General features: G+C 61.1%; 38 protein-coding genes. 15 read left to right on the top strand and 23 right to left on the bottom strand.

Annotated elements, in window-relative coordinates; translation table 11 throughout:
* Positions 1–94: 94 nt before the first annotated feature.
* Positions 95–949, bottom strand: coding sequence for a sulfurtransferase (locus tag ACTD9P_RS17430; RefSeq protein ID WP_438868668.1), 855 nt, complete (start codon positions 947–949; stop codon positions 95–97).
* Positions 950–982: 33 nt separating this feature from the next.
* Positions 983–1,654 (bottom strand): TetR/AcrR family transcriptional regulator, encoded by a 672-nt coding sequence (locus tag ACTD9P_RS17435; RefSeq protein WP_025859550.1) that lies wholly within the window; start codon positions 1,652–1,654, stop codon positions 983–985.
* A 146-nt stretch (positions 1,655–1,800) separates the two neighbouring features.
* Between ACTD9P_RS17435 and ACTD9P_RS17440 the strand changes: the two genes are divergently transcribed.
* The 5 genes from ACTD9P_RS17440 (at position 1,801) to ACTD9P_RS17460 (ending at position 6,619) form a co-directional block, all read left to right on the top strand.
* Positions 1,801–3,228: a coniferyl aldehyde dehydrogenase gene (locus tag ACTD9P_RS17440; protein WP_438868669.1), complete on the top strand. Its 1,428-nt coding sequence runs from the start codon at positions 1,801–1,803 to the stop codon at positions 3,226–3,228.
* A gap of 28 nt (positions 3,229–3,256) precedes the next feature.
* On the top strand, positions 3,257–3,802 hold the full coding sequence (locus tag ACTD9P_RS17445) for a twin-arginine translocation pathway signal protein (RefSeq protein ID WP_438868671.1): 546 nt from the start codon (positions 3,257–3,259) through the stop codon (positions 3,800–3,802).
* 160 nt (positions 3,803–3,962) lie between these two features.
* Positions 3,963–5,558, top strand: coding sequence for a GMC family oxidoreductase (locus ACTD9P_RS17450; protein WP_285684218.1), 1,596 nt, complete (start codon positions 3,963–3,965; stop codon positions 5,556–5,558).
* 103 nt (positions 5,559–5,661) lie between these two features.
* Positions 5,662–6,141, top strand: coding sequence for a pantetheine-phosphate adenylyltransferase (coaD, locus tag ACTD9P_RS17455; protein ID WP_438868672.1), 480 nt, complete (start codon positions 5,662–5,664; stop codon positions 6,139–6,141).
* 226 nt (positions 6,142–6,367) lie between these two features.
* On the top strand, positions 6,368–6,619 hold the full coding sequence (locus ACTD9P_RS17460) for a YfhL family 4Fe-4S dicluster ferredoxin (protein WP_029300613.1): 252 nt from the start codon (positions 6,368–6,370) through the stop codon (positions 6,617–6,619).
* Positions 6,620–6,664: 45 nt separating this feature from the next.
* Here ACTD9P_RS17460 and mutM read toward each other — a convergent pair whose 3' ends face one another.
* Both mutM and ACTD9P_RS17470 read right to left on the bottom strand, forming a co-directional pair.
* The gene (gene mutM, locus ACTD9P_RS17465; protein ID WP_438868673.1) at positions 6,665–7,477 is read right to left on the bottom strand and encodes a bifunctional DNA-formamidopyrimidine glycosylase/DNA-(apurinic or apyrimidinic site) lyase; all 813 of its coding nucleotides are present in this window, start codon (positions 7,475–7,477) and stop codon (positions 6,665–6,667) included.
* Between the two features lie 21 nt (positions 7,478–7,498).
* Entirely contained in the window at positions 7,499–8,311 is an 813-nt protein-coding gene (locus tag ACTD9P_RS17470) for an HDOD domain-containing protein (RefSeq protein WP_438868695.1), read from the bottom strand.
* 277 nt (positions 8,312–8,588) lie between these two features.
* Here ACTD9P_RS17470 and ACTD9P_RS17475 point away from each other — a divergent pair, with 277 nt between their 5' ends.
* From ACTD9P_RS17475 to ilvD, 3 genes are all read left to right on the top strand, one after another.
* Positions 8,589–9,785: a class I SAM-dependent rRNA methyltransferase gene (locus ACTD9P_RS17475; RefSeq protein ID WP_003213799.1), complete on the top strand. Its 1,197-nt coding sequence runs from the start codon at positions 8,589–8,591 to the stop codon at positions 9,783–9,785.
* Between the two features lie 248 nt (positions 9,786–10,033).
* The gene (locus ACTD9P_RS17480) at positions 10,034–11,194 is read left to right on the top strand and encodes an MFS transporter (protein ID WP_438868674.1); all 1,161 of its coding nucleotides are present in this window, start codon (positions 10,034–10,036) and stop codon (positions 11,192–11,194) included.
* 228 nt (positions 11,195–11,422) lie between these two features.
* A complete protein-coding gene (gene ilvD, locus ACTD9P_RS17485; protein ID WP_438868675.1) occupies positions 11,423–13,264 on the top strand; it encodes a dihydroxy-acid dehydratase in 1,842 nt (613 codons plus the stop codon).
* Between the two features lie 363 nt (positions 13,265–13,627).
* Here ilvD and ACTD9P_RS17490 read toward each other — a convergent pair whose 3' ends face one another.
* Positions 13,628–14,686, bottom strand: a complete 1,059-nt coding sequence (locus ACTD9P_RS17490) for an HAD family hydrolase (protein ID WP_438868676.1) — start codon at positions 14,684–14,686, stop codon at positions 13,628–13,630.
* Between the two features lie 241 nt (positions 14,687–14,927).
* Between ACTD9P_RS17490 and ACTD9P_RS17495 the strand changes: the two genes are divergently transcribed.
* Entirely contained in the window at positions 14,928–16,319 is a 1,392-nt protein-coding gene (locus ACTD9P_RS17495) for an L-cystine transporter (protein WP_219269877.1), read from the top strand.
* Positions 16,320–16,436: 117 nt separating this feature from the next.
* Here the strand turns inward: ACTD9P_RS17495 and ACTD9P_RS17500 are convergent, their stop codons facing one another.
* On the bottom strand, positions 16,437–16,949 hold the full coding sequence (locus ACTD9P_RS17500; protein ID WP_438868677.1) for a dihydrofolate reductase: 513 nt from the start codon (positions 16,947–16,949) through the stop codon (positions 16,437–16,439).
* A gap of 69 nt (positions 16,950–17,018) precedes the next feature.
* Between ACTD9P_RS17500 and ACTD9P_RS17505 the strand changes: the two genes are divergently transcribed.
* Together ACTD9P_RS17505 and ACTD9P_RS17510 are read left to right on the top strand one after the other, a co-directional pair.
* On the top strand, positions 17,019–18,398 hold the full coding sequence (locus ACTD9P_RS17505; protein WP_438868678.1) for a DUF2868 domain-containing protein: 1,380 nt from the start codon (positions 17,019–17,021) through the stop codon (positions 18,396–18,398).
* Positions 18,391–19,758: a DUF3482 domain-containing protein gene (locus tag ACTD9P_RS17510; RefSeq protein WP_438868679.1), complete on the top strand. Its 1,368-nt coding sequence runs from the start codon at positions 18,391–18,393 to the stop codon at positions 19,756–19,758. The genes ACTD9P_RS17505 and ACTD9P_RS17510 overlap by 8 nt, the downstream gene beginning before the upstream one ends.
* 39 nt (positions 19,759–19,797) lie before the next feature.
* On the opposite strand, the gene ACTD9P_RS17515 is transcribed toward ACTD9P_RS17510, so the two are convergent.
* The 9 genes from ACTD9P_RS17515 to ACTD9P_RS17555 form a co-directional block, all read right to left on the bottom strand.
* The gene (locus ACTD9P_RS17515) at positions 19,798–20,373 is read right to left on the bottom strand and encodes a hypothetical protein (protein ID WP_438868680.1); all 576 of its coding nucleotides are present in this window, start codon (positions 20,371–20,373) and stop codon (positions 19,798–19,800) included.
* Positions 20,361–20,951 carry a hypothetical protein gene (locus ACTD9P_RS17520; RefSeq protein ID WP_438868681.1) on the bottom strand — a complete coding sequence of 197 codons (591 nt, stop codon included), beginning with the start codon at positions 20,949–20,951 and terminating at the stop codon, positions 20,361–20,363. Before ACTD9P_RS17520 ends, ACTD9P_RS17515 begins: the two co-directional genes overlap by 13 nt.
* 105 nt (positions 20,952–21,056) lie before the next feature.
* Positions 21,057–21,623, bottom strand: a complete 567-nt coding sequence (locus ACTD9P_RS17525) for a phosphonate degradation HD-domain oxygenase (protein ID WP_438868682.1) — start codon at positions 21,621–21,623, stop codon at positions 21,057–21,059.
* Entirely contained in the window at positions 21,623–22,750 is a 1,128-nt protein-coding gene (locus ACTD9P_RS17530) for a TIGR03364 family FAD-dependent oxidoreductase (protein WP_438868683.1), read from the bottom strand. Before ACTD9P_RS17530 ends, ACTD9P_RS17525 begins: the two co-directional genes overlap by 1 nt.
* Before the next feature lie 129 nt (positions 22,751–22,879).
* Positions 22,880–23,896 (bottom strand): putative 2-aminoethylphosphonate ABC transporter substrate-binding protein, encoded by a 1,017-nt coding sequence (locus ACTD9P_RS17535; protein WP_056857668.1) that lies wholly within the window; start codon positions 23,894–23,896, stop codon positions 22,880–22,882.
* 21 nt (positions 23,897–23,917) lie between these two features.
* Positions 23,918–25,642 carry a putative 2-aminoethylphosphonate ABC transporter permease subunit gene (locus ACTD9P_RS17540; protein ID WP_438868684.1) on the bottom strand — a complete coding sequence of 575 codons (1,725 nt, stop codon included), beginning with the start codon at positions 25,640–25,642 and terminating at the stop codon, positions 23,918–23,920.
* A 1-nt stretch (position 25,643) separates the two neighbouring features.
* Positions 25,644–26,708: a putative 2-aminoethylphosphonate ABC transporter ATP-binding protein gene (locus tag ACTD9P_RS17545; RefSeq protein WP_438868685.1), complete on the bottom strand. Its 1,065-nt coding sequence runs from the start codon at positions 26,706–26,708 to the stop codon at positions 25,644–25,646.
* 246 nt (positions 26,709–26,954) lie between these two features.
* Complete coding sequence (locus ACTD9P_RS17550) at positions 26,955–27,818, bottom strand: LysR family transcriptional regulator (RefSeq protein WP_438868686.1); 864 nt, start codon at positions 27,816–27,818, stop codon at positions 26,955–26,957.
* Positions 27,819–27,834: 16 nt separating this feature from the next.
* Positions 27,835–30,105: a heavy metal translocating P-type ATPase gene (locus ACTD9P_RS17555; protein WP_438868687.1), complete on the bottom strand. Its 2,271-nt coding sequence runs from the start codon at positions 30,103–30,105 to the stop codon at positions 27,835–27,837.
* Between the two features lie 85 nt (positions 30,106–30,190).
* On the opposite strand from ACTD9P_RS17555, the gene cadR reads away from it, so the two are divergent.
* Entirely contained in the window at positions 30,191–30,640 is a 450-nt protein-coding gene (gene cadR / locus ACTD9P_RS17560) for a Cd(II)/Pb(II)-responsive transcriptional regulator (RefSeq protein WP_438868688.1), read from the top strand.
* Between the two features lie 70 nt (positions 30,641–30,710).
* On the opposite strand, the gene ACTD9P_RS17565 is transcribed toward cadR, so the two are convergent.
* Both ACTD9P_RS17565 and lgt read right to left on the bottom strand, forming a co-directional pair.
* Entirely contained in the window at positions 30,711–31,544 is an 834-nt protein-coding gene (locus ACTD9P_RS17565) for a thymidylate synthase (RefSeq protein WP_017139496.1), read from the bottom strand.
* 53 nt (positions 31,545–31,597) lie between these two features.
* On the bottom strand, positions 31,598–32,410 hold the full coding sequence (lgt, locus tag ACTD9P_RS17570) for a prolipoprotein diacylglyceryl transferase (protein ID WP_017139497.1): 813 nt from the start codon (positions 32,408–32,410) through the stop codon (positions 31,598–31,600).
* Positions 32,411–32,621: 211 nt separating this feature from the next.
* Here lgt and ACTD9P_RS17575 point away from each other — a divergent pair, with 211 nt between their 5' ends.
* The gene (locus ACTD9P_RS17575; RefSeq protein WP_438868689.1) at positions 32,622–33,368 is read left to right on the top strand and encodes an NRDE family protein; all 747 of its coding nucleotides are present in this window, start codon (positions 32,622–32,624) and stop codon (positions 33,366–33,368) included.
* A 125-nt stretch (positions 33,369–33,493) separates the two neighbouring features.
* Here ACTD9P_RS17575 and ptsP read toward each other — a convergent pair whose 3' ends face one another.
* Positions 33,494–35,773 (bottom strand): phosphoenolpyruvate--protein phosphotransferase, encoded by a 2,280-nt coding sequence (gene ptsP / locus ACTD9P_RS17580; RefSeq protein WP_438868690.1) that lies wholly within the window; start codon positions 35,771–35,773, stop codon positions 33,494–33,496.
* 22 nt (positions 35,774–35,795) lie between these two features.
* Positions 35,796–36,275, bottom strand: a complete 480-nt coding sequence (locus tag ACTD9P_RS17585) for an RNA pyrophosphohydrolase (RefSeq protein WP_003176750.1) — start codon at positions 36,273–36,275, stop codon at positions 35,796–35,798.
* 143 nt (positions 36,276–36,418) lie between these two features.
* Between ACTD9P_RS17585 and ACTD9P_RS17590 the strand changes: the two genes are divergently transcribed.
* Positions 36,419–37,075 carry a histidinol-phosphatase gene (locus ACTD9P_RS17590; protein ID WP_438868691.1) on the top strand — a complete coding sequence of 219 codons (657 nt, stop codon included), beginning with the start codon at positions 36,419–36,421 and terminating at the stop codon, positions 37,073–37,075.
* A gap of 102 nt (positions 37,076–37,177) precedes the next feature.
* On the opposite strand, the gene ACTD9P_RS17595 is transcribed toward ACTD9P_RS17590, so the two are convergent.
* From ACTD9P_RS17595 to ilvA, 4 genes are read right to left on the bottom strand one after another with little or no spacing between them, the layout of a single operon-like run.
* Positions 37,178–37,645: a DUF2269 family protein gene (locus ACTD9P_RS17595; protein ID WP_438868692.1), complete on the bottom strand. Its 468-nt coding sequence runs from the start codon at positions 37,643–37,645 to the stop codon at positions 37,178–37,180.
* Positions 37,642–38,907 carry an SDR family oxidoreductase gene (locus ACTD9P_RS17600; protein WP_438868694.1) on the bottom strand — a complete coding sequence of 422 codons (1,266 nt, stop codon included), beginning with the start codon at positions 38,905–38,907 and terminating at the stop codon, positions 37,642–37,644. Before ACTD9P_RS17600 ends, ACTD9P_RS17595 begins: the two co-directional genes overlap by 4 nt.
* Positions 38,908–38,911: 4 nt before the next feature.
* Positions 38,912–39,325 carry a DUF2269 family protein gene (locus ACTD9P_RS17605; protein WP_056857658.1) on the bottom strand — a complete coding sequence of 138 codons (414 nt, stop codon included), beginning with the start codon at positions 39,323–39,325 and terminating at the stop codon, positions 38,912–38,914.
* A 40-nt stretch (positions 39,326–39,365) separates the two neighbouring features.
* A complete protein-coding gene (gene ilvA, locus ACTD9P_RS17610) occupies positions 39,366–40,880 on the bottom strand; it encodes a threonine ammonia-lyase, biosynthetic (protein ID WP_056857657.1) in 1,515 nt (504 codons plus the stop codon).
* Between the two features lie 137 nt (positions 40,881–41,017).
* On the opposite strand from ilvA, the gene rpiA reads away from it, so the two are divergent.
* Positions 41,018–41,689 (top strand): ribose-5-phosphate isomerase RpiA, encoded by a 672-nt coding sequence (rpiA, locus tag ACTD9P_RS17615; protein WP_005792336.1) that lies wholly within the window; start codon positions 41,018–41,020, stop codon positions 41,687–41,689.
* The last annotated feature ends 107 nt before the right edge of the window (positions 41,690–41,796 follow it).

Here is a 41,796-nt window from a genome sequence, read left to right on the forward strand (position 1 = left end):
ATGCGGTGTATCAGTCACAAATCTATCGACTGACACTCCGCATTCGCGAGCAAGCCCGCTCCCACATTTTGATTGGGTTTGCAGGCCTGGCGGCTCAGTCGCCGGTTGCTATTTCCCGAGTGGGATCAGTAATCCACTCACTCCACGACCCCGCATACAACTTGCCCAACGGGTAACCCGCCAGACTCAAGGCAAACAGGTTGTGGCACGCCGTCACGCCCGAACCGCAATACGCCACCAGTTCATCCGGTGAGCGGCCCTGCAACTGCGCGGCGAAGCGCTGTTTAAGCTGATCGGCCGGCAGGAAGCGCCCGTCACTGCCCAGGTTTTCGTTGAACGCTGCACATTGCGCACCGGGAATGTGTCCGGCAATCGGGTCAATCGGCTCTACCTCGCCGCGAAAACGCGCCGCTGCGCGGGCGTCGATCAAGGTCAGGCCCGGCTCACCCAAGCGTTTTTGCAAATGCTCGGCGTCCAGCAGCAGACGGTTGTCCGGCGTACCGGCGAACGCTCCCGGTTCAACCACCGGCGCATCGAGGCTCAACGGGAAGCCGGCGGCGTGCCAGGCCTTGAGGCCACCGTCCAGGATAAACACAGCGTCACGCTTACCCAGCCAGGCCAGCAGCCACCACGCGCGGGCGGCATAGGCGCCGGGGCCGTCGTCGTACAGCACGATGTCGGTGTTGGCGTTGATGCCCCAGGCCCGCAGTTGCGCAACCAACGTATCCGCCGCCGGCAACGGGTGGCGACCCGTCACGCCTTTGGTCACCGGCCCACTGAGATGGCGCTCGAGGTCGGCATATTGCGCGCCTTCGATATGCCCTTCGGCATAGCTGCACAGCCCGTAGTCCGGGTCTTCGAGGGCAAAACGACAATCGAGGATCACCAGCCCTGCGGCCTTCTGGCGTTCGGCCAATTGCTGGGGGCTGATCAGTTGGGCAAGCGGCATGACGGGCTCCTGTGAACAGATTCGGGAAAGGTCCTACTTCACTTCTTCCAGTGCCTGGTTCAACGGCACGTAAAACTCTTTGAACAGCGCATCCACCGCCTCTTTCGCCTGGGGCGTGACAAACCCCGCCTCCAGCACCAGCACCTGATACACGCCGCGCTTGATCGCTTCGGCGCTCAAGTGCGCGGAGTTTTCATTGGTGGTGCACAAAAAACGCACCCAAGAGGTCAGGATGATCCAGGCATTAAGGGTCAGGGCCTCGGTTTGCACCGGGTCCATGTTGAGGATGCCGGCGTCGACAAACCCTTGGTAAATGGCGCCGCCCTGGATCAGACAGCGTTGGGAGAACCGCCGGTAGCCAGTGGCCAGTTCCGGGTCGCTTTCCAGCAGGTGTTCAAGGTCCCGATGCAGGAAGCGATAACGCCACATGCCGGCCAGCACGGCCTGCAGGTAAAAGCGCTTGTCTTCGACGGTAACGGCGCGGCCCTGGGGCGGGCGCAGAAAACTGTCCACCAACGCTTCGTACTCACGAAACAGCACGGCGATGATCGCCTGCTTGTTGGGGAAGTGGTAGTACAGGTTGCCCGGGGAAATTTCCATATGGGCGGCGATATGGTTGGTACTGACGCTGCGCTCGCCCTGCTGGTTAAAAAGCTCCAGGCTGGTTTGCACAATGCGCTCGCTGGTCTTTACTCGTGGTGCCATAGGGGATCAGCTTCTGAACACGTGATGGGGCATCTTACGGCCTATCCTTGTCAGGATAAATCCGCATGTTGCTGCAATGACATTTGACAATTTAGAGCAATGACTCTAAAAATCCAGGCAGACCTATAACAATCGGGAACTGCGCCATGTCTGCCAACGTTGCCTACCTGCAAGATTCCCAGGCGCTGGATCAGCTCCAGGACCTGTTCGACGCCCAACGTCGCGCCTACGCGGCCAACCCGATGCCGCCAGCCGCGCAGCGCCAGCAATGGCTGAAGGCTTTGCGCGACGTGCTCAGCGACGAACGCCAGGCGCTGATCAGCGCGATCAGCCAGGACTTCAGCCACCGCAGCGCAGACGAAACCCTGTTCGCCGAGTTGATGCCCAGCCTGCATGGCATTCACTACGCCAGCAAACACCTCAAAGGCTGGATGAAACCTTCCCGGCGTGCGGTAGGCATCGCCTTCCAACCGGCGTCAGCCAAAGTCATCTACCAGCCGTTGGGTGTGGTCGGGGTGATTGTCCCGTGGAACTACCCGCTGTACCTGGCCATTGGCCCATTGGTCGGCGCTTTGGCGGCGGGAAACCGGGTAATGCTCAAACTCAGCGAATCCACGCCGGCCACGGGTGAACTGCTTAAGGCGCTGCTGGCGAAAATTTTCCCTGAGGACCTGGTGTGCGTGGTGCTGGGTGAAGCCGAAGTGGGCATGGCATTTTCCAAATTACGCTTCGATCATCTGCTATTCACCGGTGCCACCAGCATCGGCAAGCACGTGATGCGCGCGGCCGCCGAGCACCTCACACCGGTCACCCTGGAACTGGGTGGCAAGTCGCCAGCCATTGTTTCCGCCGATGTGCCACTCAAGGACGCCGCCGAGCGCATTGCCTTCGGTAAATGCCTGAATGCCGGGCAAACCTGTGTGGCGCCGGATTACGTGCTGGTGCCGGAAGACCGTGTTGAAGGTTTCGTCGAGGCCTACAGCAGCGCCGTTCGTGGGTTTTATCCGACCCTGGCCGACAACCCGGACTACACCGCCATCATCAATGAGCGGCAACAGGCCCGGCTGAATGCCTACGTCAAAGACGCCACCGACAAGGGCGCCACCCTGATTGCGCTATATGACCAAGGCCAGGCACGGCGTATGGCCCACAGCCTGTTGCTGGATGTCAGCGACGAGATGACGGTGATGCAGGACGAAATCTTTGGCCCGCTGCTACCTATCGTGCCTTATCGCGGCCTCGACCAGGCGTTTGCCTACATCAACCAGCGCCCTCGCCCACTGGCCCTGTACTACTTCGGCTACAACAAGGGCGAACAGAACCGCGTGCTCCACGAAACCCATTCCGGCGGTGTTTGCCTCAACGACACGCTGCTGCATGTGGCCCAGGACGACATGCCCTTTGGCGGCATCGGCCCGTCGGGCATGGGCCATTACCACGGCCATGAAGGCTTCCTCACGTTCAGCAAGGCCAAGGGCGTGCTGGTTAAACAGCGCCTGAACGCGGCGAAGCTGATCTATCCGCCTTACGGCAAAGCCATCCAGAAGTTGATCCAGAAGCTGTTTATCCGCTGATTCCGCCACCCTCGGGATAACAATAAGAATGAACCCTAGCCTGACTGAAACACCTGCGCTGTCACGGCGCGGCGTCCTGAAAATCGGCCTGTGCGCCAGCGCGTTCCTGGCCACCGCCGGCTTGGGGGCTAGCCTCAGCGGCTGCTCCAGCAGCGCCCCGGCCAGTGGCTTTGCCATGCTGCGCAGCAGTGACTTGCCGTTCTTGCGCACAATAATCCCGGTGTTGCTTGAAGGCGCGGCCAGCGCTCAAGAGGTGGTCGCCGGCATCGAAGACACCCTGAAAAAACTCGACTACAGCCTGCAAAACCTGTCGCCGGAGATGTTCAAGCTCACCCAGCAGCTGTTCGACGTGCTGAGCATGGGCATCACTCGTGGCCCATTGACCGGCATCTGGGGCAGTTGGGAAAACGCCAGCGCGGAGCAGATCCGCAACTTCCTGCACCGCTGGGAAAACAGCTACCTCAACCTGCTGCGCATGGGCCAGGGTTCGCTGCTCAAGCTGGTGATCATGGCCTGGTACTTCCGGCCGGCGTCATGGGCGCATTGCGGCTACCCCGGCCCACCCAAGCTCTAAGCCTGACAACCCGATCAAAAATGTGGGAGCGGGCTTGCTCGCGAAAGCGGTGGGTCAGTCAATGATTTCTTAACTGATAGACCGTATTCGCGAGCAAGCCCGCTCCCACATTGACCGCAACTTCGTAGCGTTTAACGCATAAAAATAAGAGTGCACTTCTATGCCCGTACCCGATCTGTTCCGTGATGGCTTGGCCCGTGGCTGGAAAACCCACAATGGCGCAGCCCTCAGCAATGACCTGACCCTGGAAGCCGACGTGGCCATTATCGGCAGCGGCGCCGGTGGCGGCACCACCGCCGAGATCCTCAGTGCTGCGGGCTACAAAGTGCTGCTGATCGAAGAAGGCCCGCTCAAGACCAGCAGCGACTTCAAGCTGCTTGAAGACGAGGCCTACGCCAGCCTGTACCAGGAAGGCATTGGCCGCATGAGCAAGGACGGCGCGATTACTATCCTGCAGGGCCGTGCCGTCGGCGGCACCACGCTGATCAACTGGACCTCGAGCTTTCGCACACCCGATGCCACCCTCGCCCACTGGGCCAGTGAATACGCAGTCAAAGGCCACAGCAGCGCCGAAATGGCGCCATGGTTCGAAAAGATGGAACAACGCCTGGGCATCGCGCCCTGGGCCATTCCACCGAATGCCAACAATGATGTAATCCGCAAGGGCTGCGAAAAGCTCGGCTACAGCTGGCACGTGATCCCGCGCAACGTGCGCGGCTGCTTCAACCTGGGTTATTGCGGCATGGGTTGCCCGGTAAACGCCAAGCAGTCGATGCTGGTGACCACCATTCCCTCCACCCTGGAAAAGGGTGGCGAACTGCTTTACCTGGCCCGCGCCGAGCACCTGAAATACAGCGGCGACAGCATCAGCAGCCTTGAATGCGTGGCCATGGATGAACGTTGTGTGGCGCCTACCGGGCGCAAAATCACGGTCAAGGCCAAGCATTACGTGCTGGCGGGTGGCGGCATCAACAGCCCGGCGCTGCTGATGCGCTCGGACGCGCCCGACCCGCATTCGCGGCTGGGCAAGCGTACCTTCCTGCACCTGGTGAATTTCTCCGCCGGGCAGTTCGACGAGGTGATCAACCCGTTCTATGGTGCGCCGCAGTCGATCTATTCCGACCACTTCCAGTGGCAGGACGGCACCACCGGCAAAATGTCCTACAAACTGGAGGCGCCGCCGCTGCATCCAGGCCTGGCCAGCACGCTGTTCGGAGGCTATGGCACCGGGAACGCGCTGGACATGAGCCAGTTGCCCCACACCCACGCCATGCTCGCCCTGCTGCGCGACGGTTTTCACCCCGACAGCCCCGGCGGCGCGGTGGAGTTGCGTGGCGACGGCACACCGGTGCTCGACTATCAGGTCTCGGACTACGCCTGGGACGGTCTGCGCCGTGCGTTTCATACCATGGCCGAGATTCAGTTCGCGGCAGGCGCCAAGTCGGTCAAGCCGTTGCATCACGATGCACGCTACGTAAATACCCTGGCCGAAGCGCGCAGCCTGATCGACGGTTTGAGCCTGGAACTGCACCGCACCACGCTGGGCAGCGCCCATGTGATGGGCGGTTGCGCCATGGGCGAAGACCCGAAAAACGCGGTGGCCGACAGCCTCGGTCGTCATCACCAGCTGCGCAACTTGTCGATCCATGACGGCTCGCTGTTCCCCACCAGCATTGGCGCCAACCCACAATTATCGGTGTACGGGTTGACCGCGCAATTGGCGACAGCATTGGCCGAACGTCTGAAAACAGCATGAAAAAACCCGGTATTCGCGGTATCTATCTACATAAGTCGACTTGGAACACCGGGAATGCTGCGATACCATCCGGTTCCCCAACGGACTCCGCCAGGACGACGCGATGAACCGAGTGTTGTACCCAGGTACCTTCGACCCGATTACCAAAGGCCATGGCGATCTGGTCGAACGTGCGTCTCGCTTGTTCGACCATGTAATCATCGCGGTCGCGGCCAGCCCCAAGAAAAACCCGCTGTTTCCCCTGGAACAGCGCGTGGAGCTGGCGCAAGAGGTCACCAAGCACCTGCCCAACGTGGAAGTGGTGGGCTTTTCCACATTGCTCGCGCACTTCGCCAAAGAGCAGAACGCCAATGTGTTCCTGCGTGGCCTGCGCGCGGTGTCGGACTTCGAATACGAATTCCAACTGGCCAATATGAACCGCCAACTGGCGCCAGACGTGGAAAGCCTGTTCCTGACGCCATCTGAGCGTTATTCGTTCATTTCCTCGACATTGGTGCGTGAAATCGCCACTTTGGGCGGAGATATCACCAAGTTCGTGCACCCGGCCGTGGCCGATGCGCTGACCCTGCGCTTCAAGAAGTAAGGCTCTTTGTGGCGAGGGAGCTTGCTCCCGCTGGACTGCGCAGCAGTCCTAATCGCTTAAAGTACAGCGGGGTCGCTTCGCGGCCAAACGGGAGCAAGCTCCCTCGCCACAGAGGCAACGACCGACATTCGGGCTTGCCTCACGCTCGCACTGCGGGCGCCAATGCGGCACAATTGTGCGCATTAGTTTTCAGATGCCCTGGCTGACAGCCCTGGCAGGAGTTTCCATGTCCCTGATCATCACCGACGATTGCATCAACTGCGACGTCTGCGAACCCGAGTGCCCGAACGCTGCGATTTCCCAGGGCGAAGAGATCTACGTGATCGACCCCAACCTGTGCACCCAGTGCGTCGGCCACTACGACGAGCCTCAGTGCCAGCAAGTGTGCCCGGTGGATTGCATTCCGCTGGATGAGGCACGGCCGGAGACTGAAGAGCAGTTGATGGAGAAGTACCGGCTGATTACCGGTAAGGCCTGAAGCTATTTATTGCCTGCGATGGCGATATCAGCCATCACCCGGCACTCAGCTCTGGCACTTAGGGCAAAACACACTCGCCCGCTGCCCCAGCACCACATTGCGCAACTCGCTCCCGCAGACCTTGCACGCTTCGCCACCGCGGCCGTAGACGTACAGCTCCTGCTGGAAATACCCCGGTTGCCCGTCGCCGCCGATAAAGTCCCGCAACGTGGTGCCGCCGCGCTCGATGGCCGCTGCCAGGATGCGCTTGATCTCGATCGCCAGCTTCAAATAACGCCCGCGTGAGATACCGCCCGCAGCCCGGCGCGGATCTATCCCCGCCGCAAACAACGCTTCCGTCGCGTAGATATTGCCCACGCCCACCACCACCGCGTTGTCCATGATGAACGGCTTCACCGCCATCGACTTGCCACGCGACAGCTGGAACAGACGCTCGCCATCAAACAGGTCGGTCAGCGGCTCCGGCCCCAGACGCAGCAGCAGTTCGTGGTTGTGCGGGTCCTGGCTCCAGAGCATCGCGCCGAAACGCCGAGGGTCGGTATAACGCAGCGCCAGGCCAGATTCGAGTTCGATGTCCACATGCTCGTGCTTGAGTGCAGGCAAGCCGACTTCCACCAGACGCAAATTGCCCGACATACCCAAATGGCTGATCAAGGTGCCCACTTCGGCGTTGATCAACAGGTACTTGGCCCGCCGCTCCACCAACACGATGCGCTGCCCGGACAGGCGCACATCCAGGTCTTCCGGGATCGGCCAGCGCAGGCGCCGTTCACGCACCACCACACGGCTGACGCGTTGGCCTTCCAAATGCGGCGCAATCCCGCGACGGGTAGTTTCGACTTCGGGTAACTCGGGCATGCGTACCTCTTGTTTAAAGGGTCAGTGGGCGCCCAGTTCGCGAATGGACAGCTTCAGGCTTTCAAAGTCGTAGTCCGACAGGCCCACGTAATCCAGCACCAGATGGCCGATGGCATCCCACTCATGGTCCGCCGACTGGTTGCCCAACACGCGGTAGGACGAGCAGATGTGCTCGGCCATCTTGAGAATCGCCAGCAGGTTTTTAAGTTGCGGGTTGCGCGACGACTCATCGCTGAAAATCGCCAGGGCGTTGTGGTGGTTGGCGATGGCGTCGGTGACATGCTCCGGCAGGCGCCAGGATTTGGCGGTGTAATAGCCGACCACGGCATGGTTGGTGTTGAACGCGTTGTTCTCGGTGTCGACCACGCGGCAATCCGGGCCGGCATTGGCGTAAGCCTGCTCCAGCACCCCCATGTAGTTGGGAAAGCGCTTGAGCATCAGCGGCACGCCGCAGTCGTGGAACAGGCCCAAGGCATAGGCTTCGTCGACTGTTTGCGAGCCGGTGCGCTTGGCCAGGGTCAGGCAGGTCATGGCCACGTCCTGGGCGGTGTCCCAGAAGCGGTTGAGGGTGACGATGGTGTCGTCGCTCATCTCGCCCTTGATCGACTGCGCGTTGATCAGGTTGATGATCGAGCGGCTACCCAACAGGTTCACCGCGCGCTGGATCGAGGCAATCTTGTTGCTCAGGCCGTAATACGGCGAGTTGACGATCTTCAGCAGCGCGCCGGACAAGCCTGGGTCCTGGGAGATCAGCCTCGCGATCACTTCCAGGTCCGGGTCGGGCATGTACTGCTCCATCTGCAAATCCACCATGATTTGCGGTTGAGGCGGCACACTGATGCCTTGCAGGGCCTGTTGGATCTGCTCGGCGGAAAGCTCTGGGGACATAAATACACACTCTGGACTAGGCGCGAATTCTAACCTTTATGAAGACCCGGCCGACACCCAAAAACCGAACTGGAACGGGGTCAAATGTGGGAGCTGGCTTGCCTGCGATAGCATCACCGCCGTACGTCAGATACACCGCGCCGTCCGCATCGCAGGCAAGCCAGCTCCCACAGAACAGCCGCACAACAGGGTATACTCCCGCTCTTTTTTCCGGAGCGACGTCATGTCCCTGCCAAGCCTGCGTCTCAAAGCCAACGCCGATCGTCGTTTGCGCAACGGCCACCTGTGGGTCTACAGCAACGAAATCGACGTGGCCGCCACCCCACTTCACGGCTTCCAGGCAGGCGACCAGGCTATCCTGGAAGCGGCCGGCGGCAAGACCCTGGGCATCGTGGCCATGAGCCCGAACAACCTGATCTGCGCCCGTCTGCTGTCGCGCGACATCAAGTTGCCATTGGATAAATCGCTGCTGGTGCACCGCATCAACGTCGCCCTGTCCCTGCGTGACCGCCTGTTCGACAAGCCGTTCTACCGCCTGGTCTACGGTGATTCGGACCTGTTGCCGGGCCTGGTGGTCGACCGTTTCGGCGACATCCTGGTGGTGCAGATCGCCTCGGCAACCATGGAAGCCCATAAAGAAGACGTGATCGCCGCCCTGACCCAAGTGCTCAAGCCGAGCGGCATCCTGTTCAAGAATGACTCCGCCGCGCGCGACGCCGAAGGCCTCAACCGCTACGTCGAAACCGTGTTCGGCCTGGTGCCGGAGTGGGTTGCGCTGGAAGAAAACGGCGTGAAGTTCGAAGCCCCGGTGATCCAGGGCCAGAAGACCGGCTGGTTCTACGACCACCGCATGAACCGCGCCCGCCTGGCCCCGTACGCCAAAGGCAAACGTGTACTCGACCTGTACAGCTACATCGGCGGCTGGGGCGTGCAAGCTGCAGCGTTCGGCGCCAGTGAAGTGTTCTGCGTCGACGCCTCGGCCTTCGCCCTCGACGGCGTAGAGCGCAACGCCGCGCTGAACGGTGTCGCCGAGAAGATGACCTGCATCGAAGGCGACGTGTTCGAAGCCCTCAAAGAGCTGAAAGCCAGCGAAGAACGCTTCGACGTGATCGTCGCCGACCCTCCGGCCTTCATCAAACGCAAAAAAGACATGAAAAACGGCGAAGGCGCCTACCGCCGCCTCAACGAGCAAGCCATGCGCCTGCTCAGCAAGGACGGCATCCTGGTCAGCGCTTCGTGCTCCATGCACCTGCCGGAAGACGACCTGCAAAACATCCTGCTGACCAGCGCCCGTCACCTGGACCGCAATATCCAGATGCTCGAACGCGGCGGCCAGGGCCCGGATCACCCGGTGCACCCGGCGATTGCCGAGACGCGTTATATCAAGAGCATTACGTGCCGGTTGTTGCCCAATAGCTGATTGAACGCGGGCTAAATGTGGGAGCGGGCTTGCTCGCGAAAGCGGCATGTCAGTCGATGAATGAGTTGACTGACACTACGTATTCGCGAGCAAGCCCGCTCCCACATTTTGGTTTGTAGTGTGTCAGGTAAACTTTCCTATCGCCGCAAACCACAACAATTCGGGAACCGTCCTTCAACGGTTTTGATTGAATTCCACATTTCGCAGACTAGTATCGGTTTCTGGAATTACTCCGGAAAACAAAAACAATGTCTGGGCTCTACCTCTCCCGCTTCATTCTCATCACCTGCATTTCCCTGATCAGCTTTTTCCCGATCAATATCCTGCTTCCTTCGTTCCCCGCCCTGTCTGTGCAATTCGACACGCCTAGCGCCGAAATCGCCCTGTCCATCAGCCTGTTCACGCTGGTGTTCTCGATCTCGCAGTTGGTCGCCGGCCCGCTGTCGGATAAATACGGACGCAAGGAAGTCCTGCTCGGTTGCATCACGCTGTCGATCCTCGGCGCGATCGGTTGCGCTTTCGCATCGGACTACCTGACCTTCCTGCTGTTTCGCTGCGTACAGGCCATGGGCTGCGGCTTTTTCGTGTTGGGCCATGCACTGGTCGAAGACCTGTTCGAAGAGCAGGACCGCGCCCACGTACGCCTGTATTACATGACCCTCAGTGGTTCGTTTGTGGCGCTCTCGCCACTGATCGGCTCCTGGCTGCAAACCACCTTCGACTGGCAAGGCAGCTTCTACGGCTTTGCGCTGATGGCAACGGGCATGTTGATCCATGCGCTCTGCATCCTGCCGTCCAAGGCCGCCAGCCCGCACCGCGCGCCGGTATCAATCATCGGTACGCTCAAAGCCGTCGCCGGCAACCGCGACTTCCTGCGCTACTGGTGGATTGCCGCGCTGGTGTTCGCCTGCTATTTCGCCTTGATCAGCGTGACGCCGCTGATTTTCATGGATGCGTTGAAACTGTCCGAATACCAATACGCACTGGTGTTGATGGTGTACGGCGTGGCCTACCTGCTCGGTGGCGTCGCGGCATCGTACTTGCAGAAGCGCATCTCGCTGTCCCGGCAAATCAATATCGGGCTGGGATTGCTGCTGGTGGCCGGCATTTTGTTAACGCTGATTATCAGCGTTGAGGCCATCACCCCCCTGACTCTGCTGATCCCGATGCTGATCAGCGCCCTGGCCGTCACTCTTGTGCGGCCTGCCGCGATTTCGGCGGCGATGCTGCTGTTTTCCAGCAGCGCGGGCACGGCAGCGTCGGCGGGCAACAGCATCATGTTCCTGACCGCGGCCATCAGCAGCGCCGCCCTCGCGCAGACCGGCAACCATTTGCTGATGACCATCGCCGTAAGCTTCATCGTTTTCAGCCTGTGGGGCTGGGTGGCGAATGCACGTGTGGGTCGCTAGCAAGCGCCCTCGCCACAGACGGGCATTCCCTCCCGCCACCAGCGGTGTAGAATCGACGCTATTCATCGCCAGTCATCCCCCGGCGGGTTTATGAGCTCGAGGCCCAGGCACGCGGCGATCCCGCGACGCGAGTGGCAACGTTTGGACACACGGCCATTTTCTGAGTGCTCCATACGTCAATAGAAGCTCACTTCCCTTTAGTACTTGATTAGCCGCCCGGAGTGCTCCATGCCAGATTACCGCTCGAAAACATCCACCCACGGCCGCAACATGGCCGGCGCGCGCGCACTGTGGCGTGCCACGGGGATGAAAGATGACGACTTCAAGAAGCCGATCATCGCGATTGCCAACTCGTTTACCCAGTTCGTACCGGGCCACGTCCACCTCAAGGACCTGGGCCAACTGGTCGCCCGCGAGATCGAACGCGCCGGTGGCGTAGCCAAGGAATTCAACACCATCGCCGTGGATGACGGCATCGCCATGGGCCATGACGGCATGCTGTATTCGCTGCCGAGCCGCGAGATCATCGCCGACTCCGTGGAATACATGGTCAACGCCCATTGCGCCGACGCCATCGTCTGCATCTCCAATTGCGACAAGATCACCCCTGGCATGTTGATGGCAGCCCTGCGCCTGAACATCCCGGTGATCTTCGTGTCCGGCGGCCCGATGGAAGCCGGCAAGACCAAGCTCGCCTCCCACGGCCTCGACCTGGTCGACGCCATGGTCATCGCCGCCGATTCCAGCGCTTCTGACGAGAAGGTCGCGGAATACGAGCGCAGCGCCTGCCCTACCTGCGGTTCGTGCTCCGGCATGTTCACCGCCAACTCGATGAACTGCCTGGTGGAAGCCCTGGGCCTGGCCTTGCCGGGCAACGGTTCCACCCTGGCCACCCACAGCGACCGCGAACAGCTGTTCCTGCAGGCCGGCCGCACCATCGTCGAGCTGTGCAAGCGTTACTACACCGAGAACGACGAATCGGTATTGCCGCGCAATATCGCCAACTTCAAGGCGTTCGAAAACGCCATGACCCTGGACATCGCCATGGGCGGTTCCACCAACACCATCCTGCACTTGCTGGCCGCCGCCCAAGAAGCCGAGATCGACTTCGACCTGCGCGACATCGACCGTCTGTCGCGCCACGTGCCGCAACTGTGCAAAGTCGCGCCGAACATCCAGAAGTACCACATGGAAGACGTGCACCGCGCCGGCGGGATCTTCTCGATCCTCGGCTCGCTCGCCCGTGGTGGCCTGTTGCACACCGACCTGCCGACCGTGCACAGCAAATCCCTGGCCGAAGGCATCGCCAAGTGGGACATCACTCAGACTGACGACGAAGCGGTGCATCACTTCTTCAAGGCAGGCCCGGCGGGCATTCCGACGCAAACCGCGTTCAGCCAGTCGACCCGCTATGAAACCCTGGATGACGACCGTGAAAACGGCTGCATCCGCAGTGTCGAGCACGCCTACTCGCAAGAAGGCGGCCTGGCCGTGCTGTACGGCAACATTGCGCTGGATGGCTGCGTGGTGAAAACCGCCGGTGTGGATGAATCCATCCACGTCTTTGAAGGCCGCGCCAAGATCTACGAAAGCCAGGACAGCTCGGTACGCGGCATCCTCGCCGACGAAGTGAAAGAAGGCGACATCGTGATCATCCGCTACGAAGGCCCGAAAGGCGGCCCGGGTATGCAGGAGATGCTCTACCCGACGTCCTACCTGAAATCCAAAGGCCTGGGCAAAGCCTGCGCCTTGCTGACCGATGGCCGTTTCTCCGGGGGTACTTCGGGCCTGTCCATCGGCCACGCCTCGCCGGAAGCTGCTGCCGGTGGCGCGATTGGTTTGGTACAGGACGGCGACAAGGTGCTGATCGACATTCCGAACCGCTCGATCAACCTGTTGATCAGCGACGAAGAACTGGCTGCACGCCGGGTCGAGCAGGACAAGAAAGGCTGGAAGCCGGTGGAGAAGCGTCCGCGCAAAGTCACCACCGCGTTGAAAGCCTATGCCCTGCTGGCCACCAGTGCCGACAAGGGTGCTGTACGTAACAAGGCGATGCTCGACGGCCTGTAAGCCCCGCCCATAAAAATGCCCCGCCATGTGCGGGGCATTTTTTTGTCTGTCGTCGATCGTTCCCACGCTCCGCGTGGGAATGCATCTGGTGACGCTCCGCGTCACAACTTCAAGAGCGGACGCAGAGCGTCCAAGGCTGCATTCCCACGCAGAGCGTGGGAACGATCGGCAAGAAAATCCCCCAGACAGCAGAGATCTACTGTGGGAGCTGGCTTGCCTGCGATGGCGGTGGGTCAGCCGACTCATGTACGGCCTGGCACACTGCTTTCGCGAGCAAGCCCGCTCCCACACTTGACCGAGTTCCAACTTGAGCATGCGGTCGAATGTGGGAGCGGGCTTGCTCGCGAAGCAGGCGCCTCGGTATTACTGAATCTCGTCAGGTTTCACGATCACCCAGTTCTTGTTCGCCGTTACCGGCAGGCCTTCCTTGGCCTGAGCGGCCGCGTGCTTGGCCATCATGCCGTTGAGCTGGGTCATGTATTTGTCTTTGCGGTTGATCCACAGGTGAATGCCGCCCTTGGCCACGTCCACATCATGGAACAGCATGTAGCCATCGCTGGTCGGTGTGTCACCGCCGACGATCACCGGTTTTTTCCATTCGTCGATGTAGGTCAGGATTGCCGCGTGCTTGCCGGCCATCCAGGTTGCCGGGGTCCACAGGTACGGGGTGAGTTCCAGGCCGAGGTTGGCCTTCTCGTCATATTTGCCCGCAGTGATCTGCTTGCGCGCCGTGGTCAGCTCGCCGGTCTTGCGGTCCTTGAGCAAGGTGCTCACGCCAATGACATTTTCAGGTTTGACGTTGTAGCCGTACTTCGGGTCGGCGGCGACCATGCGTACCAGCTCCTCGGAGGCGGCGGTCATCACATACACTTCGATGCCGTTTTCCATCAGCTTGTTGTACAGCTCGGCCTGGCCGGTGAAGACTTTCGGCGGTTGCACCTCAGACTTTTTCATCACATCGCCTTCAAAGTAGGTGACCGGCACCGGCTTGCCGGAAGCCATCAGCTCATCTACCTGGACCTTGAGTTCCTTGAGGGTGAAGCCTGAGAAAATCTGCGCCACCCACGGATAGCAGACCATGTCGTCGACTTCGCAGAGGCGGTAGTAGTAGCTGAACAGGCTTTCCTTGTGGTCGGCGGTGTCCTTGAATGGCATCAGCTTCAGCGATGGGTCCATGCTCTCGCGGGTGATCAGGCCCTTGTTTTCCATGTAGGGCAACAAGGACTCTTCGAGGTCGTAGCGGTAACTGGTGTTGTCCATGTCGAACACCGCGAAGTTACCCTTGTTGGCATTCGCGGCAATCATCTTGTTCAGTTGCTCGGCGGCAGGCGCCGGCCAGTGTTTCAACTCGGTGGCGGCAAATGCCTGGCTGACGAGGCCGAGGCAGAAGGCGGCGGCAAGTAGTTTTGGCGCGAGCTTCATAAGCGTTTTCTCCCTGAGTGAAAGACATCGACGCTAACAAATCTGTATGACAGTTATCGCCCGAGCACGACCGCTTGCGTCGTGATAACGCCAAGGGCATGCGCCTGAGCGTCAAATGCTTATTCCAAAAACGACAGTCGCCATTCCATATTGGTATTAAATCAATATATTTCAAACTGTTAGGCTTCCCGGTTCGCAATCGCAGGCTCACGCGATTGGCTGCCTTCTCAACGGAGCTTCAATGAATCTGCCCCTGATTCTCAATTTACTGGTGTTCGTGGCCCTGTTGCTGGGCCTGGCACAAACCCGTCGCACCAACTGGAGCCTCGCCAAGAAGGTGCTGTTTGCCCTCGTACTGGGCGTGGTGTTCGGCACGGTGCTGCACACCATTTATGGCGACGGCAACCCGGTGCTAAAGGCCTCGATCAGTTGGTTTGATCTGGTCGGCAATGGCTACGTGCAACTGCTGCAAATGATCGTGATCCCGCTGGTGTTCGCCTCGATCCTCAGTGCTGTGGCGCGCCTGCACAACGCCTCGTCCCTGGGCAAGATCAGCTTCCTGACCATCGGCACGCTGCTGTTCACCACCGCGATTGCGGCGCTGATCGGTATCGGCCTGACCAACCTGTTCGGCCTCACCGCCGAAGGCCTGGTGGCGGGCACCCAGGAGATGGCACGCCTGCAAGTGATCCAGAGCGATTACGCCGGCAAGGTGGCCGACCTGAATATCCCGCAGTTGCTGCTGTCGTTCGTGCCGGCCAACCCGTTTGCAGATCTTGCCCGCGCCAAGCCTACGTCGATCATCAGCGTGGTGATTTTCGCCGCATTCCTGGGGGTTGCCGCACTGCAACTGCTCAAGGATGACGTGGAAAAAGGCCAGAAAGTGCTCAACGCCATCGACACCCTGCAAGCCTGGGTGATGCGTCTGGTGCGCCTGGTGATGAAGCTGACGCCGTACGGCGTGCTGGCCCTGATGACCAAAGTGGTCGCCGGCTCCAACCTGCAAGACATCATCAAGCTCGGCAGCTTTGTGGTGGTTTCGTACCTGGCGCTGGGCCTGATGTTTGTGGTGCATGGCCTGTTGCTGTCGCTGGCCGGGATCAATCCGCTGCGGTTTTTCCGCAAGGTGTGGCCGGTGCTGACGTTTGCCTTCACCAGCCGCTCCAGCGCAGCCGCCATTCCACTGAGCATTGAAGCGCAGACCCGTCGCCTGGGCATTCCGCAATCCATCGCCGGGTTTGCCGCCTCGTTTGGCGCCACCATCGGCCAGAACGGTTGCGCCGGTCTCTACCCGGCCATGCTGGCGGTAATGGTTGCACCGACCGTGGGCATCAACCCGCTGGACCCGCTGTGGATCGCGACGTTGGTGGCGATTGTGACGTTGAGTTCGGCCGGTGTGGCAGGCGTGGGCGGCGGGGCGACCTTTGCCGCGCTGATCGTGCTGCCGGCGATGGGCTTGCCGGTGTCACTGGTGGCGCTGCTGATTTCCGTGGAGCCGTTGATCGACATGGGCCGTACGGCGTTGAACGTGAATGGTTCGATGACGGCGGGGGCGATTACCAGCCAGGTCATGGGGCAGACGGATAAAGCGCTGCTGGATGCTGATGAGCATGCTGAATTAGCGCAGGTTTAACACTTCTGTGGCGAGGGAGCTTGCTCCCGCTGGGCTGCGTAGCGGCCCTGGAATCTTGGGAGCGCTTCGCTCTCCAGCGGGAGCAAGCTCCCTCGCCACATTAAGCGCGCCAGATCTTTAGGCTTTTTCCCAGACTTCGAAGTTGTAGGCAGGCTTATCGCCTTCAGCCAGGTTCTCGACATTCGACACCAGCTTCCACTGGTTCAAATCAAACTTCGGAAACCACGCATCGCCTTCCGGGCTCAACGCCACCCGCGTCAAATACAGGCGTTCCGCCTGCTCCAGCCCCTGCGCATACAGCTGCGCACCGCCGATCAGCATCAGCTCATCCACGCCCTGTTCCAGCGCCCAGGCTTCAGCCCGCTCAACCGCCGCGTCCAGTGACGGAAAAACTTCCGCACCTTCGAGCGCCAAGCCGGTCTGACGGCTGACCACAATGTTCAAGCGCCCCGGCAACGGTCGGCCCAGGGAATCCCAGGTCTTGCGCCCCATGATGATCGGCTTGCCGAGCGTGGTGGCCTTGAAATATTTGAAATCCCCCGGCAAATGCCAGGGCATGCTGTTGTCGACGCCGATCACGCGGTTTTCACCGAGGGCTGCGATCAGGCTTAAAGGGAGAGTTTTTTTCATGCCGACGAGAATACCAGAGCCACGAGTCTGCGGTTATGCTCCAGGCTCACTTGCTCAACAGGACGGCGCGTGACTGCACTGAACCCGCTGCACACACTTTGGCTGACCGAAACCGTGCGCCTGCGCGAAGAGCACGCAGGCCCTTTGGAAGACCTGGAAGCCAACCGCCTGGCCCGCACGGCCGGTGGCGATTTGCCCACGCGCATCCAGCAGCGTGCCCTGCACCTGGCCGAGCGCGATGGCCTGACGGCCGCCCTCACCCGCTGGCTGCAAGGCGCGCGTTTGGCATTGGTGCTGCTGGCGATAGTCGCCGTGATCAGCGGCGCAGGCCTGGCCTTTGCCGCCTTGGGTAATGGCCTGACGCCGGTAAACGTGTTCTGGGCCTTGGGCAGCCTGCTCGGCTTGAACCTGATCCTGTTAATCAGCTGGGCCTTGGGCTTGCTGTTTGCCGGCGAACACAGCGCCAGCCTCGGGCGGCTGTGGTTGTGGCTCAGCGAAAAACTTGCCCGGGATGCCAAAGCCGCGCAATTGGCGCCAGCCTTGCTGCTGTTGTTGCAGCGCCAGAAACTCAATCGTTGGGCCGTGGGTGTGCTGGTCAACAGCCTGTGGTTGCTGGCATTGCTCAGCGCCCTGGTGATTCTGCTGACACTGCTGGCCACGCGGCGCTACGGTTTTGTATGGGAAACCACCATTCTCGGCGCCGATACTTTTGTCGCCGTGACTCAAGCCCTCGGCAGCTTGCCCGCCTTGCTCGGTTTTAATGTGCCGACGGTGGAGATGATCCGCGCCAGCGGTGACTCGGCCCTGAATATCGAAAGCGCTCGCCAGGCCTGGGCCGCGTGGCTGGTAGGCGTGCTGCTGGTGTACGGCCTGCTGCCCCGATTGCTCCTCGCGCTGCTGTGCCTGTGGCGCTGGAAACGCGGGCGCGCTGCGTTGCGCCTGGACCTCAACCTGCCCGGCTACAGCCAACTGCGCGAACGTCTGATGCCGAGCAGTGAACGGCTGGGTGTCAACGACGCCGCGCCCGAACAACTGCACCACATCACCGGCGGCATCAGCGAGCTGGAAAGCAACGGCGCCCTGCTGGTGGCCATCGAACTCGACGATCAGCGCCCGTGGCCGCCCAAGCTGCCGAGCAGCGTCAAGAACGCCGGCATCCTCGACAGCCGTGAGTCGCGCAACAAACTGCTGGAACAACTCACGCGCTTCCCGCCCGCACGCCTGGCCATCGCCTGTGACCCGCGCCGCTCGCCGGATCGCGGCAGCCTGGCGTTGATCGCCGAGCTGGCCCGCAGCGCCACCGCCACCCGCGTATGGCTGTTGCAGGCGCCACCCGGCCAGGCGCTGGACGCCGAGCGCCTGGGCGACTGGCACGCCGCGCTGCAACAGCTGGAGCTGCCTTTCGCCGACTGTGCGCCGCTGAACTGGCTGGAGACCGGTCATGACTAAACCGCTCAAGCTCGCCGTGGTCGGCCACACCAATGTCGGCAAGACCTCGCTGCTGCGCACGTTGACCCGTGATGTGGGCTTTGGCGAAGTCTCCCATCGCCCCAGCACCACCCGCCATGTGGAAGGCGCGCGCCTGTCGGTCGATGGCGAAGCCTTACTGGAGCTGTACGACACGCCCGGCCTGGAGGATGCCATCGCGTTGCTTGATTACCTGGAACGTCTGGACCGACCCGGCGAACGCCTCGATGGCCCGGCTCGCCTGGCGCGGTTTCTGGAAGGCAGCGAAGCCCGCCAGCGTTTTGAACAGGAAGCCAAAGTGCTGCGGCAACTGCTGGCCTCGGACGCCGGTTTGTACGTGATCGACGCCCGCGAACCGGTGCTGGCCAAGTACCGCGACGAGCTGCAAGTGCTGGCCAGTTGCGGCAAACCATTGCTGCCGGTGCTCAACTTCGTCAGCAGCAGCGACCACCGCGAGCCGGACTGGCGCGAAGCCCTGGCCCGCCTCGGCCTGCATGCACTGGTGCGCTTCGACAGCGTGGCGCCGCCGGAAGACGGCGAACGCCGTTTGTATGAAAGCCTGGCGCTGCTGCTGGAAAACGCACGGCCGCAATTGGAACGCCTGATCCTCGATCAGCAAGCCCAACGCCAGGCCCGCCAGCAAAGCGCCGCACGCTTGATCGCCGAATTGTTGATCGACTGCGCCGCATGCCGGCGCAGCGTGGTCACCGAGGATGAACAGCAAGCCATCAGCGACTTGCGCAAGGCTGTGCGCCAGCGCGAGCAAAAGTGTGTAGAGGCGCTGCTCAAACTGTTCGGCTTCCGCCCGCAGGACGCCGCCGCCAGCGACTTGCCGCTGTTGGACGGCCGCTGGGGCGATGACCTGTTCAACCCCGAAACCCTTAAACAACTCGGCGTTCGGGTCGGCGGCGGGATCGCCGCAGGCGCGGCAGCCGGTGCGGGTGTGGACCTGCTGGTCGGCGGTCTCACCCTCGGCGCCGCCGCCATTGCCGGTGCCATCGCCGGTGGCGCGCTGCAAACCGCACGCAGCTACGGCAGCCGCCTGTTGGGCAAGATCAAGGGCCAGCGCGAGCTGACCGTCGACGACAGCGTTTTACGCCTGCTCGCCCTGCGCCAACGTCAATTGCTCAAGGCCCTGAACCTGCGCGGCCATGCGGCGATGCACAGCATCAAGGTCGACACGCCTCAAGACCAAACCTGGCGGGCAGGCAAATTACCGGACGCTTTGCACAAGGCCCGTGCCTACCCGCAATGGTCGTGCCTTAACGCTCAGCCAAAGCTTAGCCAGGCTGAACGTCAGGAGCAGATTCATGTATTGGCGCAGTCACTCAAGGATGAGTAACTGCGAGCACCCATTGATCTGCCATACACCTGGCAAGGCTCATGAGGCCGGGATATCCAAGACCTTGACCTCAAAGGTTTCCGGTTCGTGCCAGCTGAACAGCAGGTACAGCTCAGCCAACCGGTGGACCAAACGCCGATCAATGTCGTCGATTACACCGTCATGGTTGATATCGAAATGAATGTTCCATTCGAGCACTTGGTCGTTATCAAAGTCATAAGCGGCATTCCAGGCGACCAGCGTGTGAGAATCAATGTCCCCCGTACCCTCCTGAACGTGCAGACGCACAGTGTCGGGCGTGCCGTCTTTATAGAAGTCTTCGGAGAAAATTTTCATGTAGCGCGTTGAAGCCTTCCCAGGATTAAACCAGTTGAGCTTCAAATAGGTAGAGGCAAATTTGTCCAACAGCAGTTTATCGAGCCGACTCTCTCGCCCATCATTCGTCACATCCCCTCTGCTGTAGTCGATTTTCCCGTCAGTTGGAAAGTCATAGGCCACGGCCTGGTTGACCAAACTGTCCTGAATACCTTGTGCACTCTGGTAGAACTCAAGCACTACAGTATCCGCCCGGCCAACCCCTGTAGTGTCCTGTGCGAAAACTTTTAAATAGCGCATTGTCCGACTCCTTGTTCAAACTTATCCAAACCCGGATAAGTAGGCTCATACCATTTGAACCCAAGGAAACTACTGCACAAGGAACGGATCAGTTCTTTGTCTGCCTGATCAACTACGCCGTTTTTATCCACATCGGTAGGGGTAAACCATTCCAGGACGCCATTCCCGTAGCCATCAAAGGCTGAGGCCTGATAAGCCAATGTTGGTTTACGCCCCGTACTGCGCCGGTCCAGAAAAGTAAGTTGTACACCGTTGGGCGGGCGTTTTTCGTACTCATGGATGGCGATGATTACCAACGTGCGCTTCCAACTTTCACCGTAATTAAACCTGTACAGTTTAAGAAAGGTATTAGCAAACGTCTTGATCATGTGACTATCGATGACAGTGCTCTTGCCATCCACCTCGATATCCACAATCGTCTGCAGATCCACGCTGGCATCGCCATCCATATCAACGACAAACGCTTCATGAACCACCTCGTCAAACCCAGCAGCACTGCGTTCATAGAAATGTAGAAACACGGTATCTGCGCGTCGATTACCACTACGGTCTTGAGCAGTGACTTTTAAATAACGCATGGGAATGTCTCCGAAAGGGGCAAGACCCAAGGCTATTCCAGGTCTTGGCCATTTAAGAGTTCATGACGTCTGAACCGCCGGTACGAAAGAGCGCCGACACGCGTGCTAACTACCGACACCGGCTGCCAGCAGGCCACGTGCCTTGGCTTTCAGCAGGTCCAGGTCGACTACGGGCACGTGCATTTGCTTGGCCTGTTCATCCCAGTGGCGCATTCGCAAGCTGACGTGGCAAAGCGGATCCTGCTCAAAGGCCCGTGCCTCTGCAGCTGTCATCACCCCGCCCTGATAACCCAGGGTACGACGGCTGGCCTCGCTCAAGCGCGCGTAGTAGTCCGGCTGGCTGAAGGTCAGGTAGCGCTTGGCCTGTACGTGATACTCGACCAGCTTGGCCATGCGCTCGCTGAAACCTGCGCGGCGCAGGTAATCGGCGCCGAGCCGCTCGTGGCTGACCACGCCATAGCCGCCCATGTTTTCGCCGCCCTGCCCGCAGAGGTGCCCGATGTCGTGGAAAAACGCCGCCAACACCACTTCATCGTCGAAGCCTTCGGCCATAGCGAGTTGCGCAGCCTGGGACATGTGCTCGATCTGCGACACCGGCTCGCCGATGTAATCCGCCGCGCCGTGCTGTTCGTACAAGCCGAAGACGTCGGCAATGGTCTGCTCCGGGTTCATCATGCGCTTCCCCACAATGCTGTGATATTTCGCTCGGCCATCGCCGGGCCAACGCTCATGCCCACGCCGGAGTGCATCAACGCCGCGCTCACACCCGGCGCCGCACGCAGGAATGAAAACGGCGCCGGCCCGCGTGAGCCATACACACCTTGCCAGCGTTCCACTACCTGGATCTTGCAGCCCAGCGTCTGCTGCGCCAGCTCGATCAGCCAGTCATCGACTTGTTCGGCATTGAACGGCGATGCGTCACTGCCGTAGTCATGGGAGTCGCCGATGATCAGCTCGCCCTGCGGTGTCGGGCTGATCAGCAAGTGAATCCCGTGCTCTTGCAGGTGGGGCGCTTCACGCAGGATCTGCGCCTGCACCGGCGCAGCTTCCGGCAGGTCGGCAAACGCGCCGTAGTGCACGCAACTAAGGCCCGTGAGCAATGCGTGTTGCAGGTTCAGATTGAGCGCAGGCCGGGCGCGCAGCATTTGCAGGCGACAGATGCTCGGGTTGAGCTCGGCCATCGAATCGGCCAGCAACGTCTGGTAGTCGTGGCCGGAGCATACGATGACCTGCTCACCGCGAAAGCTGCCCGCGGTGGTGTGCACGTGGCCAGGCTCAACGTCGCGCACCAGGGTGGAGAAATAGAACTGCACTTTCAGTTCCTGGGCCAGATAATTAATCAGCGCCGGGATCGCCTCACGCGAATACAGTTGCTGATCATCCTTGCCATGCAGCGCGGCACGGTGATGGCGGAACTGGCCGCCATACAGTTCTTTCATCGCCGCGCCTTGCAACAGCTCGACGTTGTAGCCGTGTTCTTGGGCGCGACCGGCGCAGAAAGCCTCCAGCAGATGCTCTTCGGCTTCGGTGCGGGCGAACAGGTAGGAGCCGTTGCGCTTGAGCTGCAAGCCCGCCACCTGTGCCCATTGGCCCCAGATATCACGGCTTTCCCGTGCCAGGTCGAGCATCGGCCCAGGGGGTTGGCCGGTGACCAGTGCCTGGCCGAAGTTGCGCACGGAGGCGCCCAGCGGTGTGGCGCTGCGCTCGAAGACCTTAACCTTGATGCCGCGTTTGGCGGCGGCGTAGGCGTGGGACAGGCCGAGGATGCCGGCGCCGATGATCAGCAGATCGCTACTCATGTGTTCCTCTCGTTCCCACGCTCTGCGTGGGAATGCATCCAGTGACGCTGTGCGTCACGACTTCCAAGAGCGGACGCGGAGCGTCCAGGGCGGCATTCCCACGCGGAGCGTGGGAACAATCATCATCAGTTACTGCTTCTCGGACTTGCCGTCATAGCGCTTGCGCCATTCGGTCAGGATGCTGTCACGGTTCTTCGAGGCCCAGGCGAAGTCGTTCTTGATCAGGCGTTGTTCGTAGTCAGCCGGCAATTCGGTCTGCGGCTTGGCGATACCCGGCTGGGCGAGGACGGCGAAGTTGTCTTTGTACAGCTCCATCGCAGCGGGGCTGGCGGAGAAGTCGGCGAGTTTCTTCGCCGCATCGGCGTGGCTGGTGCCCTTGATCACGGCAGTCGCTTCGATGTCCCAGCCCAGGCCTTCTTTGGGCAGGATGATGTCCAGCGGCGCGCCTTGGCGTTTGAGTTGCACGGCCGGGTATTCAAACGAAATACCAATCGGGAATTCCCCGGAAGCCGCGAGCTTGCACGGCTTGGAGCCGGAGTGAACGTACTGGCCGATGTTCTGGTGCAGGTCGTCCATGTACTGCCAGCCCTGCTTCTCGCCGAAGGTCTGCAGCCAGGCGCTCACATCCAGAAAGCCGGTGCCGGACGATGCCGGGTTAGGCATCACGATCTTGCCCTTGTACTCAGGCTTGGTCAGGTCCTGCCAGCTCACCGGCTTGGTCAGGCCTTGTTTCTCGGCTTCGACGGTGTTGAAACAAATGGTCGCAGCCCACACGTCCATGCCGACCCAGGCCGGTGGGTTGGCAGCGTCGCGGTAGTTTTTGCCGATCTTGTCCAAGTCCTTGGGCGCGTAGTTATCCAGCATGCCTTGCTGGTCGAGAATCGCCAGGCTGGACGCGGCCAGGCCCCACACCACATCCGCCTGCGGGCGGGCTTTTTCGGCCAGCAGCTTGGCAGTGATGATGCCGGTGGAGTCACGCACCCACTTGATGTCGATATCCGGGTTGGCTTTTTCGAAGGCCTGTTTGTAGGTCTTCAACTGCTCGGCTTCGAGGGCCGTGTACACCGTCAACTCGGTTTTGGCGGCAAAGGCATTCAGGCTGAATGCGCTGAGCAGAGCAGCGGCCAGGGCCAAGGGCTTGAACATGGAGCACCTCCTTCAGGGATTTTATTGGCCGGGCGCGGTTTGGCGCCAGGCTTGGGAGCGGCGCAAAGCGCCACGTGAGGCCCACGCCAGCAGCAGCGAGACGCCGGCCGAGGTGAACAGGATCAGGGTCGACATGGCCGCGGCGCCGCCCACATTGCCGGCGTCGTCCATGTTCAACACGGCGACGGCGGCGAGGATGGTGTCGGGGCTGTAGAGGAAGATCGCAGCGGACACGGTGGTCATCGCCGACACAAACAGGTAGCGCACGATGTCCAGCAGCGCGGGCAGGCAGATCGGCACGGTGACACGCAGATAGTGGCGGTACAGCGGCGCCTTGAGGGACAGCGCGGCGGCTTCGAACTCGGCATCCAGTTGGCGCAGCGCAGTGGTTGCGGTCATTTGCGCGGTGGTCAGGTAGTGCGCAATGGTGCATACCACCAGCAACGTCATGGTGCCGTAGAACACGTGCAGCGGGTTGCCGTTGAGGTTGAAGAAGAACACGTACCCCAGGCCCAGCACCAAGCCCGGCACGGCCATCGGCACAAAACTGAGCATGCGCAGCGCCAGGTTCAGGCCTTTCTGGCCCTTGGTCTTTTCCATCAGGTAGGCGCCGGTGAAGATCAGTACGCTGCCGATCAGCGCAGTGCACAGGGCCATGGTCAGGCTGTTGCGATAGGCCAGCCAGCCGCCACCGGCGGTGTCTTCAAACTGGTAGTGATTGAGCGATAAAGACAGGTTGTACGGCCAGAACTTCACCAGCGAGGAGTACACCGCCATGCCGAATACCAGCAGCAACACGGCGCAAATTAACAGCACAATCGCCAGGTAGCAGCCATCCCTCAAGCGCGATGGCGCCGGTTGGAACACCTGGGCGCGGCCGCTCATGGAATCGCCATGACGGCGACGCAGCCAGGCATCCACAGCAAAGCTGAACAGCGCCGGCAACAGCAACACCATGCCGATCAGGGCGCCGCGACCGAACTGTTGCTGGCCGACCACCGCCTTGTAGGCTTCCAGCGCCAACACCTGATAATCGCCACCCACCACCACGGGCACGCCGAAGTCGGTGATCGTCAGGGTGAACACCAGGCAAAACGCCGCGAATACCGCCTGACGGGTGGCCGGCCAGGTAATACTGCGAAACGCCCGGGCCGGGCTGGCGCCCATGCTCGATGCGGCATCAAACAGACGCGCATCAGCCAAGGACAGCGCCGACAGCAGAATCATCAAGGCGTGTGGGAAGGTGTAGATCACTTCACCCAGCACAATGCCCCAGAAGCCGTAGATATTGTCCGAGAGCAACCCACGCAACATGCCTTGGTTACCGAACAGATAGACCAGCGCAATACCCGGCAACATCGACGGGGCCATCAATGGCAGCAGTGACAGGCCGCGCCAGATCGGCTTGCCGGGGATCAGCGTGCGTTGCAGTGCGTAGGCAAAGAGGTAGGCCAGCGGTACGACGATGGCCGCCACGCTGAGGGAAACTTTCAGGCTATTGCCCAACAGCCAATGGAAGTTTTCGCTGGTTACCAGCTCCCGCGCCGCGACCAGCCCGCCGCCCTGCCCGGCTTCGCTGCTGAAGCCGCGCCAGAAGATCGCCAGTAACGGCAACAACACCGCCATGCCCAGCAGGAGTAACCAAAGCAGCTTGCCGCCGACCACAAAAATGCGGTCGCCAAGCTCAGCGCGGGAAACCTGACGAGCCACGTGGTCGGGTATCGGCAGACTCATATCAGCAGCCATCTCAGGCAAACACCTGCAGGCTGCGCGGCGGCAAAGCCACCCAGATATCCTGCGCGCCCAGGCGCGGCATGGCTTCGGGGGCCAGCTCGGCCAACAGCGGGTGGCCAGGCAATTGCTCCAGCTCAAAGCTCATACGGCAGCGATTGCCGAGGAAGGTGATCTCGCGGACCTTGGCCGGGAACAGGTTTTCTTCATGCACCAGCGGGTTGACGCTGATGGCTTCCGGGCGGCAGAACAAGCGGCCGGACCTGGCCTTGCTGGCACTGTCATCCAGGCGCATGTGCAAGCCGCCGACCTGGGCATGGCTGTCACTGCTGCGACTGAACGGCAGCCAGTTGCCCTGGCCGACAAACTCCGCCACGAACGGCGTGGCCGGTCGGTCGTAGATTTCCTGGGGCGTAGCGTACTGCTCGACCTTGCCGTTGTTCATCACGGCGATGCGGTCGGCCATCAGCATGGCCTCGTCCTGGTTGTGGGTGACCATCAGCGTGGTAATGCCCAGGCGCCGCTGCAATTGGCGCAGCTCGGTACACAGATGCTCACGCACACGGGCATCGAGGGCCGACATGGGTTCATCCAGCAGCAGCAACGATGGCGCCGGTGCCAGGGCGCGGGCCAGGGCGACGCGCTGTTGTTGGCCGCCGGAGAGTTGGCCGGGGTACTTTTTTTCACTGCCGACCAGGCCAACCAGTTCGAGCATTTGCCCGACACGCTTGCGCACTTCGTCGCGACCACTGCCGGTAAGGCCGTAGCCGATGTTCGCTTCGACGGTCAGGTTGGGAAACAGCGCGTAGGATTGGAACAGAATGCCGTAGTCCCGCGCCTGCGGCGGCAGCAGGGACACATCGCGGTTGCCCAGGTAAAGCTCACCGCTGTCCTGGCGTTCCAGGCCGGCGATGCAGCGCAGCAAGGTGGTCTTGCCGCAGCCGGACGGGCCCAGCAGGCACACCAGCTCGCCGGCCGCGACTTCCAGGGACACGTTATCCAGCGCGGTGAAGGCGCCGAAGCGTTTCTGGATAGCGCGCACCTTCATTGGCGCGCCGGGTTGGGTCAGGGCTGTGTTCATGCAAGGCACCTCATCAAACTGATGAAGGTCATGCTAGGCGGGCAATGCGTCCCTCTTGTGGCAGAAAGGCAAAAGGCAGTGATAGTGGTATTGGTGGATTTGTGTAGGACCGGCTCCCCTTGTGGCGAGGGAGCTTGCTCCCGCTGGACCGGGCTGGCGCTCCAGTGCGCAGCGCTCCCAAGTTTTTTGGGGCCGCTACGCAGCCCAACGGGAGCAAGCTCCCTCGCCACAGGTGTCGCGACACGATCAGAGCGGTGACATTTCCTGCGCCAACCCCAAAAACGCCGCCGGCAAGCGCGCGCCTTTGCGCTCTTTCAGGCAGTACAAATACTCGGGGATCTGCGGTGCGTTCTCGATGGTCAGCACGCGCAGTTGCGGGTCATGGGGCACTTCCTGGCGGGCGATAATACTGATGCCGATATTGCGCAACACCGCTTCGCGAATCGACTCACGGCTGCCGAGTTCCAGCAACGGCCCGTAACTCACGCCGGCGCCCTGCAACATCTCTTCAGTCAGGCGCCGCGTGGTGGAGCCGGCTTCGCGCATCAGCAAGGTATGCCCGGCCAGCGCGCTCAACGGCACATGTTCAAGCTTGGCCAGGGGATGATTGCGATGCACCGCCAGCACCAGCGGGTCGGTGCCCAGCACGCGGCGGATCAGGCGTGGGTCTTCGAGCAGTTGCGAGGAGGCCGCGACATCGACGCGGTAATCGTCCAGTGCTTCGAGCACCTGTTGGGAATTGCCGATTTCCACCGAGACGTCGACATGGGGCAGGCGTTCGCGAAAGGCTTTGACCAGATCAAGGATGTAGTACGGCGCCGTGGCGGCAATCCTCAAGGCGCCCTGGACCTGGCCAGTATTGCGCAGGAAAAACTCGATATCGGCTTCCTGCTGCAACAGCACCTTGACCATCGGCAGCAAGCGCGCGCCGTCGTCGCTGACGGTGAGGCGCCGCCCGCCGCGGTAGAACAGCTCAACACCGTATTGGCTTTCGAGGTTGCGAATCTGGGTGGTGACGGTGGGCTGGCTCAAGCCGAGTTTTTTCGCCGCCTGGGTAATGCTGCCCAGGCGGGCGACCATAAAAAACGCCTTTAACTCAGCACTCAGCACACCGCCCTCTCATCCTCTATTTGCGCAACAGGCGCAGACCATTGAACACCACCAGCAGGCTCACGCCCATGTCCGCGAACACCGCCATCCACATGGTTGCCATGCCCAGGAACGTGACCGCCAGGAAGATCGCCTTGATCACCAACGCCAGGGCGATGTTCTGCTTGAGGATACTCGACGTTTGCCGCGACAGACGAATGAATGCCGGAATCTTGCGCAGATCATCGTCCATCAACGCCACGTCGGCGGTCTCGATTGCCGTGTCGGTGCCGGCTGCGGCCATGGCGAAGCCGATTTCGGCGCGGGCCAGGGCGGGAGCGTCGTTGATGCCATCGCCGACCATGCCTACCCGGCGGCCTTGGCGGTAGAGGGCTTCGATGGCTTGCAGTTTGTCGGTGGGCAACAGGTCGCCCTGGGCCTGGTCAATGCCAACCTGCGCCGCAATCGCCTGGGCGGTGTGGGTGTTGTCGCCGGTGAGCATCAGGGTCTTGATGCCCAGTTCGTGCAGTTGCTGGATAGCTTCGCGGCTGCTGTCTTTTACCGTGTCGGCCACGGCGAACAACGCCAGCGGCCCGGACTTGTCGAGCAGCAGCACCACGGACTTGCCTTGTTTTTCCAGAGCGAACAACTTTTCTTCCAGTGCCGGCGAGCACAGGCCCAGGTCTTCCACCAGACGGTGGTTGCCCAAGTGGTAGGTTTCGCCGTTGATGTCGCCACGCACACCGCGACCGGCCAGCGCCTCGAAGTTATCCACAACGTGGCTTGGCAGATTTTTATCCACAGCTGCCTTGGCGATGGCCAGCGACACCGGGTGGTCGGAGCGCCCGGCCAGGCTGGCCGCCAGGGCGGGTGCGCTGTCTTCAACGTTGGGGAACAGCGCCAGGTAATCGGTTTGCACCGGTTTGCCGTGGGTGATGGTGCCGGTCTTGTCGAGGGCCAGGTAGTCGAGCTTGTAACCGCCCTCCAGGTACACGCCGCCCTTGATCAGGATGCCTTTGCGCGCCGCAGCCGCCAGGCCGCTGACGATGGTCACCGGGGTGGAAATCACCAGGGCGCATGGGCACGCGACCACCAACAATACAAGGGCGCGGTAGATCCAGTCGAACCACACACCGGCCATGAACAGCGGCGGGATAATCGCCACGCCCAAGGCAAACAGGAAGACGGCCGGGGTGTAGACCTTCGAGAAGCTGTCGACAAAGCGCTGGGTCGGCGCACGTGCGCCCTGGGCCTGCTCCACCGCGTGAATGATGCGCGCCAGGGTCGAATTGTTGGCCGCTGCGGTGACCTTGTACTCAAGGGAACCGGCCTGGTTGATGGTGCCGGCGAAGACTTTATCGCCCACGGTCTTTTCAATCGGCAGGCTTTCACCGGTGATCGGCGCCTGATCGATGGTGGATTGGCCGGCGGTGACTTCACCGTCCAGGCCAATGCGTTCGCCGGGTTTTACCCGCACGATAGCGCCCAATTCAATGCTTTTTACTTCCTGCTCGAGCCACGAACCGTCGGCCTGCTGCACCGTAGCCTGTTCCGGCGTCATCTGCATCAAGCCGCTGATGGCGTTACGCGCACGGTCCAGAGACTTGGCTTCGATCAGCTCGGCCACCGTGAACAAGAACATCACCATGGCCGCTTCCGGCCACTGGCCGATCAGGATCGCGCCGGTCACCGCGATGCTCATCAGCGCGTTGATGTTCAGGTTGAGGTTTTTCAGGGCGATCCAGCCCTTTTTGTAGGTGGTGAGGCCGCCACTGAGGATCGACACCAGCGCCACCAAGGCAATCAGCCAGGTCGGCGCTACACCTGTGAAATGCAGTACTTCAGCGCCCAACGCGCCGACACCGGACAACGCCAACGGCCACCAATGCTTCTTGGCGGGCGGCGCAGCGGCGGGCGTGCCTTCTTCGATAGGGTCGGCCTGCATGCCGATGGATTTGATGGCCGCGATGATCGGCGCAGTGCTCGGCAGGTCATGGGTGACGCCGAGGATGCGGTTGATCAGGTTGAATTCCAGCTGCTGCACACCGGCAAGCTTGCCCAGTTTGTTCTGGATCAGCGTCTGCTCGGTGGGGCAGTCCATGGCTTCGATGCGGAAGGTGCTCAGGCGCGAGCTGGCCGTGGGCGCTTCGCTCAGCGTGACCACAGCAGGCGCTGCCTTGCTGGAACAGCAGGAATCGCTCCCATGATCATGTTTTTTGACCGGCGTCAGCCTGGTGCCTTGGTCGTGGCTATGGTCATGATCGTGTGGGTGATCATGTTTTTTCGGGGTGTGGATGGAATCGCTCATTCTGTCGCGTCCGTAAAGGTGCCTGTTGCCAAGTAAAGACCCTGTAGCCACTATAGGGTCAAGCACCCATTTGGAGATTGCTGCGATGAAGATCGGCGAATTGGCCAAACTGACCGATTGTCAGGTGGAAACCATCCGTTATTACGAGAAAGAAGGCCTGCTGCCGCCTCCGGCACGCACCGATGCCAACTATCGTGTGTACACCCAGGCGCACACCGAGCGGCTGATCTTTATCCGCAACTGCCGCAGCCTGGACATGACGCTTGAAGAAATCCGCAGCCTGCTGGGGCTACGCGACAGCCCACGGGACCAGTGCGAGAGTGTGAATGCGTTGATCGACGAGCATATCCACCATGTAAAAGCGCGGATCGATGGGTTGTTGGCGTTGCAGGTGCAATTGCTCGACCTGCGCCAACGCTGCGGCGGCGGGCCGGATATGGACCAGTGCGGGATTTTGCAGCGGCTGGAGGTCAGCGGCAGTGTGGCGGCCAGCGAGGCGGAGCCTTCGCATGTGGGCAGAAGCCACGGGCATTGACTCAGTTTGGTAACCCAATCCAAATGTGGGAGCGGGCTTGCTCGCTCCCACAGTTGAACCGAGGCGATCCTTAAATAGCCACGTCAGCCTTGATACTTGGATCAGCGTCATAACCCACAATCTCGAAGTCTTCGAACTTGTAGTCATAGATCGACGCCGGCTTACGCTTGATCACCAGTTCCGGCAGTTTCTTCGGCGTGCGCGCCAGTTGGGTGCGGATCTGTTCCATATGGTTGCTGTAGGCATGGGTGTCGCCAGTGGTGACAATGATCTCGTGCGGGATCAGGTCGCATTGCTGGGCCAGCATGTGGGTCAGCAACGCCAGCGCGGCGGTGTTGTACGGCAGGCCGAGGAATACGTCGGAGCTGCGGATGTACAACTGCATCGACAGATGGCCGTCATGCACAAACGCCTGGTACAGCAGGTGGCACGGCGGCAGGGCTTGCTTGCCGTTGCGCGCGTTTTCCTGCGGGCTCTTGGTTTCGTCCGGCAGGTATTCGACGTTCCAGCCGTGGAACAGGATGCGACGGCTGTTGGGGTTGTTCTTCAACGTGTCGACCATGTAGTCGATCTGGTTGATGGTGCCGCCGTCCTTGGTGGGCCAGGCGGTCCACTGCTCGCCGTACACCGGGCCGAGGTCGCCGTCTTCGGTGGCCCATTCGTCCCAGATTTTCACGCCGTTTTCGTTCAGCCACTTGATGTTGGTATTGCCACTCAACATCCAGATCAATTCGTTGGCGATGCTTTTGAAATGAAGCTTCTTGGTGGTCAGCAGCGGGAAGCCGTCGGCCAAGTTATGCCGATACTGACGGGCAAACACGGCCTTGGTGCCGGTGCCGGTGCGATCGCCCTTGGTCAATCCATTGGTCACGACGTCGTTCAGTAGTTCGAGATATTGCTTCATGTTTTTACCCGTATCAAAGAAGCCGAGGCTCGCAAAAGCCTCGGCATTCGAATTTAAAGCGCGGCGTTCTTGATGCCTTGCGGGCGATTGTACGCCCACCACAGCAGGCCCAGGCCCGCCAGGATCATCGGCATGCTGAGGATCTGACCCATGGTCAGCCAACCCCACGCCAGGTAGCCCAGCTGCGCATCCGGCACGCGGACGAACTCGACGATGAAGCGGAAGATCCCGTAGAACAACGCAAACATGCCGGAAACCGCCATGGTGGGGCGTGGCTTGCGCGAGAAGATATAAAGAATCAGGAACAGTGCCACACCTTCCAGGGCGAACTGGTAGAGCTGCGACGGGTGGCGTGGCAGTTGCGCCGGGTCGCTGAAGGGTGGGAACACCATGGCCCACGGCACGTCGCTCGGCTTGCCCCACAACTCGGCGTTGATGAAGTTACCGATACGCCCGGCGCCCAGGCCAATCGGCACGAACGGTGCGACGAAGTCCATCAGCTGGAAGAACGACTTGCCGTTGCGGCGGCCGAACCACCACGCGGCGATCATCACGCCGACAAAGCCACCGTGGAACGCCATGCCGCCCTTCCACACTTCGAAAATCAGGGTCGGGTTGGCGATATAGGCCGGAAGATCGTAGAACAGCACATACCCGAGGCGTCCGCCGACGATCACGCCCATCGACATCCAGAACACCATGTCGGAGAGCTTCTCCTTGGTCCAGGTCGGGTCGAAACGGTTCAGGCGCCGGGAAGCCAACAGCCAGGCACCGCCGATGCCGATCAGATACATCAACCCGTACCAGTGGATTTGCAGCGGACCGATGGCCACGGCCACCGGGTTGATCTGCGGGTAAGGCAGCATTGCGACTCCTCGTTAAATCATTAGTCATGGCGCACCGGACCATGCCGGTGTGGGATTAAGCCTGCGTTACAGCCGCAATTTCAAATTAAGAAGTTGAGAGGCGCCCAGTAGCCCGGCATGTTAACGGATGGAAGGCGCTCGGCCCAACTTCGATACGATGGATAGCCATCCGTTGTATGGGTAGAGTGAGCAAAACACAAAGGGAACGCCTATGTGCCTGATTGTTTTCGCCTGGCGGCCGGGCCACGCCCAGCCGCTGATCGTCGCGGCCAACCGTGATGAGTTCTACGCCCGCCCCAGCCTGCCGCTGGCTCAGTGGCCGGATGCGCCGCACGTCTACGCTGGTCGCGATCAGGAAGCCGGTGGCACCTGGCTTGGAGTGAACGCCGACGGACGCTTTGCTGCGCTGACCAATATTCGCGACCCGCACCAGCCGCCGGCGCGCAAGTCACGAGGGGAGTTGGTGGCGCGTTTTCTCAGTGGATCGCTGCCCATTGACGACTATCTTGCCGACGTTAACGGCCGTTCGATTGAATATTCCGGGTTTAACCTGCTGGTGGGTACGCGGGATGAGCTGTGGCATTACAACGCTAATGAGACCGAGGCTACGCGGTTGGAGGCTGGGGTTTATGGGCTGTCGAATGCCGGGCTGAATACGCCCTGGCCCAAATTGCTCAAGGCCAGGGCGGCGCTGAGTGAATTGCTGGAGAAGCCACAGCCGCAGGCCTTGCTGGATATTTTGAGCGACCCGCAGACTGCGCCATTTGCCGACTTGCCGGATACCGGCGTGGGCTTGGCGACCGAGAGCCTGCTCTCCAGCGTGTTTATCGCCAGCCCCAGTTATGGGACGCGGGCGAGTACGGCGCTGATTGTGAATGCCGATGGGACGCGGCGAATGGTGGAGCGTAGTTTCGGGCCGCTGGGTGGGCGGCTGGGTGAGGTCGAGCTGAGCATTTAGCCATACCGCAAAACTAATGTGGGAGCGGGCTTGCTCGCGAATGCGCAGTGTCAGGCACTGAATTTGTGTCTGATATACCGCATTCGCGAGCAAGCCCGCTCCCACATTTTGATCGGCGCCAGGCCCTACAGGGTTTTTGCAGATGCCGGATTGATCATCCGTGTCAGCCCCAGGTTCTTCAGCGCCAGTTGCAGCGAGCTGTGGATAACTTGCGGGTTGTCGATGGTCATCAACTCGGCCAGCAGGTCCTTGGCCATGCTCAGTTCAACCTGGCGCAACATCCACTTTACCTTCGGCAAGTTGGTGGCGTTCATCGACAAGCTGTCAAAGCCCATCGCCATCAACAGCACCGCTGCCGCCGGGTCGCCGGCCATTTCGCCGCAGATGCTCACCGGCTTGCCCTCGGCATGGGCGTCGCGCACCACATGTTGCAAGGCTTGCAGCACCGCCGGGTGCAGGTAGTCGTAGAGGTCGGCCACCCTTGGGTTGTTGCGGTCCACGGCCAGCAGGTATTGGGTCAGGTCGTTGGAGCCGACCGACAGGAAGTCCACCTGCCGCGCCAGTTCTTTGGCCTGGTAGACCGCCGCCGGGATTTCGATCATCACGCCAATCGGCGGCATCGGTACGTCGGCGCCTTCGTCGCGCACTTCGCCCCAGGCGCGGTGGATAAGGTGCAGCGCCTCTTCCAGCTCGTGCGTGCCGGAGATCATCGGCAGCAGGATGCGCAGGTTGTTCAGGCCTTCGCTGGCCTTGAGCATGGCGCGGGTCTGGACGAGGAAAATTTCAGGGTGGTCGAGGGTTACACGGATGCCGCGCCAGCCAAGGAAGGGGTTGTCTTCCTTGATCGGGAAATACGACAGTGACTTGTCGCCGCCGATGTCCAGGCTGCGCATCGTCACCGGTAACGGGTGGAAGGCGGACAGTTGCTCGCGATAAATCGCCAGCTGCTCCTTCTCGCTCGGGAAACGCTGGTTGATCATGAACGGCACTTCGGTGCGGTACAGCCCCACACCTTCGGCGCCGCGCTGTTGCGCACGGGCCACATCGGCCAGCAAGCCGGTGTTGACCAGCAGCGGCACACGGTGGCCATCGAGGGTTACGCAGGGCAGCTCGCGCAGCGAATCGAGGCCCAGCGCCAGTTGTTTCTCTTCTTCCACCACCTCGGCGTATTGCTTGCGCAACAGCTCGCTGGGGTTGGTAAAGACTTCGCCACGATGGCCGTCGACGATCATGTCGATGCCGTCGACCTTGGAATATGGCAGGTCCACCAGGCCCATTACCGTCGGAATACCCATGGCCCGAGCCAGGATCGCAACGTGGGAGTTACCCGAACCCAATACCGAGACCAAACCCACCAGTTTGCCCTCTGGCACTTCGCCGAGCATGGTGGCGGTCAGTTCTTCACTGATCAGGATGGTGTTGTCGGGGTAAACCAGGTTGGTGGTGCGGTCTTCCTGCAGGTAGGCCAGCAGACGGCGGCCGAGGTCGCGCACATCCGAGGCACGCTCACGCAGGTAGGCGTCGTCCATCAATTCGAAACGGTTGACGTGATCGGTGACCACCTGGCGCAGCGCGCCCTGGGCCCACTGGCCGGTCTTGATCACGGTTTTGACTTCGTTACCCAGGGACGCGTCGTCGAGCATCATCTGGTACACGTCGAACAGCGCGCGCTCTTCGGGGCGCAGTTGCGTGGCCAGCTTGGTCGACAGGTTGCGCATGTCGGCGCGCACGCCTTCCAGGGCGGTCTTGAACAGTTTGATTTCAGCGTCGATGTCATCGACGCTCTTGTCCGGCACCACATCGAGGTCGGCCGGCGGCAGCATGACCACCGCCGTACCGACCGCAGCGCCCGGCGAACCTGGCACGCCGACGAACTTGGCTTCCTGGATGCCCTTGCCCTGACGGCCCAGGCCACGGATCGAACCGGTCGCCTCAGCGTGGGCAATAACCCCGGCAAGCTGCGCGCTCATGGTCACAAGAAAGGCTTCTTCGCCTTCATCGAACTGGCGACGCTCTTTTTGCTGGATGACCAACACGCCGACGACGCGGCGGTGGTGAATGATCGGCGCGCCGAGGAACGAGGCGTAACGCTCTTCGCCGGTTTCGGCAAAGTAGCGATAACGCGGGTGATCGGCCGCGTTTTCAAGGTTCAGGGGTTCTTCACGCGTCCCCACCAGGCCCACCAGACCTTCATTGGGCGCCATGCTGACCTTGCCGATGGAGCGCTTGTTCAAGCCCTCGGTGGCCATCAACACAAAACGGTTGGTCTCTGGGTCCAGCAGGTAAACCGAGCAGACCTGGCTGCCCATGGCTTCCTTGACGCGCAACACAATAATCCCCAACGCCGCCTTGAGATCCTTGGCGGAGTTAACTTCCTGGACGATCTTGCGCAGCGTATTGAGCATGGCTCGGGGTCGAACTCCGTCGTCAGTCGCGCGCTAAAAGGCGCGGGGCAAGCTCTTTGAGAGCGCGACGATAAACCTCGCGCTTGAATGTCACCACCTGGCCCAACGGGTACCAATAGCTGACCCAGCGCCAGCCATCGAACTCCGGTTTACCGGTCAAATCCATCCGCACCCGCTGCTCGTTGGAGATCAGGCGCAAAAGAAACCATTTCTGCTTCTGGCCGATGCACAGCGGTTGGCTGTGGGTACGCACCAGGCGTTGCGGCAAACGATAGCGCAACCAGCCACGGGTACAGGCCAGAATTTGCACATCTTCGCGCTCAAGGCCGACTTCTTCATTCAACTCACGGTACAAGGCGTCTTCAGGGGTTTCGTCGGGGTTGATTCCGCCTTGAGGAAACTGCCAGGCATCTTGGTTGATTCGGCGAGCCCATAGCACCTGTCCGGCATCATTCGTAAGAATAATCCCGACATTAGGACGGAAACCATCGGGGTCGATCACGGCAACAACCTCGCAAACGCATGTCGCCGCATTGTTCCACAAAGGTTGTTCCAGCGGCAACGAGGCTTCTTACCTTATGTGCACTCTTGTGAAAAGACCGTATTCTGGACGCCTTTTTACAGACTTTTCAGCGAGTAACTGCAATGCGCCTGGCTTTATTCGACTTGGACAACACCCTTCTCGGCGGTGACAGCGATCACGCGTGGGGCGATTACCTCTGTGAGCGTGGGATTCTTGACCCGGTGGCCTACAAAGCCCGCAACGACGAGTTCTACCAGGATTACCTGGCCGGCAAGCTCGACAATGCCGCCTACCTTAACTTCAGCCTGGAAATCCTCGGCCGCACCGAGATGGCCCAGTTGGACGAATGGCACCGCGACTTCATGCGCGACTGCATCAATCCGCTGATGCTGCCGCTCGCCGTGGACCTGCTGGCCAAACACCGCGCCGCTGGCGACAAGCTGGTGATCATTACCGCCACCAACCGCTTCGTAACCGCGCCGATTGCCGAGTTGCTGGGGGTTGAAACCCTTATCGCCACTGAATGCGAGATGGAAAACGGCCGGTATACCGGGCGCAGCACCGATATCCCGTGCTTCCGTGAAGGCAAAGTGACGCGCCTGAACCGTTGGCTGGAAGAAACCGGGTACAGCCTGGAAGACAGCTACTTCTATAGCGATTCGATGAATGACTTGCCGTTGCTGGAGCAGGTGGCGCATGCGGTGGCGGTGGATCCGGACCCGAATTTGCGCGCTGAAGCCGAGAAGCGTGGCTGGCCGGTGATTACCCTGCGCGGCTGATGACGCCATCGCAGGCAAGCCAGCTCCCACACTTTAGATGTATTCACAGATCAAAATGTGGGAGCTGGCTTGCCTGCGATGAAGCCGGCTCGGTCCCAAGCCCTAAACCGGCTTGGCCACCATCAAATAGAAAATCGCCAGAAACGCCAGAAACGCCGGCCAGCCCAGGCCAAACCACCAGCGCATATAAGTCGCGGCCTTGATCGGCATCGCCGTGCCATCGCGCAACGCCTGCTCCGCCATCTTGTGCACACGAATCTGCAGCCACACCACCGGCAGCCAGCAGACACCCGCCAGCACATACAACGCGAACGTCCACTGCAACCAGCTCTGCTGCATCGACCAGCCCGCCAGATACATCAGGCCGATGCCACTCAACGGCTGAAAAACCGCCGTGGTCGTGGTAAATGCCCAATCCGCGAACACCAGATGTTTGAAGGTTACCGCGATCACTTCCACCTGGCCGCTGCGCCAGGCGCGCAAGGCGTAATACGCCGAGCCCGCACCCAGGCCGAACAGGATGGTCGAGGACAGGATATGCAGGGTTTTCAACAACAGGTAAGTGTTCATCGGCGCGGCTCAGTCGAAAAAGGCTCAATCCAGAGGAGCCAAAGGGTCGCCACCATGAGTACCAGATTTTTGGCGACTGCCGCGTAGGGATCAAACCAGTAATGGGGCAGGACTATGCTGATAATCACGGTATAACTGCCCATCAACAGCAATTGCAGGATCAGCGCCGGCCTGCGCCAGCGCGCAACCAGCAACCCCAGGCCCAACAGGCCATCACATACCGCGCCGGCGATGACGGCAAGTGTCGCCCAAGTGCCCTGCACACCGGCCTCAGCCATGATGCGCAGGCCCCAGGCGTAACCCGGCCCCACGCAGACCGCCGCCGTGCCCAGCCAAATCAGCACCAATACCGCCAGCATCAGCGGGCGGATGCTGCGCTGGCTGCTTTGGGCTGCCGTGGGCCAGCCGTGCAGGCGTGAGGCGAGCGGCGCGGCGGTGTAGCCGCAAACCGACGCCAGCACCTCGGGGTCGGCTACATTATCCCGCTGGGCCAGGGCGATGCTTTGTGAGTTCAAGGCGCGCCAGCCCAGGCGATCACCCAGCCAGCCGCCCAACCCCAGCAATGGCGCTTGCAGGTACTTGCCTGCGCGCCAGCCTTGAGCGACGCGCAGGTGGTCAATGACTTGAGCGAGACGCATCGGCTCGGGGCCCACCACGGCCAGCACCAATGATTCGGCAGGCCACTGGCGCAACACGGCCAGCACCGCCCCGACGAGGTCGTCGATATGCACCGGTTGCAGTTGAGCGTTGAGGTCCAGCAACGGAATCAGCGGCCAGGGCGAGAGCCCCGCCAACCAGGCGCTGCTGGCGCCACCCTCGCCCACCACCAGCGAGGGCCGCAGCACCACGGCGGGTATGCCCAGGCCCAGCAGATAGTCGTCGGCAGCACCTTTGCTGGCCAAAAATGGCACACCAGATTGCACGGAGGCGCCGAGGGCAGAGATCTGTAACACCCGTACACCGTGCCGAGCGGCCAGATCAAACAGCGCACGGGCACCCTGGTCCTGGACGCGGCTCAACTCGGCCGCATCCACGCTCAGCAAACCCGCTGCATTGATCACCAGATCAACCGATTCAGGGAAAACGAAGCAACCGGGGTCGGCAGCCAATTGGCCCAAATCCAGCGCCTGCCATTGCACCCCTGGCCATCCCTGACTTACCGGCTTGCGACACGTCGCGATCACACTGTGCCCAGCCTGCTGCAGGGCGCGCAGCAAGTGGCCACCGACAAAGCCGGTGGCGCCGACAAGCAAAATATTCATCCCGTTAAACCGGCTTGGCACCCATCAACCCGGCAATCGCCACAAACCCCACCAGGCTGACCACCGCCAGCACCAGGGTGAAATTCAGGCTACCGCCCTCGCCCTTACGCAGGCGATTAAGCCGCGCCACCAGCCAGAACCACGCCAGTGCCGCCACGGTGTAGAGAATGCTGGAGCCCAAAATCCAGGTTTGCCCCAGCGGCCAGCCCAGCAAATGCACCAGCCACCAGCCGGTGAACGGCATGCTCACCACGCAAACCCCCATCAGCAACCACACGAACGCCCAGGGGCGTTGCACGGTAACCGTCGGGCCGGCGCTGCGTTTGCGCCAGGCCAGTACCGCCAGCCCGAGGCCGCTGAGCAACAGCAACACGGTGGCGGTGATGTGGATAACCTTGAGGGTGGTCAGCGTTTCCATGGTCTTGATTCCTTAAAGGCCGCCCAGTCAGCGTAGTCGCTCAACCGAGGAACAGCTGGTAAGCCGGGTTTTCGCTCTCATCCCAATACGGGTAGCCGATTTCTGCCAACGCGGCCGGCACCAGGTGGCGCTCGTCTGCCGGCACTTGCAGGCCTGCGACCACACGACCGTCGGCCGCGCCGTGGTTGCGATAGTGGAACATCGAGATGTTCCAGCGCCCGCCTAATTTGTTAAGAAAGTTGAACAGCGCGCCGGGGCGCTCGGGGAATTCGAAGCGAAACACCAGCTCGTCGCTGACTTTGGCCGCATGCCCGCCCACCATATGGCGAATATGCAACTTGGCCAGCTCGTTTTCGGTCAGGTCCAGCACCGGGAAGCCCTGGCTGGTGAGACTGGCGATCAAGGCGCTGCGCGGGTCGTTTTCCGGGTGAGTCTGCACGCCGACGAAGATGTGCGCCTCGCGGCCGGAGTGGTAGCGGTAATTGAATTCGGTGATCTGGCGCTTGCCCACGGCCTCGCAGAACGCCTTGAAGCTGCCCGGCTGCTCGGGGATGGTCACGGCGATGATGGCTTCGCGGCCTTCACCCAGCTCGGCGCGCTCGGCCACATGGCGCAGGCGGTCGAAGTTGACGTTGGCGCCGGAGTCGATGGCCACCAGGGTCTGCCCGGTCACGCCACGGGTTTCCACGTATTTCTTGATACCCGCCACGCCCAGCGCGCCCGCAGGCTCGGTGATAGAGCGGGTGTCGTCGTAGATGTCCTTGATGGCCGCGCAGATTTCGTCGGTGCTGACGGTGATCACTTCATCTACATAGTCTTTGCAGATATCAAAGGTGTGCTGGCCGATCTGCGCCACCGCCACGCCATCAGCAAAGATGCCGACCGTCGGCAGCACTACGCGCTCGCCTGCGGCCATGGCGGCTTGCAGGCAGTTGGAGTCGTCCGGCTCGACGCCGATAATCTTGATTTCCGGGCGCAGGTATTTCACGTACGCCGCAATGCCGGCGATCAGCCCGCCGCCGCCCACGGGTACGAAAATCGCGTCCAGAGGCCCAGGGTGCTGGCGCAGAATCTCCATAGCCACGGTGCCCTGCCCGGCAATGGTGTGCGGATCATCGTAAGGGTGAATGTAGACGTAGCCTTTTTCGTCGACCAGTTTGAGCGAGTAGGCCAGGGCTTCCGGGAAAGAATCACCGTGCAGCACCACTTTGCCGCCCCGCGAGCGCACGCCTTCCACCTTGATTTCCGGGGTGGTCTTGGGCATCACGATGGTGGCTTTCACCCCCAGCACTTTGGCCGCCAGGGCCAGGCCCTGGGCATGGTTGCCCGCCGAGGCGGTGACCACACCGCGCGCGCGTTCTTCGGCGCTCAGTTGCGTGAGCTTGTTGTAGGCACCGCGAATCTTGAACGAGAACACCGGCTGCAAGTCTTCACGCTTGAGCCAGACCTTGTTGCCCAGCCGCTCGGAGAGCTGGCGAGCGGTCTGCAAGGGGGTTTCTACGGCAACGTCGTAAACGCGCGAGGTAAGGATCTTTTTGACGTACTGTTCAAGCATCGGCGGGAATCACTGGGCGAGTTGGGCAGGGCCAAGGAGTCTAACCCGGCTTTTGGCCGGGCGACCACACGAATCCCGAGGTTTTGTTGGGTTATACTCGCCGCCCTCGATAACTCCCCGCCCGTTCCGGAGCCCGCATGACCCAGGATCAACTCAAACAGGCAGTGGCCCAAGCCGCTGTCGATTTAATCCTTCCTAAACTCGACGATAAAAGCATCGTCGGTGTCGGCACCGGCTCCACCGCCAACTGCTTTATCGACGCGCTGGCCCAGCACAAGGGCGCATTCGACGGCGCCGTGGCCAGCTCCGAAGCCACCGCCGCGCGCCTCAAAGGCCATGGCATTCCGGTGTACGAGCTCAATACCGTGAGCGACCTGGAGTTCTACGTCGACGGCGCCGATGAAAGCGACGAGCACCTGAACCTGATCAAAGGCGGCGGCGCAGCCTTGACCCGCGAGAAGATCGTTGCGGCGGTGGCCAAGACCTTTATCTGCATCGCCGACGCCAGCAAGCTGGTGCCGGTGCTCGGCGCCTTCCCGCTGCCGGTGGAAGTGATCCCTATGGCCCGCAGCCACGTGGCCCGCGAGCTGGTGAAACTGGGCGGCGACCCGGTGTACCGCGAAGGCGTGCTGACCGACAACGGCAATATCATCATTGATGTGTTCAATATGCAGATCACCAACCCGGTGGAGCTGGAGACGCAGATCAATGCAATCGTCGGCGTGGTAACCAATGGCCTGTTCGCGGCGCGCCCGGCGGATGTGTTGCTGCTGGGTACTTCTGAAGGCGTTAAAACCCTTAAAGCCTAAAACGCAGCGCTACTTTCCTGTGGAGACTGGGCTTGTGTGGGAGCGGGCTTGCTCGCGAATGCGGTGTGTCAGTCAACTGATCTGGCACTGATACACCGCATTCGCGA

The sequence above is a fragment of the Pseudomonas onubensis genome (assembly GCF_965653655.1).
GTDB lineage: Bacteria > Pseudomonadota > Gammaproteobacteria > Pseudomonadales > Pseudomonadaceae > Aquipseudomonas.

Excerpts from the sequence above, each read along its gene's own strand:
- ACTD9P_RS17430 (WP_438868668.1), bottom strand. The coding sequence starts at position 949 with ATGCCGCTTGCCCAACTGATCAGCCCCCAGCAATTGGCCGAACGCCAG.
- ACTD9P_RS17435 (WP_025859550.1), bottom strand. The coding sequence starts at position 1,654 with ATGGCACCACGAGTAAAGACCAGCGAGCGCATTGTGCAAACCAGCCTG.
- ACTD9P_RS17440 (WP_438868669.1), top strand. The coding sequence starts at position 1,801 with ATGTCTGCCAACGTTGCCTACCTGCAAGATTCCCAGGCGCTGGATCAG.
- ACTD9P_RS17445 (WP_438868671.1), top strand. The coding sequence starts at position 3,257 with ATGAACCCTAGCCTGACTGAAACACCTGCGCTGTCACGGCGCGGCGTC.
- ACTD9P_RS17450 (WP_285684218.1), top strand. The coding sequence starts at position 3,963 with ATGCCCGTACCCGATCTGTTCCGTGATGGCTTGGCCCGTGGCTGGAAA.
- coaD (WP_438868672.1), top strand. The coding sequence starts at position 5,662 with ATGAACCGAGTGTTGTACCCAGGTACCTTCGACCCGATTACCAAAGGC.
- ACTD9P_RS17460 (WP_029300613.1), top strand. The coding sequence starts at position 6,368 with ATGTCCCTGATCATCACCGACGATTGCATCAACTGCGACGTCTGCGAA.
- mutM (WP_438868673.1), bottom strand. The coding sequence starts at position 7,477 with ATGCCCGAGTTACCCGAAGTCGAAACTACCCGTCGCGGGATTGCGCCG.
- ACTD9P_RS17475 (WP_003213799.1), top strand. The coding sequence starts at position 8,589 with ATGTCCCTGCCAAGCCTGCGTCTCAAAGCCAACGCCGATCGTCGTTTG.
- ACTD9P_RS17480 (WP_438868674.1), top strand. The coding sequence starts at position 10,034 with ATGTCTGGGCTCTACCTCTCCCGCTTCATTCTCATCACCTGCATTTCC.
- ilvD (WP_438868675.1), top strand. The coding sequence starts at position 11,423 with ATGCCAGATTACCGCTCGAAAACATCCACCCACGGCCGCAACATGGCC.
- ACTD9P_RS17490 (WP_438868676.1), bottom strand. The coding sequence starts at position 14,686 with ATGAAGCTCGCGCCAAAACTACTTGCCGCCGCCTTCTGCCTCGGCCTC.
- ACTD9P_RS17495 (WP_219269877.1), top strand. The coding sequence starts at position 14,928 with ATGAATCTGCCCCTGATTCTCAATTTACTGGTGTTCGTGGCCCTGTTG.
- ACTD9P_RS17500 (WP_438868677.1), bottom strand. The coding sequence starts at position 16,949 with ATGAAAAAAACTCTCCCTTTAAGCCTGATCGCAGCCCTCGGTGAAAAC.
- ACTD9P_RS17510 (WP_438868679.1), top strand. The coding sequence starts at position 18,391 with ATGACTAAACCGCTCAAGCTCGCCGTGGTCGGCCACACCAATGTCGGC.
- ACTD9P_RS17515 (WP_438868680.1), bottom strand. The coding sequence starts at position 20,373 with ATGCGCTATTTAAAAGTTTTCGCACAGGACACTACAGGGGTTGGCCGG.
- ACTD9P_RS17520 (WP_438868681.1), bottom strand. The coding sequence starts at position 20,951 with ATGCGTTATTTAAAAGTCACTGCTCAAGACCGTAGTGGTAATCGACGC.
- ACTD9P_RS17525 (WP_438868682.1), bottom strand. The coding sequence starts at position 21,623 with ATGAACCCGGAGCAGACCATTGCCGACGTCTTCGGCTTGTACGAACAG.
- ACTD9P_RS17530 (WP_438868683.1), bottom strand. The coding sequence starts at position 22,750 with ATGAGTAGCGATCTGCTGATCATCGGCGCCGGCATCCTCGGCCTGTCC.
- ACTD9P_RS17535 (WP_056857668.1), bottom strand. The coding sequence starts at position 23,896 with ATGTTCAAGCCCTTGGCCCTGGCCGCTGCTCTGCTCAGCGCATTCAGC.
- ACTD9P_RS17540 (WP_438868684.1), bottom strand. The coding sequence starts at position 25,642 with ATGGCTGCTGATATGAGTCTGCCGATACCCGACCACGTGGCTCGTCAG.
- ACTD9P_RS17545 (WP_438868685.1), bottom strand. The coding sequence starts at position 26,708 with ATGAACACAGCCCTGACCCAACCCGGCGCGCCAATGAAGGTGCGCGCT.
- ACTD9P_RS17555 (WP_438868687.1), bottom strand. The coding sequence starts at position 30,105 with ATGAGCGATTCCATCCACACCCCGAAAAAACATGATCACCCACACGAT.
- cadR (WP_438868688.1), top strand. The coding sequence starts at position 30,191 with ATGAAGATCGGCGAATTGGCCAAACTGACCGATTGTCAGGTGGAAACC.
- ACTD9P_RS17565 (WP_017139496.1), bottom strand. The coding sequence starts at position 31,544 with ATGAAGCAATATCTCGAACTACTGAACGACGTCGTGACCAATGGATTG.
- lgt (WP_017139497.1), bottom strand. The coding sequence starts at position 32,410 with ATGCTGCCTTACCCGCAGATCAACCCGGTGGCCGTGGCCATCGGTCCG.
- ACTD9P_RS17575 (WP_438868689.1), top strand. The coding sequence starts at position 32,622 with ATGTGCCTGATTGTTTTCGCCTGGCGGCCGGGCCACGCCCAGCCGCTG.
- ptsP (WP_438868690.1), bottom strand. The coding sequence starts at position 35,773 with ATGCTCAATACGCTGCGCAAGATCGTCCAGGAAGTTAACTCCGCCAAG.
- ACTD9P_RS17590 (WP_438868691.1), top strand. The coding sequence starts at position 36,419 with ATGCGCCTGGCTTTATTCGACTTGGACAACACCCTTCTCGGCGGTGAC.
- ACTD9P_RS17595 (WP_438868692.1), bottom strand. The coding sequence starts at position 37,645 with ATGAACACTTACCTGTTGTTGAAAACCCTGCATATCCTGTCCTCGACC.
- ACTD9P_RS17600 (WP_438868694.1), bottom strand. The coding sequence starts at position 38,907 with ATGAATATTTTGCTTGTCGGCGCCACCGGCTTTGTCGGTGGCCACTTG.
- ACTD9P_RS17605 (WP_056857658.1), bottom strand. The coding sequence starts at position 39,325 with ATGGAAACGCTGACCACCCTCAAGGTTATCCACATCACCGCCACCGTG.
- ilvA (WP_056857657.1), bottom strand. The coding sequence starts at position 40,880 with ATGCTTGAACAGTACGTCAAAAAGATCCTTACCTCGCGCGTTTACGAC.
- rpiA (WP_005792336.1), top strand. The coding sequence starts at position 41,018 with ATGACCCAGGATCAACTCAAACAGGCAGTGGCCCAAGCCGCTGTCGAT.